60 protein-coding genes (1 of these 60 only partly in view) are annotated in these 56643 nt (G+C 70.3%); 34 read left to right on the top strand and 26 right to left on the bottom strand.

Annotated elements, in window-relative coordinates; all coding sequences use genetic code 11:
• From CAP_RS46155 to CAP_RS33990, 6 genes are all read right to left on the bottom strand, one after another.
• Positions 1–2363: the 5' portion of an ATP-binding cassette domain-containing protein gene (locus tag CAP_RS46155; protein ID WP_052376497.1), read on the bottom strand. 388 nt of this gene lie to the left of the window's left edge; 2363 of the gene's 2751 nt are visible here — the first part of the coding sequence; the start codon lies at positions 2361–2363; the stop codon falls past the left edge of the window.
• On the bottom strand, positions 2360–4267 hold the full coding sequence (locus CAP_RS34005; RefSeq protein WP_044248518.1) for a YcaO-like family protein: 1908 nt from the start codon (positions 4265–4267) through the stop codon (positions 2360–2362). Before CAP_RS34005 ends, CAP_RS46155 begins: the two co-directional genes overlap by 4 nt.
• Entirely contained in the window at positions 4264–5430 is a 1167-nt protein-coding gene (locus CAP_RS34000) for an HlyD family secretion protein (protein WP_044248516.1), read from the bottom strand. Before CAP_RS34000 ends, CAP_RS34005 begins: the two co-directional genes overlap by 4 nt.
• Position 5431: 1 nt before the next feature.
• A complete protein-coding gene (locus CAP_RS33995) occupies positions 5432–6631 on the bottom strand; it encodes a JmjC domain-containing protein (RefSeq protein ID WP_044248513.1) in 1200 nt (399 codons plus the stop codon).
• An 81-nt stretch (positions 6632–6712) separates the two neighbouring features.
• Complete coding sequence (locus CAP_RS55310; RefSeq protein WP_269324877.1) at positions 6713–6844, bottom strand: hypothetical protein; 132 nt, start codon at positions 6842–6844, stop codon at positions 6713–6715.
• Between the two features lie 285 nt (positions 6845–7129).
• Complete coding sequence (locus CAP_RS33990; RefSeq protein ID WP_156041388.1) at positions 7130–9526, bottom strand: carbohydrate binding domain-containing protein; 2397 nt, start codon at positions 9524–9526, stop codon at positions 7130–7132.
• Between the two features lie 538 nt (positions 9527–10064).
• Here CAP_RS33990 and CAP_RS46150 point away from each other — a divergent pair.
• Both CAP_RS46150 and CAP_RS33980 read left to right on the top strand, forming a co-directional pair.
• Positions 10065–11309, top strand: a complete 1245-nt coding sequence (locus CAP_RS46150) for a matrixin family metalloprotease (RefSeq protein WP_052376496.1) — start codon at positions 10065–10067, stop codon at positions 11307–11309.
• Between the two features lie 25 nt (positions 11310–11334).
• Positions 11335–13068, top strand: coding sequence for an alpha/beta hydrolase (locus CAP_RS33980; RefSeq protein WP_044248510.1), 1734 nt, complete (start codon positions 11335–11337; stop codon positions 13066–13068).
• A 13-nt stretch (positions 13069–13081) separates the two neighbouring features.
• On the opposite strand, the gene CAP_RS33975 is transcribed toward CAP_RS33980, so the two are convergent.
• Entirely contained in the window at positions 13082–15295 is a 2214-nt protein-coding gene (locus CAP_RS33975) for a WD40 repeat domain-containing protein (protein ID WP_044248508.1), read from the bottom strand.
• A gap of 226 nt (positions 15296–15521) precedes the next feature.
• Here CAP_RS33975 and CAP_RS33970 point away from each other — a divergent pair, with 226 nt between their 5' ends.
• From CAP_RS33970 to CAP_RS49080, 3 genes are all read left to right on the top strand, one after another.
• Entirely contained in the window at positions 15522–16445 is a 924-nt protein-coding gene (locus tag CAP_RS33970; protein WP_052376495.1) for an AAA family ATPase, read from the top strand.
• Positions 16446–17029: 584 nt separating this feature from the next.
• Positions 17030–17818, top strand: coding sequence for a tyrosine-type recombinase/integrase (locus CAP_RS33965; RefSeq protein WP_197041475.1), 789 nt, complete (start codon positions 17030–17032; stop codon positions 17816–17818).
• A gap of 282 nt (positions 17819–18100) precedes the next feature.
• Positions 18101–19009: a helix-turn-helix domain-containing protein gene (locus CAP_RS49080; protein ID WP_197041474.1), complete on the top strand. Its 909-nt coding sequence runs from the start codon at positions 18101–18103 to the stop codon at positions 19007–19009.
• Between the two features lie 784 nt (positions 19010–19793).
• On the opposite strand, the gene CAP_RS54355 is transcribed toward CAP_RS49080, so the two are convergent.
• Positions 19794–20165 (bottom strand): NUDIX domain-containing protein, encoded by a 372-nt coding sequence (locus CAP_RS54355; protein ID WP_370866009.1) that lies wholly within the window; start codon positions 20163–20165, stop codon positions 19794–19796.
• 37 nt (positions 20166–20202) lie between these two features.
• Complete coding sequence (locus tag CAP_RS51315; RefSeq protein ID WP_156041385.1) at positions 20203–20355, bottom strand: hypothetical protein; 153 nt, start codon at positions 20353–20355, stop codon at positions 20203–20205.
• A 236-nt stretch (positions 20356–20591) separates the two neighbouring features.
• Here CAP_RS51315 and CAP_RS55890 point away from each other — a divergent pair, with 236 nt between their 5' ends.
• From CAP_RS55890 to CAP_RS33915, 7 genes are all read left to right on the top strand, one after another.
• Positions 20592–20852: a helix-turn-helix domain-containing protein gene (locus CAP_RS55890; RefSeq protein WP_081865545.1), complete on the top strand. Its 261-nt coding sequence runs from the start codon at positions 20592–20594 to the stop codon at positions 20850–20852.
• Positions 20852–21319, top strand: a complete 468-nt coding sequence (locus tag CAP_RS33940; protein ID WP_044248500.1) for a hypothetical protein — start codon at positions 20852–20854, stop codon at positions 21317–21319. The genes CAP_RS55890 and CAP_RS33940 overlap by 1 nt, the downstream gene beginning before the upstream one ends.
• A gap of 76 nt (positions 21320–21395) precedes the next feature.
• A complete protein-coding gene (locus CAP_RS33935) occupies positions 21396–21848 on the top strand; it encodes a hypothetical protein (protein ID WP_044248498.1) in 453 nt (150 codons plus the stop codon).
• Positions 21845–22288, top strand: a complete 444-nt coding sequence (locus CAP_RS33930; protein WP_044248496.1) for a hypothetical protein — start codon at positions 21845–21847, stop codon at positions 22286–22288. Before CAP_RS33935 ends, CAP_RS33930 begins: the two co-directional genes overlap by 4 nt.
• Before the next feature lie 65 nt (positions 22289–22353).
• Positions 22354–22812 (top strand): hypothetical protein, encoded by a 459-nt coding sequence (locus CAP_RS33925; protein WP_044248492.1) that lies wholly within the window; start codon positions 22354–22356, stop codon positions 22810–22812.
• Positions 22809–23000: a hypothetical protein gene (locus tag CAP_RS33920; RefSeq protein ID WP_044248490.1), complete on the top strand. Its 192-nt coding sequence runs from the start codon at positions 22809–22811 to the stop codon at positions 22998–23000. Before CAP_RS33925 ends, CAP_RS33920 begins: the two co-directional genes overlap by 4 nt.
• Positions 22997–23200 (top strand): hypothetical protein, encoded by a 204-nt coding sequence (locus CAP_RS33915; protein ID WP_044248488.1) that lies wholly within the window; start codon positions 22997–22999, stop codon positions 23198–23200. Before CAP_RS33920 ends, CAP_RS33915 begins: the two co-directional genes overlap by 4 nt.
• Positions 23201–23205: 5 nt before the next feature.
• Here CAP_RS33915 and CAP_RS33910 read toward each other — a convergent pair whose 3' ends face one another.
• The gene (locus CAP_RS33910; RefSeq protein ID WP_156041384.1) at positions 23206–23973 is read right to left on the bottom strand and encodes a hypothetical protein; all 768 of its coding nucleotides are present in this window, start codon (positions 23971–23973) and stop codon (positions 23206–23208) included.
• A gap of 343 nt (positions 23974–24316) precedes the next feature.
• Here CAP_RS33910 and CAP_RS51310 point away from each other — a divergent pair, with 343 nt between their 5' ends.
• The 12 genes from CAP_RS51310 (at position 24317) to CAP_RS33850 (ending at position 33872) form a co-directional block, all read left to right on the top strand.
• Positions 24317–24802, top strand: coding sequence for a hypothetical protein (locus tag CAP_RS51310; RefSeq protein ID WP_044248483.1), 486 nt, complete (start codon positions 24317–24319; stop codon positions 24800–24802).
• A 59-nt stretch (positions 24803–24861) separates the two neighbouring features.
• Positions 24862–25686: a hypothetical protein gene (locus CAP_RS33900; protein WP_156041383.1), complete on the top strand. Its 825-nt coding sequence runs from the start codon at positions 24862–24864 to the stop codon at positions 25684–25686.
• A gap of 60 nt (positions 25687–25746) precedes the next feature.
• A complete protein-coding gene (locus tag CAP_RS33895) occupies positions 25747–26268 on the top strand; it encodes a hypothetical protein (protein ID WP_044248478.1) in 522 nt (173 codons plus the stop codon).
• Positions 26265–27434 carry a hypothetical protein gene (locus CAP_RS46145; RefSeq protein WP_156041382.1) on the top strand — a complete coding sequence of 390 codons (1170 nt, stop codon included), beginning with the start codon at positions 26265–26267 and terminating at the stop codon, positions 27432–27434. The genes CAP_RS33895 and CAP_RS46145 overlap by 4 nt, the downstream gene beginning before the upstream one ends.
• A 184-nt stretch (positions 27435–27618) precedes the next feature.
• The gene (locus tag CAP_RS33885; protein ID WP_156041381.1) at positions 27619–28329 is read left to right on the top strand and encodes a hypothetical protein; all 711 of its coding nucleotides are present in this window, start codon (positions 27619–27621) and stop codon (positions 28327–28329) included.
• Positions 28326–29024 (top strand): hypothetical protein, encoded by a 699-nt coding sequence (locus CAP_RS33880; RefSeq protein WP_044248474.1) that lies wholly within the window; start codon positions 28326–28328, stop codon positions 29022–29024. Before CAP_RS33885 ends, CAP_RS33880 begins: the two co-directional genes overlap by 4 nt.
• Complete coding sequence (locus CAP_RS33875; RefSeq protein ID WP_044248472.1) at positions 29021–29599, top strand: hypothetical protein; 579 nt, start codon at positions 29021–29023, stop codon at positions 29597–29599. Before CAP_RS33880 ends, CAP_RS33875 begins: the two co-directional genes overlap by 4 nt.
• A 311-nt stretch (positions 29600–29910) precedes the next feature.
• Positions 29911–30123 (top strand): hypothetical protein, encoded by a 213-nt coding sequence (locus CAP_RS33870; RefSeq protein WP_044248471.1) that lies wholly within the window; start codon positions 29911–29913, stop codon positions 30121–30123.
• Positions 30120–31547, top strand: a complete 1428-nt coding sequence (locus tag CAP_RS33865) for a hypothetical protein (RefSeq protein ID WP_044248470.1) — start codon at positions 30120–30122, stop codon at positions 31545–31547. The genes CAP_RS33870 and CAP_RS33865 overlap by 4 nt, the downstream gene beginning before the upstream one ends.
• A gap of 27 nt (positions 31548–31574) precedes the next feature.
• Complete coding sequence (locus CAP_RS33860; RefSeq protein WP_044248468.1) at positions 31575–32111, top strand: hypothetical protein; 537 nt, start codon at positions 31575–31577, stop codon at positions 32109–32111.
• A 232-nt stretch (positions 32112–32343) separates the two neighbouring features.
• Positions 32344–33012 carry a hypothetical protein gene (locus CAP_RS33855; protein WP_044248466.1) on the top strand — a complete coding sequence of 223 codons (669 nt, stop codon included), beginning with the start codon at positions 32344–32346 and terminating at the stop codon, positions 33010–33012.
• A 251-nt stretch (positions 33013–33263) separates the two neighbouring features.
• Positions 33264–33872 carry a CHAP domain-containing protein gene (locus CAP_RS33850; protein WP_044248464.1) on the top strand — a complete coding sequence of 203 codons (609 nt, stop codon included), beginning with the start codon at positions 33264–33266 and terminating at the stop codon, positions 33870–33872.
• Positions 33873–33994: 122 nt separating this feature from the next.
• Here the strand turns inward: CAP_RS33850 and CAP_RS33845 are convergent, their stop codons facing one another.
• The 6 genes from CAP_RS33845 to CAP_RS33815 all read right to left on the bottom strand — a co-directional run bounded on the left by CAP_RS33845 (position 33995) and on the right by CAP_RS33815 (position 38330).
• Positions 33995–34600 (bottom strand): hypothetical protein, encoded by a 606-nt coding sequence (locus CAP_RS33845; RefSeq protein WP_156041380.1) that lies wholly within the window; start codon positions 34598–34600, stop codon positions 33995–33997.
• Positions 34601–35379: 779 nt separating this feature from the next.
• Positions 35380–35904, bottom strand: coding sequence for a hypothetical protein (locus CAP_RS33835; RefSeq protein WP_044248460.1), 525 nt, complete (start codon positions 35902–35904; stop codon positions 35380–35382).
• A complete protein-coding gene (locus tag CAP_RS33830; RefSeq protein ID WP_044248458.1) occupies positions 35901–36338 on the bottom strand; it encodes a hypothetical protein in 438 nt (145 codons plus the stop codon). Before CAP_RS33830 ends, CAP_RS33835 begins: the two co-directional genes overlap by 4 nt.
• Positions 36335–37183 (bottom strand): hypothetical protein, encoded by an 849-nt coding sequence (locus CAP_RS33825; RefSeq protein ID WP_044248456.1) that lies wholly within the window; start codon positions 37181–37183, stop codon positions 36335–36337. Before CAP_RS33825 ends, CAP_RS33830 begins: the two co-directional genes overlap by 4 nt.
• A complete protein-coding gene (locus CAP_RS33820; protein WP_156041379.1) occupies positions 37180–37632 on the bottom strand; it encodes a hypothetical protein in 453 nt (150 codons plus the stop codon). Before CAP_RS33820 ends, CAP_RS33825 begins: the two co-directional genes overlap by 4 nt.
• 2 nt (positions 37633–37634) lie before the next feature.
• On the bottom strand, positions 37635–38330 hold the full coding sequence (locus CAP_RS33815) for a hypothetical protein (RefSeq protein ID WP_044248453.1): 696 nt from the start codon (positions 38328–38330) through the stop codon (positions 37635–37637).
• 26 nt (positions 38331–38356) lie between these two features.
• Between CAP_RS33815 and CAP_RS52825 the strand changes: the two genes are divergently transcribed.
• On the top strand, positions 38357–38554 hold the full coding sequence (locus CAP_RS52825) for a hypothetical protein (protein ID WP_044248451.1): 198 nt from the start codon (positions 38357–38359) through the stop codon (positions 38552–38554).
• A gap of 251 nt (positions 38555–38805) precedes the next feature.
• Here CAP_RS52825 and dnaB read toward each other — a convergent pair whose 3' ends face one another.
• Both dnaB and CAP_RS33800 read right to left on the bottom strand, forming a co-directional pair.
• The gene (gene dnaB, locus CAP_RS33805; RefSeq protein WP_044248449.1) at positions 38806–40188 is read right to left on the bottom strand and encodes a replicative DNA helicase; all 1383 of its coding nucleotides are present in this window, start codon (positions 40186–40188) and stop codon (positions 38806–38808) included.
• A 62-nt stretch (positions 40189–40250) separates the two neighbouring features.
• Entirely contained in the window at positions 40251–40727 is a 477-nt protein-coding gene (locus CAP_RS33800) for a hypothetical protein (protein ID WP_156041378.1), read from the bottom strand.
• Positions 40728–40753: 26 nt separating this feature from the next.
• On the opposite strand from CAP_RS33800, the gene CAP_RS33795 reads away from it, so the two are divergent.
• Positions 40754–41857, top strand: a complete 1104-nt coding sequence (locus tag CAP_RS33795; protein WP_052376491.1) for a PD-(D/E)XK nuclease domain-containing protein — start codon at positions 40754–40756, stop codon at positions 41855–41857.
• 57 nt (positions 41858–41914) lie between these two features.
• Here the strand turns inward: CAP_RS33795 and CAP_RS51305 are convergent, their stop codons facing one another.
• The 8 genes from CAP_RS51305 to CAP_RS55305 all read right to left on the bottom strand — a co-directional run bounded on the left by CAP_RS51305 (position 41915) and on the right by CAP_RS55305 (position 49090).
• Positions 41915–42097 (bottom strand): hypothetical protein, encoded by a 183-nt coding sequence (locus CAP_RS51305; protein ID WP_156041377.1) that lies wholly within the window; start codon positions 42095–42097, stop codon positions 41915–41917.
• A gap of 100 nt (positions 42098–42197) precedes the next feature.
• On the bottom strand, positions 42198–42692 hold the full coding sequence (locus CAP_RS51300; protein WP_156041376.1) for a hypothetical protein: 495 nt from the start codon (positions 42690–42692) through the stop codon (positions 42198–42200).
• 407 nt (positions 42693–43099) lie between these two features.
• Entirely contained in the window at positions 43100–43519 is a 420-nt protein-coding gene (locus tag CAP_RS33790; RefSeq protein WP_044248445.1) for a Na+/H+ antiporter subunit G, read from the bottom strand.
• A gap of 4 nt (positions 43520–43523) precedes the next feature.
• A complete protein-coding gene (locus CAP_RS33785; protein ID WP_044248442.1) occupies positions 43524–43793 on the bottom strand; it encodes a K+/H+ antiporter subunit F in 270 nt (89 codons plus the stop codon).
• Positions 43790–44278: a Na+/H+ antiporter subunit E gene (locus CAP_RS33780; protein WP_197041473.1), complete on the bottom strand. Its 489-nt coding sequence runs from the start codon at positions 44276–44278 to the stop codon at positions 43790–43792. Before CAP_RS33780 ends, CAP_RS33785 begins: the two co-directional genes overlap by 4 nt.
• An 8-nt stretch (positions 44279–44286) precedes the next feature.
• Positions 44287–45804, bottom strand: a complete 1518-nt coding sequence (locus CAP_RS33775; protein WP_044248440.1) for a monovalent cation/H+ antiporter subunit D — start codon at positions 45802–45804, stop codon at positions 44287–44289.
• Positions 45801–46151 carry a Na+/H+ antiporter subunit C gene (locus CAP_RS33770; protein ID WP_044248438.1) on the bottom strand — a complete coding sequence of 117 codons (351 nt, stop codon included), beginning with the start codon at positions 46149–46151 and terminating at the stop codon, positions 45801–45803. The genes CAP_RS33775 and CAP_RS33770 overlap by 4 nt, the downstream gene beginning before the upstream one ends.
• Positions 46148–49090 carry a monovalent cation/H+ antiporter subunit A gene (locus CAP_RS55305; RefSeq protein ID WP_197041472.1) on the bottom strand — a complete coding sequence of 981 codons (2943 nt, stop codon included), beginning with the start codon at positions 49088–49090 and terminating at the stop codon, positions 46148–46150. The genes CAP_RS33770 and CAP_RS55305 overlap by 4 nt, the downstream gene beginning before the upstream one ends.
• A gap of 173 nt (positions 49091–49263) precedes the next feature.
• On the opposite strand from CAP_RS55305, the gene CAP_RS33760 reads away from it, so the two are divergent.
• From CAP_RS33760 to CAP_RS33735, 8 genes are all read left to right on the top strand, one after another.
• Complete coding sequence (locus CAP_RS33760; protein ID WP_044248433.1) at positions 49264–50514, top strand: acyl-CoA dehydrogenase family protein; 1251 nt, start codon at positions 49264–49266, stop codon at positions 50512–50514.
• A 48-nt stretch (positions 50515–50562) separates the two neighbouring features.
• Positions 50563–51315, top strand: coding sequence for an SDR family oxidoreductase (locus tag CAP_RS33755; protein ID WP_044248430.1), 753 nt, complete (start codon positions 50563–50565; stop codon positions 51313–51315).
• Between the two features lie 101 nt (positions 51316–51416).
• A complete protein-coding gene (locus tag CAP_RS33750; RefSeq protein ID WP_044248427.1) occupies positions 51417–52019 on the top strand; it encodes a nitroreductase family protein in 603 nt (200 codons plus the stop codon).
• A gap of 208 nt (positions 52020–52227) precedes the next feature.
• The gene (locus CAP_RS54340) at positions 52228–53412 is read left to right on the top strand and encodes an RCC1 domain-containing protein (protein WP_081865542.1); all 1185 of its coding nucleotides are present in this window, start codon (positions 52228–52230) and stop codon (positions 53410–53412) included.
• Positions 53297–54571: a putative metal-binding motif-containing protein gene (locus tag CAP_RS46135; RefSeq protein WP_231511847.1), complete on the top strand. Its 1275-nt coding sequence runs from the start codon at positions 53297–53299 to the stop codon at positions 54569–54571. Before CAP_RS54340 ends, CAP_RS46135 begins: the two co-directional genes overlap by 116 nt.
• Before the next feature lie 124 nt (positions 54572–54695).
• Positions 54696–55544, top strand: a complete 849-nt coding sequence (locus CAP_RS33740; RefSeq protein WP_044248425.1) for a helix-turn-helix transcriptional regulator — start codon at positions 54696–54698, stop codon at positions 55542–55544.
• 184 nt (positions 55545–55728) lie between these two features.
• The gene (locus CAP_RS55300) at positions 55729–55860 is read left to right on the top strand and encodes a hypothetical protein (RefSeq protein WP_269324875.1); all 132 of its coding nucleotides are present in this window, start codon (positions 55729–55731) and stop codon (positions 55858–55860) included.
• A 126-nt stretch (positions 55861–55986) separates the two neighbouring features.
• Positions 55987–56454, top strand: a complete 468-nt coding sequence (locus tag CAP_RS33735) for an RCC1 domain-containing protein (protein ID WP_197041470.1) — start codon at positions 55987–55989, stop codon at positions 56452–56454.
• Positions 56455–56643 lie beyond the last annotated feature (189 nt).

The following is a 56643-nucleotide window of genomic DNA, read 5'->3' as shown; positions in this document are numbered from 1 at the left end:
GAGCCGGCCTCGCCCACGGGGGTCTCCATGCCGTGGGGCAGGTGGCGCAGCAGCTCGATCAGGTCGGCGGCGTGGATGGCCGCCGACAGCTCCTGCTGCTCCTCCGGCGAGAGCCCGTAGGTCACGTTGCGCATCACGGTGTCGTCCCAGAGGTGGACCGCCGGGTCGACCCACACGGTCCGCTGCCGCAGGAGCGAGAAGCGTCGGGCATCCATGGGCGCGCCGTCGACGAGGAGCGCGCCGCGCGCTGGCAGGTGAAGGCCGAGGAGAAGCGCGGCGAGGGTCGACTTGCCGGCGCCCGAGGCGCCCACCACGGCGACGTGCTCGCCCGGGGCGATGTCGAGGGAGGGGACGCGGAGCATCGCCTTGCCACGCTCGGCGACCTCGACGCCCTGGAGGGAGAGCGACGCGGCCCTCCGGAAGGCGTCGGGCTCGGCGGATGCGAGCACGGAGGGCTCGGCTTCCCGGGCGCGCAGAGGCTCCAGGATGCGCATGACCGAGGTCTTCACGGCCGGCAGGTCGAGCCAGGTCTGGACGAGGTGCCGCACCGACCCGAAGGCGCGCATCAGCCAGAAGGCGACGACGGCTGCGTGCAGGGCGCTGCCCGTGGCGAGCCACGCCTCGCGCACGATGGCGATGGTGCCGGCGACCGTGAAGAGGGACTGGGCAGCGTAGAGGCCGAGGCTCCAGCGCCGGAGGCCGCCCATGGCGCGCGCCCACTCGACGAGCACCGACTCGTGCTGCGACGCGATGGCGCGCTCGGCGCCGTGGGTGCGGAGGGGCACGCGGCCGAGCAAGGCGTCGAGGAAGTACCGCGCCATGGACGCGCCGTGGGATCGCACGCGGGCCTCACGCTCCGCGAGGCGGCCGCCCGTGAGGACCACGGAGACCGCGGTGGTCACGAGCAGCGCCCCGGCGATGAGGCCATAGCGCACGTCGAGGAGGGTCAGCATGCCGAGCACGAGGGCCACGCCGGCGAGCTGGAGGATGACCTCGAACACGAGCCCTGGAAGCGCCTGGACGAGGTGGATCTGGTGGGCGCGCTCGGCGAGATCCGAGGCGAGGCGGGTCTTGAAGTACCTGTCGCCGAGGCGGGGGATCTTCCGCGCGAGCGCCACGCGGAAGCGCATCTCGAGGACGCGCCCGAGGTGACGGAGCCCGGACACGGCGGCCGTCTCGAGGCCCACGAGGGCGATGATGAAGGTGCCCATCACGGCGAGGGCCGAGAGCCTCTGGCGCGGCACGCTCAGCGCCGAGAGGATGCCGACCGAGGAGCTGATGACGAAGGCTTCGAGGAACACGACGGCGCCGAGCAGGAGCGCGAGGGAGGCGAGCCAGAGCGCCCTCCGCTGCGCGACGTGACCGAGCAGGTCCCAGAGCACGCGGGCGGCTCCTGGGCGTGGCGCCGAGGCGAGGGCGAGCCACCTGAGACGCTCGGTGTCGCGCTGCTCTCCGACGCCAGAGTTGCCAGAGTCGCCAGAGCCGCCGGAGTCGCCAGAGCCGCCGGAGTCGCCGTCGCTCCCCGCGCTCCCGCAGCGCGCGGCGCCCGCGAGGGGGCGCACCGGGCCGATCCTCCTCAGGATCACCGCCCCGCGCAGGGTGGCCGTGCCTTCCGCCTCGTCCACGCGGGCGTAGCGGAAGGCGCGGGGGACGGGCTCCATCGCCGCTTCGCTGTGCGCGAGGCGGCGGATGAGCGCGAGCAGGCGCTCCGGCGAGGTGCGGGGGGCCGCCGACGAGAGGGCCAGCACGAAGCGGGTGGCCGCGTCGAGCCGCGCGAGCGTTGCCGCGGAAGGGTCGCGCAGCGCCTCCGCGAGGAGGGATTCTCCCGCGGGGCCGAGCGCGAGGCGGCGCATCCGCGCGCGCAGGGGGACGAGCACGAGGTCGCTCCTGGAGAGCTCGTGCCAGACGCCGAGATCGAGGGTGTGCTCGTGCGTGCTGCAGACGGCGCGCAGCTCGTCGGCGCTCATCCACGCGCGCCCGTCGTCCGGATCCATGACCTGTGCGAGGCCGACGCGCCTGCCCCAGAAGACGGCGAAGTGCTGGTTCCCGTTCGAGAGGCGGCGCACGAAGAGGCAGGGGCTGAAGAGCTGCCAGTGCTCGACCAGGGTGTCGGTCGGGAGCACGAGCTGGCCGAGGGGGCAGCCCAGGTCCGCGGCCACCTGTTCGAGGTCGTCGATGGAGGTGCCGTCGACGTCGGTGCGGCACAGGTCGCGGAGGTGGCCGTAGTCCACGTCGATGCCGAGGCCAGCGAGCAGGCAACTCAGCGCTGCAGGGCCGCAGTCCATGGCCGAGGCCTGGAGCACCTCCGGCGCGAGCCAGGGGATGGACGGGGGGGTGTCCTCGGCGGGCACGGCCTGGCTCACACGGGGACCGGGTGCTTGAACGCCGCGCCGAGGAGCTTCGCGCCGCCCGCGCTGATCGAGGGGCAGGCGTGGCACGTGGCGCCGGGGATGAGGACGCGCACGGCGCTCATGTCCACCGCGGGGCTCGGGAGGTCCTTCACCAGGAGCGCGCCGACTCCTGCGAGCACGCGCGCGTGAAGCGCGGCCTCGTCGGGCAGATCCACGAGGCGGTCCGGGCGCGTGGAGCGCCGGAGGTAGGCGCAGAGCTCGGCGATGACCTCGGGCTTCGCCCACGCGACGTAGCCGTCGTCCGTGGGCCCCGAGGGGCCTTGCTGGGCGACGAGCGCGAACTGCTCACGGAGCTGCACCGCTTCGAGCAGCGCCTTCACCGCCGCCGTGGCCCAGGTGTACCCGGAGCCAGCGCCACGGCTCATGGCGGTCCCCGCGGCGTCGAGCAAGAAGGCGTGGACGATGGGCAGCGCGCGCGCGTCGGGGTAGCGGAGCAGCCAGAAGGAGAAGCCGAGGCGTTCGAGGGCGCCGGCGAGATCGCGCAGGTCGCCGCGGCGGGGGGCGTCGGGCACGTCGTCGAGGGCGAGGCACTGCGCCGGGCGCTGGTGGAGGAAGGCCGGATAGAAGCTGTCCCGCTCCAGGGTCTCGAGAGCGCCGCGGAGCACCGCGCCGCGGCGGTCCGGGTACGCGGCGAGCCCGCAGCTCGTGGTGCCGGTGCTCGCGGAGGAGGGATGGGTGGGTCCGTAGGATTCGTGGAGGAGGGTGGCCGGGACCCGGACGACACGGCCCGAGACCTCGTCGCGGACCTGGGTCATCTCGACAGGCGGCTCACCCTGCGCGAGGTACGCCTCCCACGCGGGGGCGAACGGGTGGAAGGCCCTCAGGGGCAGCTCTTCGGTCGTGGGGGGCGCCTCGCCCGCGCGGACCTCGCGGCTGCCGAGGAACGCGGAGAAGCGCTCGACGGCCTCGCCGACGCCCGTGATGCGCGCTTCCTCGGGCGACGTCCCCTTGCCGAAGTTGCCCTCCAGGTAGGCATCCCCGCCGGCCGGAGAGCGGCAGGAGGCAACCCACACCGCGTCGACCTCCACGGCGCGCTCGACGCGCAGGTCCGCGAGCATGCCCTTCGACCAGGTCTGCGACGAGCACAGCACGTCGAGGGTCACCGGGGCGCGGGCGAGGGTCGTCCAGAGGCTCACCTGGCGCATGCCGCCGAGGAGGACGCAGCTCCCCGCCGGCGCGGACAGCGCGCGCTGCGCCGCGCGGGCGACGCCCGACACGTCATCGCGGATGGCCGAGATCAGGGTCACGGGCCACCCGTCGGTGAAGCCCATACGCCAGAGATCCCTGGCAGCTCCCCAGCCGTGCGTCGCCTCCAGGTAGTCGTCGAGGTCACGGGGCGCGCGCAGGACGGGGCCGAGGTGCACCCCCTCGCTGCCCTCGCCGTACCACAGGACCTCGGCGCCGCGCGAGAGCAGCGCGCGCGCGAGGTCAGGGCTCCGGGGCTCGATGGCCTGGAGGAGGATCACCAGCGCGCCGCGCGCTGCGTCGGGAAGCTCGGTCGTGACACGCCAGGCGCTCCCTGGAATCTGCGCGGAGAGCGCGCGCGCGAGCGCCTCTCCCTCGTCCTCGAACGCACCAGCGACGATGGTGCCGGGCCGCGCGCCTGGCGCCGGAGCCTCCCTCCCTCCAGCGCGCGGCGGCGGCAGCGCGGCCTCGGAGACGAGAGAGAGCGCGCGCGCGCTTGTGGGCTCGGCGAAGCCCAGGACGACCAGCTCGTCCCAGGCGCGCGCGGAGAGGGCATCGAGATCTGCCGTGGAGAGCTGCAGCACGCCGAGGCGCGGCCCGAGCACGAAGGTGCCGTCCGGCCCGGTGCGGGTGACGGTCCAGGGAGCGAGGCGCCGCTTCGGGTGGGTCATCGCCTTGCCTCGGGCCGTGACAGGCCCGCGTAGGCCCTCCCCGCGAGCCGGAGGGCGAGCTCGAAGGGTGAGGTGCGCGCGACATCGATCTCGACGACCCCGGTCTGCCCGTGGGCGAGCGCCTTCGCGTCGGCGTCGCGGCTCTCCAGCTCGACGCGGAGCCTGCCCTCGCGGGACACCTCGCCGACGCTGGTCACGGTGAGCGAGACGCTGGCGCGCGCGTCGGTCACGGCGCTGTCGAGGCGCATCACCGCCGCCTGGCCTGGGTGCACGATGCCCGCGGCGTCGGACTCGGCGAGCTCGGCGACGACCCGGAGCGCGCCTCCGGGGACAAGGGTGCCGAGCCGCTGCGCCGCGGTCACGTAATCGCCCGGCGGAGCGGAGACGATGTCGCCGAGCACGCCCGAGGTGGGCGCGCGGACCACGTGGAGGGTGACCTCGCGTTCCAGGCGGGCGATGGCGGCGTCCTTGAGCTTGAGCTGGCCATCGAGATCGACCACCTCGCGCAGCAGCTCCTGGGTGTGCGCGGCCCCCCCCCGGTGGGCCACCTGGACCTCGGCCGCGGCGCGCCGGGCCTCGGCGGCCTGCACCGCGAGGCTCGCCGCGCGCTCGGCGTGGCTCATCTCCCGCTCCAGGAGCGTGAGCTTCGGCAGCAGCGAAGCGTCATTCAAGGTGCGCACGCGGGACAGCTCGTCGTCGCTCAGCGAGAGGAGCTGCGCCGCGGCGCTCTCGTGGGCGCTCGCCGTCCTCGCGTTCGCCCTGGCCACCACCACGCTCGCCTGGGTGAGGGCCCTCTCCAGATCGAGCGCCGCGCGCGCCGCGTCGAGCGCCGTCACCACGACGTCGCGCCGGACGCGCTCCTCGGAGAGCTGGAGGCGCGCCGAGGTGGCGTCCAGCTCGACGAGCACGTCGCCCTCCGCCACGCTGCGGCCGAGGGCGAGATCGCTGCGCGCGACGCGGCCTGCCACCTCGGCGACGACGGGCCGCGGCCAGCGCGTCGACTCCACCCGCGCCGAGGCGCTTGCCCGGAACACCGCGACCTCGCCGCGGAAGAACCAGGCGCTCCACCCCGCCATGAGCGCGAGGGACAGGAGGAGGCCCGCGTGGCGCCCCCGGCCGCGCGGCTCGATGGACTCCAGGCACCGCTCGAACGCCGCAGGCAAGCTACCTCCCTCCCGCCGCCTCGGCGTCCACCGTCACCAGGACGCCGCTCTCCAGGAAGGCCCCGAGGATCGACTGTACGTCGATCCTCTGCAGGCCGGTCGCCGAGGCGAGGAGGTCGCGATCCCCGAAGGGCCTGTCCCTGGAAGCCATCCATCGGCAGAGCGAGACCAGCTCCGCCGGGATCTCGATGTCGGTACGTCCGAGCCGCGGGTCCGTCACCGCCACCTGCCAGCCGGTCTCCTTCCCGGCGCCGACGGCGCGCACCTCCACCGCCGCTGCGCCACGCTGGTAGCTGCGCCTCGGGCCCGGCAGGAGCGCCGGGGTGAGGCTGTCGAACAGCGCCGCGGGCGCGAACTCCGGTCCGTCGAGCGCGCGCTTCGCCTCGGCGAGCAGCGCCTCCAGCTCCGCCCGCGAGGCGGCACCCTGATCGAGAAGCGGGCGCCTCCAGCGCGCCAGCTTGTGCAGCTCTCTCGTGAGCTGCCTGGTGAGGGTCTGGGCATACGACGAGAACTGCAGGTCGAAGGTGACGGCGAGCGAGTCGGCGTGGGACCTCGTCGCGTGCATGTAGCCCCGCGGCAGGAAAAGCACCGAGCCAGGGGTCATCTCGACCTCCCTGGCGTCCTCGGGCATCCCTGGCGGGAGCGCGCCCTCGTGGTACTCGGCGATCATGTTCGCCGCCGTGCCGCTCACGTGGTTGTGGAGGGGCTGCTCGATGACCGACTGGGGGGCGACCCACCAGCGCTTGCTCCCCCGGAGCTGCACGCTGAAGGCGGGATCGGTATCGAAGTGGGGCAGCACGCGGCCTCCCACCGTCGACGCGAACAGGCTGCACGTGGCGCTCCCCACCGGGATCCCCAGCCCTTGCTCGAGCCCGCGGAGGACCGGCTCGAGCCCCGGGACCCACCGCTCCACCTTGTTGAACTGGAGGAGGGCACCGCGGTCGTAGTGGTCGAGGGTGTCGGGGGCGCGCAGGAGCTTGCCGTACGTGCGCTGCTCGAGCGCATCTTCGTCGGGGAGCCACACGCTCACCGGATCGTTGAACCCCTGCACCAGGGTCCGCACGTCATTCAGCTCGGGCAGGCTCGCTATCGCCTCGAACCTGTCGAGCTGCCCGTGATGCACGAAGAAAGTATCGGGGAACCCCCCGAGAAACTCCTCGCTCGTCATCGGTTGAACGAGCGCCGCGAGCACCGAATCCATGCCGACTCCTTGAGGTATCTTCCATGAATGAGAGCGAAAGAGGGAGGCGCCACAGGGGCCCCGTGTGGCGCCTCCCGGTCACTAGGTGGCGGCGTAGCGGTTGCTGCCCTGCCCTGCGCGGATCGCGGTCTTGATCACGACCTTGCGCACCTCGGGCTCATCCTGCTTCGTCTCCTTGACGCTCTCGTTCGATTGCGCGTTTTTCTTGTCCACGTCGATCCTCCTCGGCAATGGTCCATGGCTCACTCACCCACCACGGGTGAAGCGACATCGACCGTAGCGACTGCCGCAGGCGTGCCAGAAGCTGCAATGTTGCCCGACGATCTCGTTGTCCGTGCGTCTCGACGCGCCGCTCCGCCGGTCAAACCCGCGTACCACGCCGTGTGTCGGCCCGATTCACGGATCCATGATGCAATGGCGGAATGTTTCGTGGTGGCGCGTTTCAGGGGCGGACCCGGGCGCTGGCGGCTCCCCCAGGCCGCCACGCGCCTCCCTCGCTCACTGCAATTCGAGGTAGTCGACCGAGTAGATCCAGCCGTTCGGGTGCGTCACCCCGGCCAGGCAGAGCGTCCCCGTGCCGCTCGTGGAGAGCGCCGTGGAGAGGTCGGTGAGCTGAGGGCTGCTCCATCCACCCGTTGCGGTGCCGAGGCTCAGCGTGCCGAGCGTGGCGCCGTTGAACTTGAGCTGCGCCTGGCCTCCCGAGTAAGGCGCACCCACGTGCACGCGCGCCAGGGTGCGGCCGGTCAGGTCGACGTTGCTCCAGCAGATGGTGTCGCCTCCCTCGAAGCCCACGACCTTGCCGCCACTGTCGCCGCCCGCCTCCGCGAAGCAGCCGTTCAGGGTAGCGCTCTCGGCCTCCAGCCGGAGCGGCGTCGCGCCTCCGCCACCCGAGCCGCCGGCGCCGCCCGAGCCGCCCGCACCACCGCTGCCGCTCGTGCTGCTCGTGCTGCTCGTGCTGCTCGTGCTGCTCGTCGAGCCGCCGCTACCCGGCACGCACTGCCCCCAGGAGCCGCAGGTGAGCCCCGCCCCGCAGGCCCCGCACGACCCTCCGCACCCGTCGCTCCCGCACAGCTTGCCGGTGCACTCCGGCTGGCAGGCGTAGCTGGAGGTGGTGAGGATCATGTTGTCGAGGAAGAGCTGCGCGCCGTTGTAGCTTGTCGCGCCGTTCGTCCCGAGGTCGATCTCGAACTTGTAGGCGCCCGACGCGCTCGGCGTGAAGCCCGGACCGGTGCAGGTCGTCCAGGCCGTGCCCACGTTGCAGGTGAAGTTCGCGATCGCCGTCCAGGGGCTCGCTGCCTGCACGATCTTGAGCGGCACCGTCAGAGGCGCGGCCGCCCTGAGATCGACCTTCCACGAGTAGGTCGTCCCGGCCTGCAGCGCGAAGCCCTCCTGCCGCACCTGCACGCTGTGCTGCGCCCACCCGCTGTTGTCGACGCGCACCCACTGCACGTAGCCGTGCGCGCCGCCCTCGTTGATGACCTCCGTCAGCCCGGTGCCGCCGTCGAAGAACACGTCGCTGCGGTGGTACGTGAAGTCCTCGTTGAACCCGCAGTTGCGGATGAGGTTGTCGGGGGTGCCATTGCCATTCACGTCCTGGCACGCCGCCCGCTGCGCCTGAGGATACCCCGAGCTGCGGTGATACCAGCGCACGTAATCGACCTCGAGCTTTGCCTTGTCGCCGTGGTTCGCCCAGTCGATGTTGATGCATTGCGACGGCGTCTCCCCGCGCGCCGCCCAGCCCGAGCACCCCAGCTCGCCGCCCACGGCGAGATTCATGATGAGGTACATCGGCTGCCGGAACTCGGTGGCCCCATCGCCGATGGTGAACGTACCGACCGGGGTACCGCCGCTCTGCGGGAGCGCGTCCAGGTACACCTTGAAGCCGGTGTCGTCCCACAGGAAGCCCCAGGTGTGCCACTGGTGGTAATCGATGGTGCGACCATCCCAGACGGCCCTCGCCCCGTCCACCGTGCCGTCGCACTTGGCGTCGCCTCCGTTGGGCCAGGCGCTGCACGCATTCGGCTGCCAGCCACCAGGCGCCGCCGCGGACTCCCCCGCTTCGGGCATCTCCCGCCAGAGCACGTTGTAGCCCATCGCCTTGTTCCCGGGGAACAGCGCGGGGTCCTCGGCAATCTGGGTGTACTCCATGATGTCGATCTCGCCGGTCATGGGCCAGCCGACGCTGTCGTCACGCCCCCCGCTGGCGCGCGCGCTGTTCGCCCCGAGCATCCAGATCGCCGGCCACATCCCGTGGGGCGGAACGGCCCCGGCAGGGAGATCGGCGAACGGCATGCGTGCCCGGAACTCCACGTACCCGTAGCGCATCTCCACCTTCTCGTCGGAGCTGATGCGCCCCGAAGTGTACTGCATCCCGTTCGCAGGGGCGTTCGCCGCCCCCTCGAAGGGCGCGCACTCGTCGTGGTCCCACACCCCGTTCGTGTTCTGATCGTAGAGGCACCAGCCGCTGCTGCAGGACCCTCCTGCCCCGCACTCGCTGCTCGCCGCGCACTGCTTCCACACCACGCAGTCGAGCTTCTCCTGGCGCGCGCGGATGGTCAGCTTCCCGTTCTCGACGCAGTAGTTCCAGTTGGTCGGGTGGTCGGGGCACTCCCGGTTGGTGTACGCCTGGCTCTCGTAGTTGACGCCCAGGTTCTCCTTGCGCCACTTGCCGGCATTGAGGAACGACTTCGGTTGACCGCCATTCAGGTTGCCGCCGAAATCGTCCTCCCAGGTCAGCGCGAACGCCTGCCCCCCGATGGTGAGCGCCGCGTTGCCATACGACTCCAGCCCGTCCACGGCCCAGCCGATTCCGTCGACCGACGCCTCGTCGCCCTCCATACTGCCGGCGTGACAGCCGTAGACCATCGTGCCGAATGCGGCGACCCCGAACCACATCGAGGCATGTCCAAAAATGCGCCCTCTTTGAATCAAGTACACCTCCTTTGAAAACGCATCTTATGGTCGACGCAACCCTCTGTCGCCAGCGCAATGACGGCGCGCACATCCTGACGCGCGACCTTCCGTGTGCGCTCCGTGGAATGTTCGGCGAGCCGCGCACCGCCATGGCCAGGACGTCGCGCACCGTCCCACAGGCGTGCTGTGCGTCAGCGCAGGTCACCAGACGTCGGCGGACCTCCGCGCACGTCGGCAGCTCTCGGGGGCCCTCCGTGAACCTGGGTGTTCGCAACGTCTCCGCGCAAAAACGACCGCGTCGCACCAACACATCGACGAAGCATCATTTGATGACACGCACACGGTTCAGGGTGATACCAGGACACGCTGAAGGGTGCGCGATGCGGTCGCGCTCTTTGCCTCTCTGCGTTCCAGCGCCGAGATCACGTCCATGCACGAGTCACGAGGTCGCACCATGGTGGGGATTGCCACTCGCAGGTCACGTTGGTTTCTGGCAGCGTTCACGGGCGGTCTGCTCGCAATGGCAAGCTGTACCGTCGACGGAGACGAGGAGCCGACGGGCCCCGTCGGCGCACCCGAGCAGGACGACGATCAGGCCGGGGGTGACCAGAGCCAGGCCGGAGCCGACACGCTGGCGCCGCTTCAACGCGATGACCGGGGCCCCGAGGTGCGTGCCCTCCACGACTACCTGCGGGCGTTCGGCTATTTCCCCAACCCGGAGCTTCACGAATTCGCGGGGTGGCGGCCCGTGTTCGACCAGGATTCCGCCGACCCCGAGCTGTTCGACGACGTCCTGGAGCAGGCCCTCGTCCTTTACCAGCGCGCCCACGGCCTCCCTGACGACGGCACGGCCAACGCGGAGACGCTCGCCCTCATGGCCAGGCCCCGCTGCGGCTTCCCCGACTATTACGCGGGCTCCCACGCCTTCGAGCATGGCGGCGTCTCGAATTACGTGGCGTCTGGCTACAAGTGGAACAAGAACGCCCTGACCTACTCGTTCCTCAACTACACGGGCGACCTGCCCGTCGCCAATATCCAGGCGGACATTCGCAACTCCCTCAACCGCTGGGCCGCGGTGACCCCCCTGAGCTTCACCGCCGTCGGCTCGGGTGGTGACGTCCAGATCGGCTTCTACCAGGGCGATCACGGCGATGGGAACCCCTTCGATGGGGCTTATGGCGTCCTCGCCCATGCGTTCTATCCCACCCACGGCGGCACCCATTTCGACGACGCGGAGAACTGGACCCAGAACGGCTCGGGCATCGATTTCGCCACCGTCGCGCTCCACGAGTTCGGACACACCATCGGCCTGAACCACTCGGCCGACGCGAACGCGGTGATGTACGCCAGCTACTCCGTCATTCGCCGCGATCTGACCACGGACGACATCCTCGGAGCGCAGGCAATCTACGGCCAGAAAGACATCGGTTGGTCTTACGATGGGCCGATCCCCGGGCGGTACTGCACCCTCTTCGGCGAGGGGGCAGATCCCCACTACTGGAACGACAACTACCTCTGCTCCGTGAACAACTACGGCTTCCAGTGGAGCTCCGCCGGCCCCATCGCCGGCATGCGGTGCACCCAGGTCCACGAGGGCTCCGAGCCCGCCGCGCACACCTGGAACGACAACTACGTGTGCGTACCGAACAACAGCCCCCTGCAGCTCTCCTGGTCCTCGGCGGGACCCATCGCCGGCAAGACCTGCACCCAGATCTACGAGCCGGGGGACCCCCACACCTGGTTCGACAACTACCTCTGCTACTGACCCTCGCGCGCTACAAGGGAGGTCCATGCACCGACCTCTCTCCCTCGCCGCCTCGCTCCTCGCGCTCGCCCCCCTCGTGTCCCTCGCCGCCTGCGAGGACGACGGCTCGTCCTCCACCTCCACCCCTGACACCACCTCCCCCACCTCCAGCGTCGGAGGCAGCGGAGGCGCTGGTGGGGGCGCTGGCGGCAGTGGCGCCGAGGGCGGCGCTGGCGGTTCTGGCGGCGAGGGCGGCCAGAGCGCCCCCATCGTCTGGGGACCGTGCCCCGAGAGCTACGTGGACGCCGAGTGCGCCACGGTCCCCATGCCGCTCGACCACGACCACCCCGAGGGCGCCACCATCGACATCTTCGTCGCCCGCCGCCTCTCGGGGCAGCCCGACGCGCCCCAGCTCTGGATGCTCGAAGGTGGCCCTGGCAGCTCCGGCGAGGCCTTCTTCTACGGCGCCGTCGACCGCTTCGCCGCCCTCATGCCCGGCGTCGACCTCTACGTCCCCGACCACCGCGGCACCGGCCGCTCCGGCCACCTCGCCTGCGACGGCGAGGACCCTGCCTCCCCTGGCGGCAACCTCATCGTCGCCGAGGAGTGGCCCGCCTGCGCCGCGCAGGTGGCCACGGAGCGCGCGGCCGACCTCCCCTTCCTCGACGTCACCAGCGCCGCCCGCGACCTCGGCGCCCTCATCGCGCGCGCGAGCGCCCCGGACCAGCCCGTGCTCCTCTACGGCCTCTCCTACGGCAGCTACCTCGCCCTGCGCTACCTCCACCTCTTCCCGGAGCGCCTGAACGCCGTCGTCCTGGAAGGCGTCGTCTCGCCCGGAGAGCTCTTCGTCTCGCAGCTCGACCAGGTCAACGACCTGCCCGCCCAGGCGTACGCCGCCCTGTGCGCCGCCGACCCCACCTGCAGCAGCAAGCTCGGCCCCGACCCCTGGGCCCGCCTCGGCGCCATCGCCGCCATGCTCGACGCGGGCCACTGCGCCGCCGCCGGCATCGATCGCCGCATGCTGCGCGAGATCATGGCCGGCCTGTTCATGGGCTGGCGCACCCGCCTCGTCTCCCTCGCCCTCCCCTACCGCCTGGAGCGCTGTGCCGCCGAGGACCTCGTCGCCATCGAGCACTTCAAGACCCTCTGGTTCGAGCCCTACGACCTCACCGGCTTCTCCCAGGCCCTCGAGGTGCACATCGACGTCTCCGAGCTGTGGGAGGACCCCGCCCCGAGCGCCGCGGAGCTCGAAGCCCGCGCCGACGCCGCCATCTACAGCCCGAACTGGGCGGAGACGCGCCGCGACGTCTACCCGCTCTGGCCGAAGTACCCCGCCGATGGGTACACCCTCACCTGGCCCGAGACCGACGTGCCGATGCTGATGCTCAACGGCACCCTCGACTCCCAGACCCACCTCACCCAGGCCGAGATCGCCGCCTCCCACTTCAACGGCCCACACCAGACCTTCGTGGCGGTCCCCAACGCGCCCCACGTGGTCTCGGCCCAGTCCCCCACCACCCTGGGCGACAACGTCCCCTGCGGGACGCGGATCATCGCGAACTTCCTGCTCGCCCCCGCGTCCCCCGTCGACACCTCCTGCATCGCAGCGCTCCGCCCCCTGGAATTCGAGGACGCGACCCGCGCTGCCGTCTACTTCGGCACCGGCAGCGTCTGGGAGAACGTCCCCCTCTCCGCGAGCGCCGCCCCGACCGCCGCTTCGACCGCCGCTCCCACCGCGCCCCCCCTGCGCCGCGCCTGGCACGACGACGCCCAGCGCTGACGCCCCGCCCCCGTCACGCCTTCCCGAGCAGCGCGAACACCTCGACCGAGCGCTGTCCCACGCCGAGCATCAACCCACTCTTCGCGTGCTGCACCAGCCGTCCCCCCGACCACCCGGCGTGGGCGTTCATCGGCGTGTCGCCCTTCTTCCAGACCCTCACGGTGGGCGTGTCCTCGGAGCTGGTGAAGATCACGCCGCGCGCGTCGAGGTGCGCCCCCACGATGGGTCGCTGGAACGGCACTGGCGGCGGCGCGTCGATGCGCCCGAGCGACGCTCCACCACGATCGAAGCGCTCGATGTATGACGAGGAGACGAGGTAGAGCGACTCCCCGTCCTTCGCAAAGAACACCTGCCACACCTCCTCCTCACGCGGGATCGTGGCCAGGTGCGCGCGCGCCGCCACATCGAAGATCCGCACCCCCGCGCGCCCGTCGTACGGCGGACAGAGGACCAGGTACCGATCGCTCCCGGCGAACGTCGCCGTCCCCACCTTCCCCCGCGGATCGAGCGCCCACGTCTCCCGGGTGGCGAGGTCCCACACCCGGTACGTGGGCGCGTCCCCCTCCTCCGAAAGGACGGCATACCGCCCATCGCGCGAGACCGACCAGAGACGCCCTTCGTTCCGCGACGGCAAGGTCCCCAGCACCGTGAGCGCCCGATCGCGCACCGTGAAGCCCCCTGGCGTCTCGAACCACGGGCTCTGCCGGGTGACGATGGCCTCCCCGGCGACCTGGATCTCGTACGTGCGCTCATCGAGCGTGGCGAGCCGCTCCCCGGTGACGCTCCACAGGATGGCGGGGTGCATGGCGTACCCGACCAGGAGCCGCTCGGCATCCACCCACGCCACCGCCTGCACCGTGTCCTCCCTCGGCGGCACCCCCGCGCTGGGATTCGGGAGCCTCACCACCTCACGCCCCTCGACTGCGTGCAGCTCCACCCGCCCATCCTTGTGGTCGCTGGAGAGGTGCGGTGCGGCGAGCCACCGCTCATCCGGCGAGAGGAACAGAAACTGCGAGGTGATGCTCCCCCCGAGCCCCACCCGGGGCAGCTTCACCTCCCGGACCTCCGTCCCATCCCGCCGGATCAAGCGGGCTCTCTCCGTGGTGGCCGTGAGCACCAGCCCCGACGCCGCAATGAGCGCCGAGAACCGCTCCCTGGGCGCTGCGATCTCGCGCAGCTCCCCCCCTGGAAGCGTCACCTCCATGAGCCCCGCCCCCCTGAAGAACACCGCCGCGTCACGCGCGGCGCCGGGCAGCGCTCCCTGGAAGACCGTGTTCAGCTTCTCGTCGTGCCGGAGTGCGCGCACAAACGTGCCCTCCTGGAAGACCCGCGCCGTCCCCTCCTCCCCCACGGTCACCACCTGGCGCCCGTCCTCGGAGACCGAGATCCCCCGCACCGCCCCCTCGTGCCCCGCGAGCGCTTCGAGCAGCGTCCCCCGGATCCCGTACCGCCGTGTCACCCCATCCCCACCCCCCACGAGCACGCTCTCCCCGTCGGACGCGAAGGCCACCGCCTGCACCGGCCCGATGCCCCCTTCATACCGCGCGCGCACCGCCCCCTTCTCCCCATCGATCAGCACCGCGCCCCCCTCCCGGAACCCCACCGCGACCCGATCTCCCGTCGGCGACAGCCGCGCGCACGCCACCTCCTCCCCCACCTCGAACACCCCCACCTGCGCCTTGCCCGCCCCGTCCCAGAGCGCCACCGTCGTCCCCCCCGCCGTGAGGATCCGCTCCCCCCGCGCATCCACCGCCACAAGCCCCGGGTGGTTCAGCCACGCCTTCGTCGCCCCGAGCCCCTTCGCCGACACCGGCCGCAGCTCCGCCACCCCCGACGAACTCCCCACCACCGCCAGGCTCCCATCCGGCACGAACGCCGCGTCCACCAGCCGCGTGCTGTCCGTGGGGTAGTGGTAGCTGTCCCACGCCAGCCCCTTCTTCAGGTGCCCCACGAACTTCGGGTCACGCACCTCCACCCGCAGCACCGCCGACCCCTTCTTCGCCTTCACCAGCACCACCCCGGCGATCACCTCCCGCTGCAGCGCCGCGCTCTCCTCCGGGTCGTAGACGCGCTTCCCCTTCAGCGGCGAGCCCGGCGGATCCTCCAGCAGCCGCAGCACCAGGCTCGGCCACAGCCCGACCACGTCGTCCTGCGTCGCCTTCACCTCCAGCTCCGCCGAGACCTCGTCCTTCTTGAGGACCTTCACCGTGTACGTCGGGCTCGCCATGCTTCCTCTCCGCGCGCCCCGAAGCTCCAGGCGCCCGCCCCGCACCATACAGCGGGACAGCCTTGCCGGGTCTGCCCCAAGCGCCCTCACCGCGCCCACTGCAGGCCCCCTGCTCTGCTCCGCTGCACTCCCCTCCCCTCCGCTGCACTCCCCTCCCCTCCGCTGCACTCCCCTCCCCTCCGCTGCGCTCCCCTCCCCTGGGCGACCGTGGTACCACCTCTCACCGATGCCCCTCCGGCTCGCGATCGGCACCTCCGACTTCCGCAAGCTCCGGGAGAGCGGCGCCTACTACATCGACAAGACCTCCTTCATCCGCGAGATCCTCGACGCCCCCGCCGAGGTCATCCTCCTGCCGCGCCCCCGCCGCTTCGGCAAGACGATGAACCTCTCCATGCTCCGCGCCTACCTGGAGCGCCGCGAGCCTGGCGATGACGATCTCGCCCCCCTCTTCGCCGGCCTCTCCATCGCCAGCGCCGACCCCGAGGTGCGGGCTCACCAGCAGCGCTACCCCGTCGTTCACCTCAACCTCAAGGGCGTCAAAGCCTCCACCTTCGACGACGCCTGCAAGGCCCTCGGCCGGGTGCTCGCCGTCGAGCTGGAGCGCCACGCCCCCCTCGTCCTCGCCGATCCGCGCCTCCTCCCCACCGAGCGCCACCGCTACGAAGCACTCATGGCGAGCGCCGGCGCCCCCGTCGACCTCTGGGACGCCCTCGCTCTGCTCACGCGCCTCCTCCACCGCGCCACCCGCGAGCGCGCCCTCGTCCTGATCGACGAGTACGACGTCCCCCTCCAGGCAGGCTTCACCCACGGCTACCTCGACGAGGTGACGGGCCTGATGCGCAACCTCCTCACCGGAGGCCTCAAGGACAACCCCCACCTTTTCCGTGGCGTCCTCACCGGCGTCCTCCGCGTCGCCCGCGAGGGCATCTTCTCGGGTCCGCGTAGGCCTTTCCTGTCCATTGGTACACCGTGGCGTCGTTGCTCTCCCGGCGTCGCACAAGGAAGCCCCTGTCACACAGCTCGTCGAGCGCTTCTCGCACCACGGTCCGCCCGCGGCGCGCCAGGTCCGCGATCTCTGGGAGCGACTTCTGGACTGCTCCGGACGGGCCGGTCTTCTGCGAGACGGTCAAGCCAACCAGCAGGGCGCTAGCGGTGAGGGCCCTGTCAGCGAGCAGCGCCTCGTTTGCGATCACGGTCTTGAACCTACGCGCGGCGGACATTGTCGGTCCGCTCGTCGGGGGCTCAGGGGTTGACTCCCAAAACGCGTCGGCAGTACTCTCAGTCGGAGTAGACACAAGTCACCTCTCTCAACGCCCGATGACCCTTGCCGCCAAGCCAGGTCTTCGGGCGTTGCTCTTTTTGTTGCGCTGGCTCTTGGGAGATATCTGCGCTCCTCGGTGGAAATCAACTCGCGTGCGCGGCGCACGGCTAGATAGATCGGTGATCTATAAGGAGTGCTGTGTCGGCTCCCGACACGTGCCAGCTCGGGAGCCGACACGGTTGGGGTCGGAAACCGGCACGTTGACTGTTGCGTGAAGGTGTGCGTCTTCCAGTCTGATGGGCAAGAATGGAACCGAGGTCCAAGCACCAATCGTGGGCGGGGGCGCGGGGGATGATGGAGTTCTCGCGCCAAGGCTGGCGCCCACGTCGCCGGAGCGCGATCCGGCGAGGATGTACCTGCTCTCGTTGAGCAGCCAGGAGTCGAGGCGCTCGCAGGCCAGCGCGCTGCGTGTGGTGGCGCGGCTGTTCGGCCACGAGACCTCCACCATGCCGTGGGAACATCTGCGGTTGCAGCACACGCGTGTGTTGCGCGCCACGCTCGCTCGAACGAAGGCCCCCAAGACGGCGAATCGCTATCTCACAGCCGTCCGCGAGGTGTTGCGGTGGGCGGCGCGACTCGGCTTGATGAGCCGCGACGACCTGGAGAGCGCGATCGACTTCCCCGCGGTGCGCGGCAGCCGACTGCCGTCCGGTCGGGCGGTGACGGTGGTGGAGGTCCAAGCTCTGTTCGCCACCGCAAGGAGCGACCATCGACGACGAAGGGGCGCCCGCGATGCCGCGATCGTGGCGCTCATCTTCGGCGGAGGCCTCCGGCGCGCGGAGGCGGCGAGGCTCACGGTGGGAGCCTGGCAAGGCGGTGCGGTGAGGGTGCGCGGCAAGGGCGACAAGGAGCGAGAGGTGCCGTTGCCGGGGCCCGCTCGCGAGGCCATTGAGAGGTGGATGGGGCTACGTGGGCGCGCTCCCGGGCCGCTGGTGGACGACCTGGACCAGCGTGGTAAGGCGCTCACGCCGGACGCGATCCATGAGGCCCTCCACCGCCTGGCGCGTCGCGCGGGGGTCAAGCCGTTCGGCTCCCATGACGGGCGTCGGTACTTCGCCACGCAGCTCCTTCGAGCTGGCGTGCAACTCCGCCACGTCCAAGATTTGATGGGGCATGCGAGCCCAGCCCAGACCGCGAAGTACGACCGCGCCAGCGCCGACGACAGGGCGCGGAGCGTCGAGCTGCTGCCGCTCCCGTACTGAGCGCCCTTCTGCCACTACCCTGTCGAGGCCAAGCGTCGTCGGTCCCGATCGACGACTCACTGATTCGCCGGCAACCAGCCGGATCAGGTGGTGAGGTGACCTGACGGGCGGGTATTCTTGTGCCCGTGAAAGCCGACGCCCCCGTCGGTCTCCTGAGCTTGGCGGCGAGGGACTGACGAGGGCGTGGGTGGAAAGGACCGTGTGGACGACGACCCTACCGATGGGAAGGGTACCTCCCGTCACGACAGCGCGCAACCCTCGGCGGCCCGCGAGCGAGGGTGGGTGTTCCGCGCTCAGCGCGCGGTTTTTGCGGCGCCCAAGGAGGACCTGAGCCCGACGCAGAAACTCGTTGCGCTGGCGATAATTCAGCGGGTCGGTCGCAGCGGCAAGGCGTGGCCTGGCATGGGGCGGATCGCCCTGGACACGTCTCTCACGCGTCGTTCTGTGATCCCAGCGGTGAAGAGCCTGGAGCGCAAGGGGTGGCTCAGGGTCGAACGGAAGCGGCGGACAACCCGGGGAGACCCAGACACGAATGTGTACACCGTCACCATACCTGAGAGGGGGGTAGTGAAGGACGTTCACCAGGGGGGTAGTGAACGTGGTTCACCAGGGGTGGTGAAGAACGTTCACCAGGTGGTGAAGGACGTTCACCAGGGTAGTGAACCTGGTTCACCCAAATCTCTCTCTGAACAAACCCACGAAGTGGGGGCGCGCGCGCACGGCGAGGAGGAAGAGGGGTCGGTGCAGCCCCTGGCGAAGCAACAGCCAAACTGGTGGGAGGAGTTGCAGGCGATCCACCACGAGCAGCGCCGGACGACGTACGGGTCCGCCGGGGCGGCGGAGCTCGTGAAACCTGACGTGAAGGAGCAGATAGTGGGCATCCTGCTCGAGGAAACCGAGTTCGGACTGAAGGTCCGCCGGGAGCGCCTGAGTGAGGAGACGGATAACCTCGCCATGTTCCGGGAAGTGTCTCGTGATGTGCTGAGAGAGTGGTTCCGAAACCCAGGCCGTGACGGGTTCCTCGCCAACCGGAAGCACCCGCTATACGTGCTGGCCGGCGACCTCACGGAACTCGCCTGGGCCTGGAGGCGGACCTACCCCGATCGCCTTGAGAAGCAACGGCGCGAGGCTGTCCGCAAGAAGCCGCGAATCTCTTCAACGGGCACCGCGAGCCGTAAGGCTGGGCGCTGACCACCAACGACATGGTTCGCGGGTGCCGCCAACGCTGGCGGCGCCCCGGCCGGCTCAGATCGCAACACGAGCGACAAAGCCCACGGGGATGACCTTAGAACCAGGTGGGGATGCCCCTGACGCGACTACCCCATGGAACGGGACCCCTGGTAAAGTGTGCAACCGTGGCGCAAGACATCATTGCTTCGGGGGTCGCGAGGGGTTGGAAAGAGATCTGCGCGGAAGCGGGGCTTGAGCCTCGAGGGTGGCGGAAGCTCCTGGAGGCCGCCAGGCGCCCGAGCAACCCGCTGCCGCTGAGCTACGACCCTTGGGGGCGCCCGGAGCTCGACGTGGCCGCCTTCAGGCGATGGCGCGCCGCCGAGACGGTCACGGCCCACGAGCACGACCAGCGGCGCCGCCGGCCTGCCAGTGGCCCGGTGCCTCGTCGCCGCGCTGCCGCTTCCCCTTGAACTCAGCGCCCAGGGCCGACGGGCGTCAAGGGTCCCCGCTCCCGAGGTCCGCACGCGGGAGGCGGGTGTCGTGGGCGTCGTTGGGCCTCGTGCGCTCCCGGTGCCGCGTCACCTCCCGCAGGACAGGCGCGACGCGAAACTCCTCGCACAGCAGGTCGATGTCGGCGGCCCGTGGGTGGTCCAACAGCCCGGCGTCGCGCAACCCTCGAGCGGCTCAGCCCTGGGTGGTGCGACTGTTGGTGGGGAAGCCTCCAGGATCTCGGCGATGGCCTGGCGGAGTCTGGTCATCCACCGAGCTTACACACCGGGCCGCCTCCGCGTGAGCGCTGACGTTCTCAGAACGGACTCAGGAAGGACGAGAGCGCCTTGCGCACGAGCGAGATGAGGGCGCGGCGGTTGTACTCCGCGAAGGAGCCACCCACGAGCAGCACGCCGAAGTGCAGCCACGCAACGTCGCCTTCCTCGGTCCGCGGGAAGGGCGTGGTCGAGAAGTCACCGAGGGCGGCGTAGGTCACGACCCTGGTGCCGCTGCGTCGCTCCACCCCCTCGTGAGCGAGCTTGAACGAGCTCGCGGGCACGCGTCGCCCAGTCTCCTCCTGGAGCTCGCGGACGGCAGCCTCCAGCGGAGTCTCGCCGAGCTCCACCTTGCCCCCAGGCAGCCCCCAGTCGGTGGAATCGTGCTTCCTGCTCACGCAGAGGACGCTCAGATCTGGCCGGATCAGAGCGGCGAGGGCGGCGCCAGGCTCAGAGGTCAAGAGGGCCCTTCGGCGGGTCGTAGCGCCGCCCGGGGTAGTAGCCGTTCTCGCGATAGAAGTGCTCCTCGAGTTCTCGGTAGGAGGGCACCCGTCGGCCCGTGCGGACCTGCCGCTCGTCGTCGCGATATTCATCGTTGTGCATGACGCCATCGTGAGGCGCGTCGCTGGCATTGGCAACGCGGATCAGGCACAAGGAAGGGCCAACATCAGCGACGTATCCACCCGAGGATACGAATGCGTCAAAGGCACGCGTAGCTCCTGGTAGTGCGGTGTTGCGGGTGAGCGCGAGACGCCGGAAGCGGGTGCGTCTGGCGGATCAGCGCACGTGGCGATAAAGCGCGACTCAGGGCAAAAGGGCTCCCTCACCAGGGAGTCGCAATGAGCGCACGAGTGCTGAGCGTGGCGGAGGTCGCGTCATTCTGCGGGGTGAACCCGCAGACCGTTCGGAGGTGGGCCCGCAGGGGGCACCTTCCGAAGGCAGGGGAGAGCCCTTCCGGGCGGGCTCACTTCGCGCCCGCGCAGGTCGCAAGGTTCCTGACCCGCCATGGCTATCCGCTGCCCGAAGCGCTCAAGGGTGCGGAGCCCACGAGCGCCGAAGGGGCTCCGGAGACCGAGCCCTCCAGGTCGGCGGCGGCCTGATGCCGTTCGCGCTCTTCCCCGCGGCTCCGCCGCAGGACGGCGCCATCATGTGCCGGGATGGGTACTGGTGGCACTGGCACCCCGTGCGGCGAGAGTGCTTCGCCGGCACCTCGAGCCTGAGCGTCCACCAGCTCGAGGCGTGCTTCGTGGGTACCCCGCTCGAGCGAGGTCGGTTCCTGGCGGAGCTGACCGAGGGGCAGTTCTCCGGGCTGTTCGTGGCGCAGTGCACGCAATGCGGGGCCGACCACCGCAAGCAGCCCCGCAACCTCGCCCGGGCCTTCCGGCAGATCCAGCCGGCGGCGAGGGGCGCCTCGAAGAGCTTGGGGTCCGTGGACCTCTTCGCAGTCGCGGCGGTGCGCGGAGCGAATGACCGTGAGACCGAGCGACTGCAGATCCTCGATGCCTCGGCGCGGCATCTCACGCGCGGCAAGCGGGTCAAGCGAGCAGAGAAGGGAGAGTCATCGTGACTCAGTAGTCGCGCCTCGAGGGGGCAGCGTCAGGAGACGGCTCACGACGGAACGAGAAGGGAACCCGGTGGGAATCATGAAGTTCAGTGACGAGGATTCGGTCGGCGCAATCTGCGAGGGCCTCCTCGCGATCTCGGTGGCGGAGAAGGGCTACAAGGCGGGGCGCGACGCATGCGAACGAGCCCTGATGAGCATCGAAGGAGGGCTCGGCTTCGTCGAGCCCATCGAGACGAGCGAAGCAATCGTGTACGCGCTCACCGCCATGGGTGGCCCCGACCGCGCCAGGAAGGTGCTGCAGCAGCTCCTCAACGCAGACGGGCCCGAGCTGCGGACGTTCATCGGGGCCCAGGCGGCGGCGATGAAGGCGGTAGTGGAGGGCGCAGCCGACGTGGACGCCACGGTGGCGCGGCTGGAGCGTATGTTCCACGAGATCACCGAGGAACGTGGGGGGCTGACGCTGGGGCGCGAAGCCGGGGCGCTCGGTGAGGATGAGCAGACCGCGGAGGACCCGGAGGACACGCTCTCGTGAACGACAGGGTCGCTGCTGGCGCCCTGTTGCTCGCGGTCCTCATCATCCGCACGGGCGCTGACGGCTACGACCATGCCGTGCGGGAGCTGCGGGACGCGGCCTGGGCATCGTCCTGGGGTGGGACCTCGGGCGGTGCCGGAGCGTCGGCGACCGCGCGGGCCCTCGTCGACCTGGTGAAGGCCTTCGGCCCGGAGGCCTGCGAGGGGTTCCGGGACGTGCTCAGCATGGAGATCCCCCGGGAGCTCGTCGAGCTTCAGGCGCAGGCGTTCCGGGACGTGAACGCTTCGGACAGTGCAGCCGTCGACGCGCTCCCAGTCGTGGAGGGCTGGAAGGCGGCCCTGCACCCCGTCTGGGGTGAGCTTGTCTCACGCCTGGAGACCGACCGGCTCGGGGACCTCAAGACCCTGGTCGAGGAGGAGGTGGTCCGGCGCGGAGGCTGAAGTGGTGCGGTGCAGTGGCAACAGAGGCCGGCAAGGCCTGAAGGAGTGACTCGATGAGCGCAAGAATGAGCGTTTCCCGGACGTACATCTCGGCGTCGCCCTGGTTGATCGGCTTCCTGGGCGGGGTGCTGATCCTCTTCTCGAACCTATTCGCGAGCCTCGGGGCTGGCTGCGGCGAGGAGCCGTCGCTCGAAGGTGCTGCCGCCCCGGGGCTTGGCTTCGGGCTCGATGGAAAGGGGGCGCTGCTGCTGGCGGAGCCGACGCCGGAGGACCCCTGCCAGTGCATGTGCAACGGGCTGGACCCCCTGAGCCCCGCCTACGCCTGCGTCCCGGAGTGGTACAGCACCGGGCGCACTTGCGACGGGGCGTGCGAAAACCCTCGGCGAGACACGTTCGTGTGCGGACCGCCCCCGGGCGGGCGGAGCGCCCCGTGGGCTCCCCCGAACTGCACCATCCTCGGCACCAACGCCGACGGCTCCCGGCGTTACTGCTGCCGGTGCGAGCTCGGGGAGGAGGTCGCGTGACGAACGACGGCCAGAAGCAACTGGAGGCCGCCCACGGCGTCGTCCGAACGACGCTCGCCCTGGCGCTCGCCCAGAGGGACCACGCTGCGGCGCTGGAGGCAGCGAAGCGCGCCTTCGGAGGTGCGTCGGGCCGGACTTCACCCGCGGCCGACCCTCGCCACCCGAAGCCCCGGGGCAAGAGGCTTTGACCGACAAGCCCACTGCCGCTGGCCGCAGCGCGGCGTTCAGGGTCATCGAGACGATGGCGTCCCTCCAGGCCGCGCAGGTGGCTCACCGTCGCGCGTGTTACGACGCGAAGGAGCTGCTGGAGCCCCATCAGTACGAGGAACTCGCGCGCGACCTGGAAGGCTCCTGGACTTCGTTCCGCTTCCTGCTCGGCGACGCCTGAGCACCCTACGTCAGCGCTGGCGCCACTAGGTGCCGCATGAGCTGAGGAGCGAGCTTCGTTGCGTGCTCGGCGTGGGCGTGCTGCCCCGCGTAGTTCATCAGCCAGACGAGGCTTGAGCCGAGCTGCACGCCCGAGAACGGGCCGGCCAGGTTCTCGGTGCCTCCCCACCTCGACCACAGGTTGTCCGGCGCGATGGCAGGGCGCATGGCCTCCATCGTCGCCGCGGCGCTCGGGTACACCACCCCCTTCTTCTCCACCGACACGTTGGGAGCCGACGAGGCCGTGACGACGAAGAGGCGCCCGGACATCGCCGCCTCCCGCGCGAAGGTCGCGAAGATCTCGAGGGGCTTCGCCTTGCCCTGAGCGTCGACCTCGGTCGTGTAGGTCGCATCCGCCAGGAGGAGCCCCGCGAGTTCCGCCCGGTCCGCCGGGTGGCGGAGGAGTTCCTTCACGAACGACCCACCGGCGGAGAATGCGCAGACGAGCAGCGGGCCCTCGGGGAGCCCGGCTCGCCGTCGCAGAGAGGGAAGGACGCGCCCATCGCCGGTCCGGAAGCTCTCCGCCTGTTGGCGGCACGAAGGCTTCCCGTCGCCCGTACAGCTCAGGACGCGCAAGGGAATGCCCTCTATCGTCGCCGCCCGCGCATCGGCGAGGCTCACGGGCCCAAGCCAGAGCACCCCCACCGCTCGCTTCGAGGCCTTGCGGGTGCGAGGGAACTGCAAGACCCGGTCGATCACCAGGTAGGACGCGGCGCCGATGGCAGCCGAGACCACGGAGCTTGCCAATACGAGCAGGGCCTCTCGCGCGTCTTGCCTCATGGGCGTTAACTGCGAGGCGCCGGGTCCAGAAGCAAGGCCGCGGGGACGCTTATCACTCATGCGGGCGGCTCTTACCGATAAGCCGAGCAGCGGTTCGCGCGATAAGCCGTAAGCCTTGCCATGCCATTGCGCGAGCAATCGACGACGCTACCATTCCCTCTCCTGGCGGCCGCAACGGCCCGCGCTGCAACCTCAAGGGGAACCAACCGTTATGCGCCTTCTGCCCGGTCCGTCGCATTCGTCCGCCCTCGCCCTGCCCTCGCGGAAGCCCGGCGGGGCTATCGCCCCTCATTCGCCCGTGGGGGCGGCTCTCGCAAGAGCGCCGGGCACGGACCAGGCGATCGAGAAACTGAAGGCGAAGCTCAAGGCCGAGGACCCGAGCGACGCGAGGGCGGTGCTCTCGAAGGAGCTGCCCGCGCTGGCCGCGAACTTCGGCGTCTCTGCAGCGGACAACACGGAGCTCGGCAAGCTCGTGACGGAGGTCGCCCGGGTGCGTCCGAGCACCATCGCGACCCTGGTTAGCGTCGTGGTGGCGCTGTTCGCGCCGAAGCGGATGCGGGGTCTCCGGCGGGGCGCCGCGCGCGTCGGCAAGGGGTGCGCCCACGCGGTGCTGGCGCGGCTGGGTCAGCAGGCGCCCGGCGCGCTCCGGGGGGCCACCGAGACCACCCTCGCCGGCGCGGAAGGCCCGCCCGCCGTCGCGGATGGCGCCGCCGACGGGGGCGAGGCGGAGCACTGGGGCGACGAGGGCGACCTGGGAGACCAGGGCTTCCGCCCCGCCGCGTGAGGGCGGTCGAGCCACGTGACGCAACTCGCCGCGCTCCGCGCGGAGGAAAGGGAATGAGCATGTCGGATCTCATCATCGTCGGCAGTCGGAGCTTCTCGGTCGGGGAGTGGAACGAGCAGTTCCTCGATGCGATCGCCGAGGTGGGTGCCACCAAGTCCTCGTCCGCCGCGGCCAAGGCGAAGCGGCGGCTCGCAACGCTCAACGCGGCCATCAAGAAGGCGGCCGCGCAGGCGAAGAACAACAAGCTGAAGGCGCTCGCCGCGACCGCGACGAAGACGACGAACGCAACGCTGGCCGCGCAGAACGCCGCCGCCGCCGCACGGCTGAAGGCGACCCGCGACTTCCTCGACCAGCCGACCTGTCCGATCCCCGTCTGCTTCGACGCCGTGGCCCCTGGCAGCGTTTCGGCGGTGGCGACGATCAGCTCGCCGCACGATCAGCCCTGGCGCATGGTCGCGATCGTCGCGAACGACTCGCAGTGCGACGGGATGAGGGTCACCTCGCTCAAGTTCGGCAACACCGAGCACGTGCCGGCCTGCGTGGCCTACGTCGGCGGCACCCCCACCCAGCCGGGCGTGGACCTGTCGATCTTCAGCGGGAAGCTGCACCGCGCGATCCTGCCCTCGCACCAGTTCCGTCCCTGGGGGCTCGGCCGCGGCGGCTGGATCCGGCCCGACGGCAAGATCTACCTCCAGCTCTTCAACCCGTCCGCCACGGCGAAGAGCGCGAACCTGATCGTCCTCGTCCAGTCGAGCCCCTGTGGGGAGAAGGCGACCTACGGCAAGGACTTCATGTACGAGGACGGCAGCCAGGTGGCGCGGAGCTCGTGGTCGAAGCTGCGCCGCGGGGCCTTCTCGTTCGTGCCGCGGGCCATCGCGCGCTGACGCTTCGGGGGTCCTGCTCGAGCTGTCCCCTGTGACCACCAGCGCGGGAGGCGCGCCGCCATGCTTTTCGAGGTCGACACGGACATCACTGGCGTGACGGTGTGCCTCCTTGCGCTCGCGTGGGTGAACATCATCGACGCGCGCCGCGACCAGGAGGTGGCCCGCGAGCTCGTGCAGCGCTGCGCCGCACCGGCCAAGCGGGGCTTCCTCTACCGGAACGACCTGCCTGGGAAGGACCGATGGAGCACCTTCGTGCCCCTGCTCCGGCGCACCAAGTCCGGGCGGCCCATCAAGGCTGACTGCGAGGACCAGGCCGCCGCGCACGCAGCAGCGTTCCACCTCACCGAGCCGCATCGGGTGGTGGAGGTGGCGATCACCCACCCCGGCGAGGGGCAGCTCGCGCACGCCTACCTCGTCGTCGACGGCCACCCCTTCGACCCGTGCGTGCCGAACGGGATGAAGCAGCCGCCCCAGTCTTTCTACGGCTCGGGGACGACAGCGCGCCTCCGCGTCTTCGACCCCTGCCTCTTGTTCGGCTTGTCCTGTCCCAACCCTTTCAGCTCGCCGTTGAGGTCCACATGATTTCGTCTGCTACTCGCAAGCTCCTCGTGGGCGCCGTCGCGCCGATCGTGGTCGGTGAGGTCGCGAAGCCTCTGCTGAGCCTCGTCGGGCAGGGTGCGAAGAGCCTGATCGCCAAGGTGCGCGGCGACTCCACGACCCCGGAGGTCGGCGGGCTCATCGCCCCCGTCCGCGAGGGGATCGAGGACACCACCCGCGCCATCGCTCGAGGTGTCGGCCTGCCCGTGCCCGAGCGCGGTGGCGGTGGCCGCCGCGGCGGGAAGAGCGCCGCGAGGGGCAGGCCTGCTGGCAAGGGCCACTACAAGTGCAACTGCGAGACCGCGGGGCACCCGGAGGGCGAAGGCGCGCACGCTGAGGTCGGCGACGCCGAGGCCGAAGCCGGGACGTGGGTCCCGGGGCCCGTGCCGTTCATCCCCGGTGGCAAGAAGCGCGGCAAGCCCTGGGCGGTGAAGGTGGCCGAGAAGGCGCGCCGCGCCGGCGTGGCGAAGCAGCGCGAGCAGGCACAGGCCGAAGCTCGGCTGGCGGAGACCGAGAAGCGCCTCCAGGAGGCGATCTCGAGGGCTTCCGCTGAACAGAAGGCGGCACTCGAGCGGCAGCTCGTCGCGACCAGGAGCCTTCGGGGGAACCTCGGACGCCTCCAGCGTGCGCAGGTAAAGAGCCTCGCCACACGCGAGGGCTCCTACCTGGAGAAGGTGATCAGCCAGCTCGTCGAACTCGTGAAGCCTGCACAGCCGATGCCCGGGATGATGGTGCCTGGCATGGGGATGCCCGGGATGATGCCCTGGATGATGCCCGGGATGCCCGGGATGCCCGGGGTGATGCCGGGGATGGCCGCCCCGCTGGCCCCGGCTCCCGCCGCGCCGGCAAGCATCGACCCCACGCCCCCCGAGGAGTCTGAGGCGGAGGACGAGGACGAAGAGGACGACCAGGACCTCGACGTGAACGACGCGATCGACCAGATCGCGGCGCAGTCGATGATCGCCGGGGTCGACGCGGAAGGGGATCTCCTGGACGCCTCGGTCGTCGCCGGCGCCCTCGACGACGACGAGGACGAGACCGGCGACTTCGACGACGAGGACGAGACCGGCGACTTCGACGACGACGAGACCGGCGACTTCGACGACGACGACGAGACCGGCGCCGTCTGCGGCACCTGCGTGGGGTCGTGACGTGGACGCCGACTCGTATCTCGTGCGGGAGGCGCTCCTGAGCGCTGGCGCGCCCTTGCTGGAGCCTTCTGCGAAGCGGTGGCTCGAGCGCAGGGTCGCACGCCACGGCTACGACCCCCAGGCGCACAACCTGGGGGGCGTGACGTGCGACCTCCTGCACGAACACGGGTCGGATGGGTCCTGCGTGCTGGTCAACGGCCAGCCGCTCCGGAAGTTCACCAACATCCGGACAGCGGCTGGCGTGCTGGTCGCAACGGCGGGCCGCGCAGGCGCGACCGCCGCGAGGCCGGCCATTGACCTGCCGGTCTCGATCGAGGGGTTCAAGAGCACGCACCCAGATGCGGAGCCTGGGCGTGCGCCGGTCGAGGTGGGGCTCCTGCCGCTGCTGATCCCGTGGATTGCCGCCTACGGGGCGTACAGCTACGTCAACACCCCGACCGAGGACACGGAGCGCCGATTCCGCGACCTGGCGGCCGACTGGGAAGCCTTCGAGCGCGCCGGCGTTCCCCGGCCGCCTTTCGGCTTCCTCGCCGCCGACCACCGGGCGTGGGTGGCGTTCCGTGAGGCCTGGAAGGCAGGCAACCCAGATGTGTCGGACCTGGCCCCGCAGGAAGCCACTGCGAACCGGGTGCGCGCCGAGCTGTTTCAGCGCTCCGGAGATCCGCGGTACGGCAAGGACCGCAACCTCAAGAGCACCGACGTGCTCGAGACGAAGCGGGTGCTGCAAGCCGCCGACACCGTTGACCGAGAGGTGCGGGCTGTCACCCAGGCCGCGCAGTCGAAGACCGCCAACGTGTGGGACGCGATCCCGTGGCAGGCCAAAGCCGGCGGCGCGGCGGTGCTCACGCTGTTCGTGCTGACGCTGTTTCGGGACCTTACCAGGGGGCTTCGATGACGATGAAGCGACTCGATCTCTCGGTTCTCCGAGTCCGAGCGAAGAAGGCGCTCGACGCTCTGGAGGCCGGCGGCCTCGACCCCATCGAGTTCGCCGAATTCGTCTACACCCCGGAGGGCGACCAGACCGAGAACGTGATCTCGCACGAGGCCTTCTTCGACCCGGAGGCCCCGGCAGGTCGCTACGCGTTCCGGGTCCTCAACGGCCAGGGCGCCATCGTGGCGGAGGGTGAAGGGTTCAAGCTCGAGCTCCGGGCCGGTGGGGCTCAGGAGCACCTCACCGGAGCGGGGGCCGTTGCGGCTGCGTGCGGGCGCGTCCTGGCGCACAACGCCTTCGAGGTCGAGCGCTGCCAGCGACGCCTCGCGGACGAGGAGCGCCGGAATGACACGCTCCGCGCCAAGGTGGACGAGCTCGAGGAGGTGATGCGGCTGCGGAACCGACGCATCGCGCAGCTCGAGCTTGAACTCGAGAGCGGCGGCGCCGACGAGTTCAGCGAGCTGATGGAGGTGTTCGGCGAGGTCGCGATGCGCGCCTTCGGCCTGGACGAGCCCGGCGACCAGGGGCGAAAGGACAAGGGCGTCGCCTTCGAGGTCGTCGTCGACGTGGTCCGTCGGAACGCCGATGTGCAGCGCTCGATCCGGCAGGTCGTCGGCGATGCGCCCTTGATGGCACTAGGGATCGGGGGCGAGTCGTGAGCGCGATCACGTGGCGAAGCGGCGAGCGAAGCCCGGTCTTCGCCGACGTTTGCGCCGACGACCTGCTCTGCGTCCGGCTGGCTCTCGTGGATCCGGGAGAGGTTGAGGACGTCGGCGCCGGCTACCGGCTGCCCCACCTCGTGTACCTGCCCGCCTTCGGTGGCAGGGGGACCAACCGGCCGGGGATCGTGGGCGGCATGGACGCGCCCACGGACGATCGGCTCGAGTACCGCGTCGACCTCGCTCCGCTCTTCTGCCCGTACCAGGGCCAGGTCTGTCTCGATGGGGGCCGGGGGGCTGAGTACCGCGTCCACTACGAGCGCGCGCGGTGCGCCTCTCGCCACGTGGACGATCCCACGCTCACCCTCCACCGGGTTGGGGGCAGGGTCGATGTGCCTCGCGGTGCGTACGCGCTGAGCGTGGTCGACAACTGCGAGCTCCGGTTCGGTCCCGACGCGACCCAAGTGCACCCGATGCACCCGACGGTGCGCTGGCCGCTCGGATTTCGCGCAATGGGGTGGGTGGAGCCCGCGGACAGCATCGTCCACTCGATCGCGTTCCACCTTCGGTTCTGAGAGGAGGCACCCCGATGAGAGCCGTTGCACTTCTGCCAGTCGTTGCCGCCGTGTTTGGTGGCGCCGCAGCTCTGCTCCTGCGACGCGCGACGCCCCAGCGGCTGGCGCCGCCGGCGAGCGCGAATGCGGCGCCGCCCCCCGTGGTCGCTCCCACGACCCCGCCTGCCAGAGGGGCGGCCGTCACGCCCCCGCCGGCGCCGCCACAACAGCGTTCTCCGAGCCTCCACGCTCCTGGCCGGTCCGCCCCCCCTGCGTCACCGAAGGAGCAGCAGGCAGCCCTGGACGTAGAAGCGGCGAAGGTAGTGGCTCAGATGCGCGCCGCGCTGGCACCGCTTCCGGAGGTGGCCGCCGATCCGCTCGTCCCGATGGTGGCCCTCTTCCCCGATGCCCCCAAGGGCAACCCCACCCTGTCGAAGGCCTCCGGCAAGATTGTCGGTGGACATGACGCCCTTGGCAGCGTGCGTGATGCCCTGGAACTCGTCGAGCTCCAGGCCGCTCTCGGCCGCAGCCGGAGGCAGCGATGAACCGCGAGCTGCTCGTCGGGGTGTCGAGCGTGGCCGCGCTGGCCGCCGCAGCTCTGGCGTGGTGGTTCGGGGGTCGCCGGGCCGTGGCGCCTGCCGTGGCCCGCAAGTGGTCGAGCTTCTCGGGCTCGCGACCCGAGGCAGAGGGATGGCCCAAGGGGTCCATCCTTGCGGTCCCGGGGCTCGAGCGCCTCACTGCCGCCGGCCGTCGAGAACTGCTCGCCGTCGCGCGCGAGCTCGGGGTGCCGGTGGACTCTCTCGCGACCGTGATCGCCCACGAGAGCGGCGGGAAGACCACCGCGCTCAACAGCCTCCCCGCCGCTGGGCTCATCCAGATCACCACGGGTGCGGAGCTGCCCGGGTTCGAGACCCCCGAGAAGATCCGCGCCGTCGCCACCTGGGACGACGTGCGGCAGATCCGCGAGGTGGTCAGGCCGTTCTACGCTCGCCTCCTCGCGCGCTACCCCCACCTCCGGAGCGCGACGCCGGGCGAACTCCTGGTGGCGAACTTCCTGCCGTCCGACTCCTCGAAGCCGCTGGACCACCGGCTCGCGGACGAGGCCTCAGAGAGCGAGCGTCGTCGCAACATCTACGCGGCCAACCGGGGCCTCGACCGCGCCGGCAAGGGGTACGTCACGGTCGCGGACCTGCATGAGGTGGCCGCCGAGGTCACGGGGAAGGCCGCCGGCAAGCGTCTCACCCCGCGCGGCACGGTGGCCGCTCCCGCGCAGCCGCCAGGCGCGCCTCCGGCGCGATCCGCAACGGGAACCGGCGTGGGCTCCCGTGGAGCCACCCCAGCGGACCGGGTGCCGGCGGCAGGCCTCCTCCGGGCCGCGGTGGAGGCCGGGCTGGACGAGGCTGTCGATTGGGTCGAGGTGCCCTGGGAGGGCCACACCGTCCGCGTCGGCGCGCACGCGCTGCGGGCCCCCTACGAGGGGAAGCTCGTGCGCCTCCCCGTCTCGTCAGCCGACGCTTTCGCGATCTGCCGGGCGAAGGGGTGGGTGCTGCCCACGGCCTCCCTCTCCGACGCGATCTGGCGCGCGGCCACCGTGCGCCTCGTGCCGAAGCCGCTCCCGCCTGACGACCGCATGAGCCGGATGGGCCACGTCCTCGTGAGCGACGCGGAGATCGAGCGCCAGATCGCCGGGCGACCAGGGCTCGCCGCCGACGAGGGCAAGGACCTGATCCTCGCTGCTGGGAACGCCCTCCGCCCCGGGACGGCGAGAGACTACGGGTGGCGCGATGCTGCGGGAAACCCGCTGCAGCCACTCGGGCCGAGCTCGCGACCGCCGCAGCACGACGCGGGCTGGATCGACTATTCGCGCAAGTTCCGCCCCATCCAACGCTTCACGCGCGAGGGCCGCGACCTGCTCGACCTTTTCGTCGCCCAGGGCATGCCCGAGGCCGTCGTCGCTCCCCTTCGCTGACACGACACCCCACGAAAGGACCGCTCCATGCTCACTGCTCTGCGTTCTCTCACCGCGAACCTCTCCGCCCTGTGCGTCGCGAAGGAGGAACACCTCGGCGCCCAGCGCGACCTCGCCAAAGCTCTCGCTTTCCGCCACTGGACGAGCGGCGTCGCGTCCTGGTGCGGCGCGATCGACTCGCTCCTGGCTGCGTTCGAGCGCGTCCAGAGCCTGGGCAAGCACGACAGCACCAGGGTGCCGAGCGCCGAGCCCGAGATCGGCATGTTCGCCCCGGACGAGGTGTCCGCGCTCGAGGACGGGGAACCGCTGCAAGAGGTGCTGAGCCGACGCGTGGCGGCGTCTCCCGGCAGGGGCCTCCCGTGCCTTTCGCCGGAAGAACTGGCACGTGTGCGCCGTGGGGAGAAGCTCCACCTCATCGTCGAGGACCGTCAGGCTATGGTCGCGAGCGAAGGCGGCGTGCCCCACATGCGGGCCCGCAAGGTCCGACGGCGTGGCCCCGCCGCCTGCAGCGGTCCGGGATGCTACGACCTTTTCTGCGAGGGTTGCGGCAGGGGGGGGAAGTGACCGGCCGCGAGGTCCTGCTCGCGTTCCTCGGGGGGCTCGTCGTTGGGGCCGCGACTGGTGGAGCCGGTGGCTGGTTCGCGGGGAAGAGGGCCGGACGAGCCTCGTGCACGAGGCTCCGCATGCCCATGCGGAAGGGCGCCCCCGCCCAGCAGCCTGCGGCCCCACCGCCACGCCCACCCCAGCAGCAACGCAGGCAGGTCAACGCTGACGTCACATTCACAGGAGGTACGAAATGATCTCGCACACCATCGAAGTCCCCAGCTCCGCCATCGCCGGTGCCGCCGTCCAGATCGACGACCTCGGCCCCGAGAAGACGGTCTACTTCAAGGGCGGCGCCGACCAGGTGTTCCTGGAGCTCAGCCCCGACGGGTCCACCTGGTACAGGCACCCCGACCTCACGTTCGCCAACACGCCCCCGCCCCGCGCCCTCAAGGTGGACGCGACCCACGCTCGCGCCGTCCGCGCCACCGGCTCGGGCGGCACCATCTCCATGGCTGTCGTTGGGGTCGAGGGCGGTGCCATCCAGGGGTCTCCGCTCACCTTCGCGCGTGGGCCTGATGGCAGCGCGGGCGCTACTCAGCCCGCGATGCCCATCGGGATGGTGTCATCCCCACGCCACGTGACGGCTGTCACCCTCCTCCCTGGGGGGGCTCTGACCGCCAACGCCACCAACTTCGCGACCCTCACCCTCACCGCGTACTCGAGCGCCGGCACCCTCCGGGGCACCGTCGCGACCCTCACCACAGAGACCGGGAGCTGGACGTCGCTCGTCCCGGTGAACATGCCCCTCGGCGCCGTCGTCGCGTTGCAGCAGGGCGACTCTCTCGCCCTCAGCATCGCGAAGGCCGGCACTGGCGTTGTCGTCCCGCTGGCAACGTTCACCGTCCACCTGGGAGCCTGACCGTGCGACCCACCACCTGGCATGCATGGACGTTGCTCTCCGTCACCCAGGCACCGCCGCCGCGGGCAACGGTGCGGTGACGATGGACGCTCGCTGCTCCATCTGCCGCGTCAATCCAGGCGTCATCGCCATCGCAGCGGACCGCCCGGAGCTCCTCTGCGAGCGGTGCGCCGAGACCATCGCCGGAGCCGGCCGCGTCGTCCGGGCCGCAGCAGGCATTGTCGTCGACTGGGCGACGGAAAGGCTCCGCCGTGCAGCGGAAGCTCGTCGGCGCCCTGTGTGCTAGCGCGGCCGCCGCCGCCGCGTCGTTCGCGGTGGTGGTGGTTGCGGCTCCTCGGCGACGCACGTTCGCCGAGGCCCTCCTCGCCCACGCCGTGGCCGACCTGGAGGTCCGCGAGGACATCGGCCCGAACGACGGCCGCAGGATCCGCGAGTACTTCGCGGGCTCCCGCGTCACTCCCCCCGCCAACTGGTGCGCAGCCGCCGTGAGCTTCTGGCTCCGCGCGGCCGCCCGCGAGCTCACCATCCCCCCGCCCATCGAAGGCAGCCTCCAAGCCAAGCAGATCGCCACCCAGCTCGAGCGCGCCGCCCAGGCGGGCCGTGGCCGCTGGACCAGCGCCCCCGAGCTCCGGCGGGACCCGGCGGCGCTCCGCGCCGGCGACGTCGTGGTGTGGGATCGTAGTGACCCGGCGAAGCCCGAGACGAGCTGGTTCGGTCACGTGGGCGTCGTCGCGGGCGGCGCCGCGGGCGGTGCCTTCGACACGGTCGAGGGTAACTCCGGCCCGACCGGTGATCGCGTCGCCAGGATGCGCCGCCGGCTCGACGACCCAAGGCTCCTCGGCGCTGGTCGAGCCTGGTAGGCGTCGCCGTCTGCAGATCGCCCCACCCCCCACATCCCCGCGTTACCCTCGGCGAACTCCCCAGGAGCGCTCGCTCGCGACGTCCCTGGACGCGCGCGCGATGCCCACTAGCCGCCATCGCGTCAGATTCGGACGAAGTGGTAGGCGGCGCTCCTCACGTGCATCTCCGAGGCGTCCACCATCTTCGGGTCCATCGCCTCCACCAAGTCCGCGCGAGAGAGCCTGAGCAGCCCCGCCACCGCCGCTTCCCAAAGGCGCTTGTGGAAGTTTTCCCGCCCCAGCCTCGTGGTCCCTCGCTTCAACATGTCCTCGTAGATGGGCGCGATGAATACCTTCGAGCCCCCGAACGACGCGTGCGGTACGGTCCTCCGCACCGCCCTCGCGCTCCCTTCAACCTGGCGCGCGAATTCGGAGAGCGGTTGGTCCACCGCGGCTTTGGGCTCTGGGCGAGGCGCCACAGGGCCGGGGGGCGCAGGCGTCTCTCGCGACCCGCTGGGACGAGCAGGCTTGGGCGCCGCCTTCGGCGCGGGCGCCGGCTTCAGAGCGCCCGCGGACTTCTCCGCCTTCTTCCTCTCGCGCTCAGCCTTCTCCGCGAACAACTCGTCGATCTCATCATCGGTGAAGTAGGCGCTCAACATCGGGTGATTCGGGTAGCGGCGCTCTTTCGGCGGCGCCTTCTTCGACGGGACCTCCGCTGCCTGATCCTTGGTGAGCCGTCCTCGTGCCATGGAATCCTCCTCTCCGGGCTCGTTCACAGCCCGCTCGTTCACCACGTCAGCGCCCCGCCGAGTCGCCAGCGGGGCCACGTTCATCACGGACGGCCGCGCAGCTCGACCAGACCCTCCAGAGCGCGCCAGTCTTCGCTCGGGTCGTTGTGTGCGGCCCTGGTGAGGAAGCCCTTTTGCTCTGAGTCAGGCGTTGTCGCTGCGTGCGCCGTACCTCAAAATGCGCTGCATTCGGACGCGTCGCACCCTTTCGCTGCGCCTCGCTACCAGGCGCTACGCGCGCCATTGGTGCATTCGTAACATCGGGTCTTCACCTCGCTGACGTCGGCATTTCGCTCACTGCTCCGGTCAAGCCGCCGTCCTGCTCCGCGACAGGCGCCGGAGCTCTGAATCCCACCTCGACCTCTCGGGGCCCCGCAGGCCCCCAACGCGCTCCCGAACGACCCTCAGCGTCGGCTGCGCCCTCGGGTCGTCACGCTCGACCAGGAGGCGGACCTGCTCCGCCGCCAGGTCGTGCTGACGCAGGTCCATGAGCTGCAGCACCAGCTCGAGCGGCTCTGGAACGGAGGGTCGGTCGCCGCTCACCCTCGCGTGGTCCGCACACCGCCAGACCCGCCGCGGACCCGGTTCCCAGTCGAACTCCCACCCTGCCTGGTAGGCGTCTTCGGCGCCACGCCACCGCCGCACGCGGCCGCAGTCGCGACACTGCACGACCTGCAGCCGCGCCTCGGCTGAGTGGAACAGCGCCGCGTAAGCGACCGCCGTGCTCCTGCGGCGCCCCCTCACGACGCCCCCCGCCGCATGGCGATGCCGTTGTAGTAGATGCCGCGTCCGCCGAAGCCGGCAGGATCGAAGACGTACCGCACGAGGTCCGCCGCAGGGACGCTCGCTGGGTGGTCGTGATGCAGGAGCACGACGACGTTGGCCTCGCTCAGGGCGAGCGCGACTTTGTCGAACCGAGCCTTCGACCAGCCGGGCAACTGCCCCCGAAAATCGCGGACCGACAGCAGCGCCCCCGGGGGCTCGCTTGCAGCGAACGACCGCAGCGCCTGGAGAAAGGCGGTTTCGTCCGCGGTTCGCGGCGCAGGCGGCTGCGGCTTCGTCACAGCCTTCCCAGCGACGCGCTTCCTCGCCGAGGCCGCGGGCGCTTGCTGCTCTGCCCGCACCTGGTCGCGCAGCTCGCGCCGAAGCTCGTCTGCCCTCGCTAGGGACGCTTTGACGCCCGCCAACTCGGCGGTGATCGACGCGAACGCGGCCTTGTCTCCCCGCCGCAACGCGGCGAGCGCCTCTTTCTTCGATGCCTTCACGCCCCCCCCTTTGACGCCTGGGCTGTGCTCCACCCAAAGGCCCGGTCGAGCTGCTCAGCGGTCCAGGCCTCCCACTGGCGCACGGGTGTCGGTCGCAAGAACCACAGGTCTCCCCCTCTCTCGAGACCAAGGTCGACGAGCAGATGCTGGGGCAGCGTCGTGCGGCCGTCGGAGTCGACGTGGCCCACTGCTCCCTCGCGGAGCTCGCGGTCGAGCTGGCGACGAACCCGCTCTTGAGAAGGTGCAAGCCACCCCGTCAGCTCGTCTCGGAGGGCGACCACGTTGGCCCGGGACAGGACCCAGCCGACCCCCCAATCGTCGCCCAGGTACAGCGCCCCACCGCTCGTGCGGTCCTCCCTGGAGATAAGCTCGTCCCCGTCAGTCACCCGCAGGTCGCTCACACCCTCGCGGACGTCGCTGAGGATGGCGTTCACGACTCGCTCTCCGCCGCCGCTATTGCCGCCCTCTGCTCGGCAATCTGCTTCTCCACGAGCGACGACCGCCACGCCGACTCGGCCTCCGCGGCGAGCACGTGCGGCGGGATGCATCGCCTCACCAGCTCCGCGCATTCATGGCTTGCCCGCGTGGTGACCTGCTCCGTCTCCTGCTCGTTGGGCGCCTCAGCCCCGTCCATGAGCGCGAGGCGAATCGCCAGCACCACGACGGCCCGGTTCACCGCCACGGCCCCAGAGGTCACGGCGAGCCGCCTGGCGCGCACGGCATCACCGAAGCCGCCGACCAAGGGGCCCGGCACGCTCACCTGTGTCACCAGCGGCCCGAGCCATAGCTCCGCCGCTCTCACCGCGTCGGCGATGACCCTCGAGCCTTCCTGCTTGAGCGCCTCTCGGTGGACCTGGCCTGGGCCGTCCTCGCATACAGCGCGCGCGATGAGCAGCTCGTCCTCCACGGCCGTCGCCTTCAGCGTCAGGCGGTGCAACCAGGCCCACCCGTCGCCATCGCGCCAGTCCTGCGCCGCGTGGAGTGCCTCCTCGGAGCGCAGACCAAGATGCTCTGTCACCATCTCGACGACCGCGAGCACGGTGCTGGCAACGACGCTCTGGTGGACGAAACCAGGTTCACGCCGTTGCAGCGCTCGCGCGGCGAGAAGCCCCGCGACGCCGACCAGGAATTCCGCGTCCATCGTGGCGATGAACCTGTCGACGACCAAGGCCGCTTCGTGCCAGTCGGCCATCTTTGACGAGCACAGACCGTCGCATCCGAGCTCGCTTTCCAGGTCGCTCAGAAGCTGCCGCAGATCACCCGACTTCATGTAACTCACGTGGACCTCCGGTAGTTCCGCTTCAGGTTCTCGAGCCCCGCGTCGCCAACGGCGCCGGCCAGCGCCAGCTCGTGTTCGAGGCTCGCAACGTCGAGGCGCGCCTGCGCCAGCCGACGCCGCAGCACCAGCGTGCGCGTCGCGTCGCTCCCGCCTGGCAGGGTCAACGTCAAGACAGCGCGCCCGTCGCGCTCCCGCATGGACGTTTCGCAGTCGAATAGCTCCGCGAGCGATTCGACGACGTCCATCGCCTCCTCCAAGCGCTGCGGGAAGCGGTGCCGGCACACCAGCTCGACGAGGAGGGTTCGCGCCACACCCTCGCCAGGGGCGCCGTTCTCGGCCGCCTCCTCCACGTCGCTGGCCTCGCTGGCAGCCCGTTCGTCCTCTCGGGCGAGCTCGCGCGCCGTCGCTGGCGTGTGCGCTCGTTCAAGCTCCTCGAGGGGGTTGAGCAAGGTCATAGCCGTCCCCCCCCCGTCGCCGCCTCAAGGGTGGGTGACAGGCTCTCGAGAGCGGCGTGCAACACGCCCGCGGGAATGACGCTGCGGAAGGTGTCGGCTGCACGGCGCCGAGCCTCGATCCTCTCCCCAATGGTTCGCGGCACGGGCCACGCCGGCGAGATGAAATCAACCGCGACGAGCGCTCTGGAGCCCTTCGCGACCGCGCGCCGCAAGACCCACGGGCTCTGGAGGACTGGGGAGCTCCAGCAGAAGGCCGACGTGATGGCGTCCTCGGTGGTCTCCAAGGCCACTTGAGCGCGTCGTGAGGTGGCGTCCAGCTTCGCGGCGCCGGCACGTGAGACAATCATCGCGAGGTCGCTGTGCAGGTCCTCAGCGCGCCATTCGAGGGCGCTCACCAGGAACCCCGTGGCGGCGGGTTCGTCCACGTCCTCGAGGAGGGCTTGCACGACCCGCAGAACCGCCTGGCCCAACACCACCGGCTTCTCGAAGCAGGCTTGCCCGCGGGACACCCCAGCGTTCATGAGAAGCGCGGCCGTCCGCCAAAGCACACCCACGTCTGGCGTCGAGGCAAGCAGCGCCTCGACGTCCTCAGCCGGCTGCCACCACACCGGCATGCCGGCGATGCAGACTCGTTCGCCAGCCGCGTCTCGGTCGCACGCGCGGAGCAACTTCGCAGCTCGGTCAACGTTCATGCCGCCCTCCTGCGCTCGCCGCACACATGCCGCCCTCGAGGAGCGCGGAGCTGCTCCCAGGCTCGGCGACGGAAGCGCTGGCGCCCGCCGTCGGCGTCCGCTTCGCCCGAAGGCCACAGGTCGCCTTGAACCGCAACGCGCGAGAGAACTCGGCGCTGGCGCACGAGTTTGACCCGCTCGAGAGCGAAGCCCCCGACGAAGCCCTCGAGCAAGACCACGGGTGAGCCATCCCCCAAGAGCCACGCCCCACTGCGCGTCCGGGTGTGCACAACGTCGCCGGTGTCTCGCGCCACGATCACCTCGTGGCCCGCCGGTGGAGGCGACTTCAGCAACCTGGCCAAGGCTTTGAGCCGTGCGCTCTGTCGGCAGGAGGTGGCGTGGCGACCCGTGAGCGGAGCCCCGCAGCACGGCCAGTTCTTCACGGCAAGCGCGGGGCACCGACGCTTCGCGGGCCCGCAGATCGTGCAGGCCGGGCTCACGTTTCCTCCTGGCAGTCGAAGAAGCGAGTGCAGGACGCCGCGAACCGCAGAAGAAGCCTGCCGGTGGGACCGTTGCGCTGCTTGGCTACGATGAGCTCAGCGATGCCCTGCGCCGTGGTCGTCTCCGCGTTGTAGTACTCGTCGCGGTAGATGAAGACGACCGTGTCGGCGTCCTGCTCGATGGCTCCCGACTCCCGCAGGTCCGAGAGGAGGGGGCGCTTGTCCGCTCGCGACTCGACTGCACGACTGAGCTGGGACAGGGCGATGACAGGAACTCCGAGCTCCTTCGCCAGCCGCTTCAGACCGCGAGAGATCTCGCTGATCTCCTGCTCTCGGTTGGCCGCGCCAGCACGGGCAACCATGAGCTGCAGGTAGTCGACGACCACGAGAGCGAGGCGCCGGCCTGGGTCCTCCGCGGTGGGAGGCCGGTTGTACTCGGCTTGGATACGTCGGACCTTGGCGCGGAGCTCCAGAAGACCGAGCGAGGGGTCGTCATCGATCCAGAGCGGCAACGCCGAGAGGTACGTGGCGGCCTCTGTGAGGCGCCGCCAGTCGGGGGGCTGGAGCAATCCTTGCCTCGCCCTCGCCACGTCAACCCGGCCCTCTGAGCAGACCATCCGTTGCGCGAGCTGATCCCCCGGCATCTCGAGCGAGAACACGGCGACCCCTTGCGCCGGTCGCTTGGACCCCTCTTCGGGCGAGGCGACATTCACCGCCAGGTTGAGGACGAAGGACGTCTTCCCCATGCCGGGGCGGGCCGCCACCACCGTGAGTTCGCCGTCGTGCTGCCCGGCGGTGAGGGCGTCGAACTTCCGAAAGCCAGTGGCAACGCCCGTGATGACGTCTCCGCGCTCGGCCGCGGCGACGATCTTGTCGAACGCCGTTTGAAGCGCCGTTGCCACGGTCTGCGTGGAGGACCGCTTCGCTGCGCGGGCCAGCTCATAGAGCGACTGTTCCGCGCCGTCGACGAACGCCTTCACATCGCCGACGTCCCCGTAGCCCTCGGCGGCGACCCGCTGGCAGGTCGCGATCACCTGCCGCAGGCGCCACTTCTCGCGCACGACGTTGGCGTGCGCGGCGACGTGGGTGACCGCTGGGGTCGCATCGGCGAGCATCGCGAGGTAGCCGGCGCCGCCGATCTGCTGCAGACGCTCACGGTCCCGGAGCCACGAGGACACGGTGACCACGTCGATGGGCGTTCCCGCCTGCGCAAGCTCCTGGGCGGCTTCGTAGATGCGGCCGTTCGCGTCCGAGTAGAAGTGCTCCGGCTTGAGGATCTCCAAGACCCGATCGAGCGCCGCGCCGTCCAGGAGGATCGCGGACAAAACCGCGGCCTCGGCCTGCAGGTCGTGCGGCGGCACCCGCCCCGCGACCGACACGGGCTCGAGCCTTCCGAAGCGGCGGGGTTGTTGGCCATGGACCAGCACACGAGCGGCGGCGATCAAGCTGCCCTCCCGGTCGTGGCGAGACGAAGAGCCGCGGCCGCCTCGCGACCGTTCGCCGCGCTCCGAGCAGCGTCGAAGTCGACGTCAGAGCGCGAGCGGCGCTGCGGCGGTGACATCGTGTCGGCGAGCGGCGCGGCAGGCCTGCCCAGCGCCACAGCCACGCTGCGCGTAACCAGGTCTAGATCGCGCAGCAGCTCGTAGAGCGGGTGGCAGTGACGGTGCAGGTAGTGGTTGCTGCCGGGGTGCTGCCCCACCCAGAACCGGAACGCTGCGACGGCGACGCGGTGGAACGCTTCAGCGAAGCTCTCGCCCTCTCGTCGCGCCGGCTCCGCCAATCCCGCGAAGCGCTCGACCACTTGGCGGCGCTCGCTCTCCGAGAGCGCGCGGCTCTGCCCAAGGCCGATCGACTCCGGGATCTTGTGCGTCTCGGCGCGCTGGCGCGCCCACGCACGGAAGACGACCGGCCAGAGCACGCCCACATCGGGGGAACCTTGCGACGGTGACGCACCAGAACGGCTCGCGCCAGACACCTCGCACCCAGCCCCGAGAAGGCATCTTCTCCGGCCTCAACAACGTGCGCGTCTACAGCGTCGTCGACCCGGAGTTCGCCACCGCCTTCGGCTTCACCGAGCCCGAGGTCGCCCACCTCTGCGCCGCCCTCGGTCGCCCCGACCTCCTCGACGACCTCCGCCGCGCCTACGACGGCTACCGCTTCGGTGGCCACGCCATCTACAACCCCTGGTCCGTCCTGAGCTTCGCCGAGCGCCCCGAGCAGGGCTTCAAGCCGTACTGGGTGCAGACCAGCACCGACGACATCCTCCGCGAGCTGGTCCTGGAGCGCGGCTACCCCGTCCTCGACGAGCTAGGCCAGCTCCTCCGCGGCGAATCCCTCACCCGCGAGGTGAACGAGCACATCTCCCTCCGCGACCTCGGCACGAGCCCACAGGCCCTGTGGAGCGTGCTCCTGCTCTCCGGCTACGTGACCGCGCGCCGCTCCTGGCTGGAGGAAGGCCGCCTCTTCGCGGAGCTGGCGATCCCCAACCAGGAGCTACGCTACGTCTTCGAGCAGAGCATCGCCTCCTGGCTCTCCGGCACCCCCGCCGGCGAGGGCCGCCTCGATCGGATGCTCTCCGCCATGCTCACAGGCGACACCGAGACCTTCGCCGCCCTCCTGTCCCAGCTTGCACTGCGCGTCCTCTCGCACCACGACACCGGCACGCGCGAGCCCGAGACGGTCTACCAGGCCTTCCTGGTGGGCATGCTGGTGCGGCTCCTCCCCTCGCACGAGGTCACCTCGAACCGGGAATCCGGCCTGGGTTGCTACGACCTGCTCGTGGCGCCCCGCGCTGCGGACCAGCCAGGCGTCGTGCTGGAGCTGAAGGTCGCCACCGGTACGAGCGAGGAGGCGGTGCGCCGGGCCCTCGGCGAAGCGCTCGCGCAGGTCACCGAGAAGCGCTACGTCGAGGCGCTCCACGAGCGAGGCGCAAAGCCTGCGCTGGCATACGCGGTCGCCTGTCACGGCAAGCAGGTGTGGGTGCAGAAGGAAGGCGAGCCCGCGGTGCACGGTGCGGGGCGCTGGAGGGACGACGAAGAGGCCGGATAGCGGCATGGGAGTGACCTGGTCGTCAGCATCAGCGTCCCGCGCGCAGCCTCAACGCTCCTAGCGTTGCTCGACACGCTGGAGCGCAGCACGAACTTCTGGGTGCTCGCGGAGTGCCAGTGAGCGTTTGTAAAGTTCTATGCTGCGCGCCTTCACTCCTTCACGCTCCTCGATCTGGCCGAGATTGTAGAGAAGCGAGGACATCGGCGCAGGCGACTCAGCAGGCAGATTGATGCCCATCATGCATTCGTTTCGTGCCCACCGGAGGTTTCCGGCCTGGAGATTCCGCCAGCACCTATCGGACCACTCCCAACCCTGACGAGTATCCACAAGCCCGATGTCTTCAAGATGGAAGATCCGTGGTTGGTGCAGGGCGTGGTTGAGTTGCAGCAGCTCCGATCACCCGATTGCTCGAGTCCTGCTGAAACTGAAGCACATCCCCATGCATCCACCCCGACACCGAAGCGTCTGCTTCAAGCGCTATCTCGTACCAGCGGTCTGGAGTGTTCTTCCCGGGAGTCTCCTGCCACTGTCGTGCGACGATGCGTGTACCGGGTGGGAGTTGCTGCAGAACCTGCGTCCCGAAACCTGGCTGCTTGCGAAGCGGCGCCGAGGAATTGCCGGCGACTGGAACGACAAGGCCAGGGGTCGTCGCAATTTTGGATTTCAGGTTGGAATTGCCTGGAGTGCGCGCATCCTGCGTATCCGACTGACTCGGAGACACCTCCGCGCGGGAATCACTGCCCTTGTTTGCCATCACCAGCATGACGACGGTAACTGCCAACGCCACGATCACCGTCGCGCCGACACCAATGAGCCCAACTTCATAACGCGTCACCCGAGTTCCTCCTCTGACAATAATTCGAGAGCCATGCAGAACTTCCCATCGCAAGGCGACACTGCATGCATCTGCGCCGCTGCGCCGTCTCTGCAGTGAGGCACGAGGCTGCTGGAACCAGCACACAGCGCCGTGCGGCGCATGGGCCGGATGCTACACGCCCGCATCTGGCTGCCTTGTGCCTCGACGGCCGTCGGACCAGGTACCTGCCAGTTTTCCCCCCATGGATCTATCTCATGTTACGGGCGAGCGCTGGCTCTCTGTCGAGTTCAAGCAGTACGTGCCATCGCGAGTGCGACAGACCATTGCACTTTTCGAAGCCACCCTAAGAACGGGCCTGCTCGAAAGACCTCGCCGTGAACCACGTGCAGGAAACGCGCAAAGCTGCCATCTCTGCGACTGCCCCCTCACCGCGAGCTTGGCGGCCCGAACTGCGCCTTCTTCTCCGGCGCCTGGAACGTCGCCCAGTCCGCCTCCCTCCCCGTCGGCGGAATCACCTCCTGCACCCCATCGGCCGGGTTCGGATCGAGGCGTCGCCCCTGACAGTGCAGGTGGGTCTTGGCGATCATGTGCGCCGACACCGGTGCCGTCAGGAACAGGAACAGCGTGATCAGCAGCTCGTGCGCGGAGTAGCGGCCCCCGAACACGGGAAAGTAGATCGCCGACGCCAGCAGGCACCCCCCCACCCCCAGCGTCGTGGCCTTCGACGGACCGTGCAGCCGGGTCATCAGCGAAGGAAACCGCGCCAGCGCCCACGAACCGACCAGCGCGGCGCTCGCCCCCACCACGATCAGCACGGACACCACGATCTCGGCGAACGTCTTCATCGGCTCACTCCACGATGTCGCTGCGCAGCAGGAACTTGCAGTACGCCACGGTGCTCACGAACCCGACCATGGCCAGCAAGAGCGCCGCCTCGAAATACAGGTCGCTCGTCTCGCGGATCCCGAACAGGATGATCAGCGTGATCGCGTTCACGGTGAGCGTGTCGAACGCCAGGATCCGGTCCACGGTCGTCGGGCCCCGCACCAGGCGGAACACGTTGCAGGCCATCGCCAGGCCCAGGCACAGGAAGCCGAAGGTGAGGGCGTGCGCGATCATGCGAAGATCCTCCGGAGCGGCGCCTCGTAGCGGGCCTTGATGCGCGCGACCTCCGCCTCCGGATCCGCGACATCGATCGCGTGCACGAGCAGCGCCCGCCCATCGGCGGACAGGTCGCTCGCCACCGTCCCGGGGGCCAGGCAGAGCGTCGCGGTGAGCATCGCGATGGCGTCGGCGCCCTCCAGGTCGAGCGGCACCACCAGCCAGTGCGACCGCAGATCGCGGCTCCGGCGGAACATCACCAGCCACGCCATCTCGAAGTTGGCGATCACGATGTCCCACACCACCACGGCGAGGAACGCCACCAGCCGCAGCCCGATCCGAATCCGGGTGCGCTCGGGCCAGAACCGCCGGGTCAGCACCGGCACGGTGACGCCCACGAGCAGCGCGAAGACCACCCCGCCCGGCGTGATCTCGTTGCGCAGGAAGAGCCAGATCACTGCCAGCATCACCGCCAGCGCCGGGTGCGGAAAGAGCCACCTCACCAGCCTCCTCATCGCGCCCCCAGCACCGCGCCCAGGTAGGCCTTGGTGTCGAAGAGCTGGGCGCTAGCGGCCCCGAGGTACGCCGTGACCGGTCCCGCCATCACCGTCAGCCCCCCGAGGCCCACGAGCAGCGCTGCCGTAATCCCCAGCGTCAGCTCGGGGTGCACCGGCACCTTGCAGTGGCTCGCGTGAGGCCCCTCGGCGCTCTCCCAGAAGAGCGTGCTCCCCGCACGGGCGAAGCCCACCAGCGAGACCACCGTGGTCCCCAGGATGAACCCCCAGATCCAGGCCCCATGGGCGCTCGGGCGCACCGCATCCAGGATGAACAGCTTGCCGAGGAATCCCGAGAGCGGAGGCAGGCCCACCACCGCGATGGCCGCAAGGAAGTACAGCACCGAGAGCACCTCCACCTGCGGGAAGCGCGGACCGGGCGTGAGCGCGTCCCCGTGGTCACCGCGGCGCCGACCGACGAGATCCGCGGTGAGGAACAGCGCGGCGCCCGCCAGGGTCGCGTGCAGCGTGTAGTAGAGCGCCGCTGTGATCGCCTCCGGCTGGAAGACCGAGACTGCCGCGAGCAGCGTCCCCATCGAGCCGACCACCCCGAACGCGGCGAGATCGCGCAGACTCCGGGCCGAGAGCACGCCCACGAAGCCCAGCACCAGCGTCACCAGCGCGGCGGGGAGCAGCCACGCCGCGGGGGCCCACGCCGCCTCCCCCGCGCTGGCCCCGAAGACGAGCGTGGTCACCCGGACGATCGCGTACGCGCCCACCTTGGTCATGATCACGAACAGCGCCGCGACTGGGGCCGACGTGCCCGCGTAGGTGCGCGGCAGCCAGAGGTGCAGCGGAAAGAGCGCCGCCTTGAGCGCGAACACGGTGATGAGCAGCAGCCCCCCCGCGTGAATCAGGGCCTCGTCGCCGGCCGGAGCGGCGGCCACCTTCATCGCCATGTCCGCCATGTTGAGCGTCCCGGTCACCCCGTAGAGAATGCCCACCGCCACCAGGAAGAGCGTCGACCCCGCCAGGTTCACCACCACGTACTGCACCCCCGCCTTGAGCCGCGCCGGCCCTTGCCCGTGGAGCATCAGCCCGTACGAGGCGATGAGGAGCATCTCGAAGAACACGAACAGGTTGAACAGGTCGCCCGTGAGAAAGGCGCCGTTCAGCCCCACGATCTGGAGGTGGAACAGCGAGTGGAAGTGCCAGCCCTTGCGGTCAAGATCGGAGGCGGCGGCGTAGAGCGAGACCGCGAGCCCCAGCACCGCAGCGAGGAGCACCATCACCGCCGAGAGCCGGTCGAGGACCAGGACGATGCCGAACGGCGCCGGCCAGTTCCCCAGCGCGTACGTCTCGATCGCGCCCGTCGACGCCCGGGCCACGAGCGTCGCCCCGAGCGCCACCCAGGCCGCGCTGGCCCCGAGCGAGACGTAGCGCGCCAGCCTGAGGCGACGCCCCCGCAAAAAGAGCAGGATCACCGTGGCGGTGAGCGCTGGCAGCACGATGGGTGCGATGAGCCAGTGGGTCATGGCGCCCGCTTCTTCGGGTCGGCCTCGCCGTCCACGTGGTCGGTGCCCGCCTCCAGGTACGTGCGCAGGGACAGCACCAGGAGGAGCGCCGTCATGGCAAAGGAGATGACGATCGCCGTCAGCACCAGCGACTGGGGCACGGGGTCGGTGTACCCGGGCGCCCCCGCATCGAAGAAGGGAGGCCGACCCAGCTCCAGTCCCCCCATGGAGAACAGGAACAGGTTGATCGCGTAGGACAGAAACGCCAGCCCCAGCACCACATCGAAGGTGCGCGGCCGCAGCAGCAGGTAAATGCCCGCCGAGGTGAGGACGCCGATGCCCGACGCCACCAGGAATTCGAGGCTCACGGCGCCCCCCCGTGTTCCCCGCGCTCCCGCTTCTCCGCCCACTGCTTCGCGCGCTTGCTGGCGCTGGCGAGCTGCGCGAGCGCCAGCATCACCGCGCCCACGACCGCCAGCGTCACGCCCGCGTCGAACACCATCGCCGTCGACAGCGCGATCTCGCCGACGAACGGCAACCTCGGGTGCCAGAACGCGCTGGTCAGGAACGGCCTCCCGAAGACCAGCGCCCCCAGGCCGGTGAGCGCCGCGACGAGCACCCCCCAGCCGATGAGCGCGTGGTGATCGGGCCGCACCCGCCGGTCTGCCCAGTCGAAGCCCGAGGCCAGGTACTGCATCAGCACGGCGATCGCCACCACCAGCCCGGCCACGAACCCGCCCCCCGGGTGATCGTGCCCGCGCAGGAACATGAACAGCGCCGTCACGATCGCGAACGGCAGCAGGAGCCGCGTCACCGCGATCAGGATCAGCGGATAGCGCTCGGGCGACAGGGGACGCCCGGGCTTCCACTGCGCGAGCCTCCTCCCTGCCTCACCGCGGTTCGCCGTCTCCAGCAGCGCGAAGATCGCGAGGGCGGCAGTCCCGAGCACCACGATCTCCCCGAACGTATCGAACCCCCGGAAGTCCACCAGGATCACGTTGACCACGTTGGTGCCCCCCCCCTCGGGCTTGGCGTGGGTCCAGTAGTAGTCCGCGAGCGTCTTCCGCTCCCGGGTCATCACCGCCCACGCCGCGGACCCCATCCCCACCCCCCCGAGCAGCGCCAGCACCGCATCGCGCACCCGCCGCCTCCGGGTCGTCTCGGGCGGCGACTGCTGGGGCAGCAGGTTCAGCGCCAGCAGGAGCAGCAGGATGGTCACCACGTCCACCGAGACCTGGGTGAGCGCGAGATCCGGCGCCGAGAGGAAGATGAAGGCGAGCGCCATGATCATGCTCACCACCCCCATGAACAGCAGCGGCAAGTACCGGCGCCGGTGCATCACCACCGCCGCCCCCGTGGCCGTGACGAGCAGCACCCACGCCAGCACCGTGAGCATCTCCACCGGCATGGGAGGCCGCTCCCCGGCCGTGTGCTTCGCCCCTCCGAAGCCCACGAACCCCACCATCACCGCCGTGCCCACCAGCAAGGCGAGCCCCCGCTGGAGCGACCCATCGTGGATTGCCAGGGTCAGCTTGCGGCTCCCCTTCACCGCCGCTCCCAGGCCCGCCTCGAACCACCCTGCGGGGTCCGGCACCCCCAGGCGCCGCCACACCTTCTCGGCACCCCCGTGCACCGCGAGCACCCCCGCCCCCCCCACGAGCGCCACCACGCTCATGCCCAGCGCCGGCGTGAACCCGTGCCACAGCGCCAGCGTGAAGCCCGGAGGCGCCCCTCCGATCACGGCTGCCGACGCCGCGCGCACCAGCGGCCCCGCCAGCGTCTCCGGAAACAGCCCGACGACGAGCGCCAGCGCCCCGAGCAGCACCGAAGGCGCCCCCATCCCCAACGGAGGATCGTGAGGCGCCGCAGCCCCGCCGCCCCTCCCTGCCTCCGGGCCCCTCGAAGCCTCGGGCGGTGCGCAGGAATCATGGTGTGCACCGGCCCCCTGCCCGGACGCCAGCGCTTCCCCCCGCCGGGCCCCGAAGTAGACCCGCACCACGTACCGGAGCGCATACGCCACCGAGAGCGTGGCCCCGACCGTGACCACCACCGGCACCAGCCACGCCTGCCCCAGCAGCCGCGTGTGCGCCGCCTCCTCCAGCATCATCTCCTTCGACAGAAAACCGTTCAGCGGCGGCACCCCCGCCATCGCCGCGCTCGCCACCACCGCCACCGTCGCCGCCACGGGCATGAGCGACCCGAGCCCCCCCAGGCCCTTCACGTCCCGCGTCCCCGCCTCGTGGTCCACGATCCCCGCGTTCATGAACAGCGCCGCCTTGAAGAGCGCGTGGTTGACCAGGTGGAACACCCCCACCACCGCCCCCATCCGCGTCCCCAGCCCGAACAGCATCGTCAGCAGCCCGAGCTGGCTGATGGTCGACCGCGCCAGCAGCCCCTTGAGGTCATCCTCGAACAGCGCCGAGACTGCCCCGACCAGCATCGTCACCAGCCCCGTGGTGGTCACGATCAGGAACCACGCCTCGGTCCCCGCCAGCACCGGCCACAGCCGCGCCAGCAGGAAAATCCCTGCCTTCACCATGGTCGCCGAGTGCAGGTACGCGCTCACCGGCGTCGGCGCTGCCATCGCCTGCGGCAGCCAGAAGTGGAACGGGAACTGCGCCGACTTGGTGAAGCACCCCCCGAGGATCAGCAGCAACGCCGGCAGGTAGAGCGGCGACCCCTGGATCGCCTCCCGCCGCTGCAGCAGCACCGGCAGCTCGTACGTCCCCGCGCTGTGCCCCAGCAAGAGCAGCCCCGCGAGCAGCGACAGCCCCCCCGCCCCGGTCACCGTCAGCGCCATCCGCGCCCCCCGCCGCGCCTCGGGCAAGTGACGCCAGTACCCGATGAGCAGGAACGACGACAGGCTGGTCAGCTCCCAGAACACCAGCAGGAGCAGCACGTTGCTCGACAGCGCCACCCCCAGCATCGCCCCCTGGAACAGGAGCAGGAACGCATAGAACCTGCCCGGCGGATCCGCCGCTGCCAGGTAGTACCGCGCATAGACCACGACGAGCAGCCCCACGCCCAGGATCAGCCCCGCCAGCGTCAGCCCCAGCGCATCGACGAAGAAGCTCGCTTGTAGCCCCAGCGCGGGCACCCACCCCACGCTCGCCTGCACCACCTCCCCCGCGACCACGCCCGGCGCCAGCGCCCCCAGGAGCCCCAGCGCCACCGCCGTGGCCACCCCTGCCGTCACCGCGCACGCATCCCGCCCCCCGCGGCTCACGAGAGCCGTGGCCACGGCTCCCAGAAACGGCAGCAGCACGAGCAAGACGAGGATCACACGCTCTCCGGCCGGGCCGGTCACCCCGGCGCACCTTCAGGTCGAATGCGTTCCCATCGGACGCGCCCTGAACCATCCGCGTGAGGGTCACGCGACGCTGAACAGAAGCGAGGCTGGAGAGCGCCGACGAAGCCAGAACATAGTTCACTTGCGGCGCCAGACCAGGACGATCCCATCATTCGCCCGAGGAGCCCCCCATGACCGCACCCACCGAGACCCGACCCGACACATCGCAACCCACCCCCCTCACCCACGCAGAAGCCGTCGCGCGCGCCCGCAACCTCGCGGCCGACGTCCGCTCCCGCGCCGCCGAGGCCGAGATCCTGCGGCACCTGCCCGACGAAACATTCCGCGCCTTCGTCGACGCAAGCCTCGTGCGTCTCCTGACCCCCCGGGCCTTCGGCGGCCACGAGATGCCCTTCGCCGCCTTCCTCGACGCGACCCTCGAGATCGCCAGAGCCGACGCCTCCGCCGGCTGGTGCTTCTCCTTCACCAACATCCACTCCTGGCTCCTCGCCAAGTTCCCCCGCGAAGCCCAGAAGGACGTCTGGGCCCACAACCCCGACGCCGGCCTGGCCAACGTCAACATACCCGCCGGCCAGGCCCTCCGCGTCGAAGACGGCTACCGCCTCACCGGCGACTGGCCCTGGGCGAGCGGCATCCACCACTGCGACTGGGCCATCCTCGCCGCCCTCGTCCCGCCCGCCCCCAGCACGGACAGCGGCGCAGGCACCGCCGCAGGTCCCGGCGCAGGCACCGTACCGGACGTCATGCTCTTCCTCGTCCCCCGCGCGCACTGGGAGCTCCGCGACACCTGGCGCGTCGTCGGCCAGCGCGGCACCGGCAGCCACAACGTCGTCGTGAAGGACGCCTTCATCCCCCAGCACCGCGCAGCCCGCCTCCTGGATCTGCGCGACGGTCGGGTGCCTGGCGTGAACGTGCATGCCACTCCGCTGTACGCCCTTCCGATGATCAGCGGGCTCGCCGCGTCGCTCGTCGCCCCCATCCTGGGCGCCGCCCAGGGCGCTTACGACCGCTGGTGCGCCGTGGCCCGAGATCGCGTCACCACCTTCACCCAGGAGCGCATCGCCTCCCTCTCCCACCAGCAGATCCGCCTCGCCGAAGTCTCCGCCGAGATCGACGCCGCCGACCTCCTCCTCCGCCGCGCCGTCACCCTCCTCGACAGCGGCGTCCCCCTCACCCTCCACCAGCGCGCGCGCCTCCGCCGCGACTACGCCTACTGCGCGACCCTCTGCCTGCGCGCCGTCGAGCGCATGTTCAACGCCAGCGGCGGCGCCTCCAACTACGAGACGAGCCCCCTCCAGCGCGACTGGCGCGACATCCACGCCATGGCCGCCCACGCCGGCATCAACTTCGACGCCGCCGGCGAGAACTTCGGCCGCTTCGAGCTGGGCCTCCCCCCCAACCCCCGCGACCCCCTGATCTGACCCCCGAACGCCGCCCCGATCCTCCTCGTGGAGCCGTACATTCCGAGCATGCACGACAAGCAAGTCGCCCTGGTCACCGGGGCAAACAAGGGAATCGGCCTCCGGATCGCCAGGGATCTCGCCGCACGCGGCTTCACCGTGCTCGTCGGCTCCCGCGACCTCGCCCGTGGCGAGGCGGCGGCGAAAACCATCACCGGCGACGCCCGCGCGCTCGCGCTCGACGTCACGGACGCCACCTCGATCGCGGCCGCCGCGGAGCGCATCCGCAACGAGTTCGGCCGTCTCGACGTGCTCGTCAACAACGCGGCCATCGGGCATGCGGGCAAGCCAGGCCGGTCGCTCGACGAGATCTTGAAGGCCGCGCTGCCGAGCGTCGCCTCGCTCGACGAGGTCCGCGCGGTGTTCGAGACCAACGTGTTCGGCGTCCTCGCCGTCACGCAGGCCATGCTCCCGCTCCTCCGCGAAGCGCCGGCGGGGCGCATCGTCAACGTCTCGAGCTCTGGCGGCTCCCTCACCCGGACCTCGGACCCGGCGAACCCGTACCGCGCCATGTTCGGCGTCACCTACTCCCCCTCGAAGACGGCGCTCAACGCGATCACGGTCGCCTTCTCCCGCGAACTCGAGTCGACCCCCATCAAGGTCAACGCCGCATGCCCAGGCTTCACTGCCACGGACATCAACAACTTCGAGGGCACGCGCACCGTCGAAGAGGGCGCGCGGGAGGCGGTGCGGCTCGCGCTCCTCGGGCCGGATGGCCCGACGGGCACCTTCTCGGACGACGCCGGCATCATCCCCTGGTGAACACGGGCGGGTCAGCATCACTCCGCGAGGGACGACACATCGCGTCCTCCGGGACTCGACATCGCGTGGTACGGACCGCCGCCTGTTGCTACAGAAGCGTGATGGAGAACCCTGCCGTCACCGACCACCCCATCCACGAGCTGCTCGCGCAGCGCTTCAGCCCCCGCGCCTTCGGCCCCGAGCCTGTCTCCCTCGACGACCTCCACGCCCTCCTCGAAGCCGCCCGCTGGGCCGCCTCCTGCGCCAACGAGCAGCCCTGGGTCTACATCGTGGCCCGCCGCGAAGACGAAGCCGCCTTCGCGCGCCTCCTGAGCTGCCTCGTCGACAAGAACCAGACCTGGGCCAGGCACGCCGCGGTGCTGATGTTCTCCGTCGCCCTCACCACCTTCAAGAGCGGCAAGCCCAACCACCACGCCTGGCACGACGTCGGCCAGGCCTCCGCGCAGCTCACCGCCGAGGCCACCGCCCGCGGCCTGCGCGTCCACCAGATGGCCGGCTTCGACGCCGCCCGGACCCGCGAGCAGCTCGCCATCCCCGAGGGCCACGACCCCGTCGCCGCCATCGCCCTCGGCCACCCCGGCGACCCCGAGGCCCTCCCCGAGGACCTGCGCGACCGCGAGATCGCCCCGAGGCACCGCAAACCCTTCTCGGAGGTGGCCTTCGGCGGCACGTGGGATGCGCCGCTCGAACGCGCCGAGAAGTAACGGGGGGTCGCCACCGCACCGCTCCGGTCGGAGCGCCGTGAACTCCGGAGCCTGTCCTGGTCGGTTCCGGCGCACGCGGACGCCAGTGGCACGCCCCCGCAGGTGCACCCACGCAAAAAGCACAAACCGTACGACGTGGTAGCGTCTCCTCGAACGTCCAAGGCCGCGCAGGCGTCTTCGCGAACACTGCGCGACAGGAGGGGGCGCGATGAAACGCATGCTGGTTTCGAGGATGCTGGCGTGGAGCGGGCTCGGCGTGATCGCCCTCGTGCCTCTCGGCGCGGGGTGCTCGGGGTACATCGATCCTTCGGAGGAGGAGACCGACGAGCCTGGATCGCAGGCGTTGGAGAGATCGGAAGCAGCGGAAGCCCAGGCGGGACCACCTGCAAGACCGACCGATGAGGCTCCAGGTGAGAAGGGCACGTTTGGAGAAGGGACGCACGAACACACCCGCTCCCGGGTGGCATTAGCCCAGGTCTCCGCAGCGGTGCCGAACCGCGAAGACGTGGCCGCGGGCGCCTACCACACCCTCTTTCTCCGCAAGGATGGAACGGTCTGGGCCTGGGGCCAGAACACGAAGGGCCAGCTCGGCAAAGGCACCACCTCCCCGACGTCGACGACTCCCTCACAGCTCACGGGCTTGCCCCCCATCAAGGCCATCGCCGCTGGCGGCAGCCATTCGCTGGCGCTCGATGACGACGGCCACCTCTGGACGTGGGGCGACAATGCCAACGGACAGCTCGGCATGGGGAGCATGGGCGCAACGCCGGTGACATCCCCCGTGTTCGTCGTGCTCCCCGGCAACCCGACCCTGGTCGCCGTGGCCGCAGGATTCATGCATTCGATGGCGCTGGACACGGCAGGAGGCGTCTGGGTCTGGGGCAACAACAGCAACGGCCAGCTCGGCATCGGAGCGAGCCCGACGAACCTCACGACGCCCACCACCGTGAGCATCTCCGGGGGAGCGAAGTCGATCGCGTCAGGGTGGTACCACTCGTTCGCCGTCGGCAACGGCGGTGCGGCCTGGGTCTGGGGCAAGAACAACGCAGGCCAGATCGGCAACGGAACCTCCGGCGCCACGAACCGCACGACGCCGTTCCAGGTCCCGATCACGGGAACGGTGACCATGCTGGCCGGCGGGCAGAATCACTCCCTCGCATTGCTGTCGGACGGGAAGGTCATGGGCGACGACACCGCTCGCAGTCTCCGGGCTGAGCGGCGTGCTGGGGCTCGCGGGTGGCGGCTACCACGCCGTGGCGCTCTCCTCGGAGTGCCCCGTGTGGACCTGGGGCCAGAACAGCAGCGGCCAGCTCGGGCTCGGTGCCACCACACCCGCCACTTCCTTGTCACCGCAGCTCGCCGGAGTGCTGCGCACGTTCTACTACGACAGTGATGTCGACGGATTCGGCGATGTCGCGAACTTCACCGACGACTGCACGATGCCCGAGGGGTACGTCGAGGATGCCGACGATTGCAACGACTTCAACGAATCCGTTCATCCGGCCGCAGAGGAGACCTGCAACGGTCTCGACGACAACTGCAACGACGAGACCGACGAGAGCACCGTCGACAGCGGCGGCGCCTGCGACACGGGCCAGCAGGGCATCTGCGCCCTCGGAGCAGGCGTGTGCCAGGAGGGGATCCTGGTCTGCGTGCGGAGCCACCAGCCCTCACCGGAGAGCTGCGACGGCCTGGACAACGACTGCGACGGCGTGGTCGACGAGGACAACCCCGGCGGAACGGTGTCGTGCGCACTGACCGGCGAGGTCGGCGCGTGCGCGGAGGGGGTGACGTACTGCACCCATGGCGAGATCGAGTGCGCGCCGCTTTACCTGCCCGGGCCCGAGACATGTGACGGCATGGACAACGACTGCAACGGCGTGGTCGACGAAGGTGTGAAAAGCACCTTCTACCGCGACGCTGACGGCGACAGCTACGGCAACCCTGCCTTGCCGGCGCAGGCGTGCTCCGCTCCTGCCGGTTACGTAGCGAATGCCAATGACTGCAATGACTCCAACGCCGGCATCAAACCAGGCGCCACCGAGATCTGCGATGGTGTCGACAACAACTGCGCGAACGGCACGAATGACGAGGTGAGGAACACCTACTACCGAGATGCCGACGGAGATGGCTACGGCGTCGCCAGCCCGACGACACATGCGTGCAGCAAGCCCGCCGGTTATGCGCAGCAGGCCGGAGACTGCAACGACAACAACTCTTCCGTCTACCCGAACCGCGCCGAGGTCTGCGGTGATGGGACGGACAACAACTGCAATGGTCAGAACAACGAAGGATGCCAAGCACCGGTCTGCACCTCTGGAACGAAACGCGGGTGCTGCAAGCCATGCGCGGCCGCGCCGTCCTCCTCGTTGACGGCATCTCCTCCAGATAGCTGCGACCCGCTGACCCACTCCTGCCCTGACAGGGACGGCGAGACGGCCGATATTCTCCCTCCAATATACTGTGACGAGCCGGGCACCTGCTCAGATTGGGAGTGGTGCGTGGCGGGGCAATGGAACTGGTGCGGGGGTGGGACTACCGGAGTGCACTAACACGGTGACCTTCCGACGAACTAAACCTCGCCCCGCGCGACGGTCCACCGCGACCCTGGATGGGTGACACCCCGCACGCCAGACCCCCACCGCCTCACTCCCCGATCGCGTAACGTGGTGCGCCGTGACGGCCACGCCCTCCTCCCCACGGCGCGACGACCTCGCGCACTTCCTCCGCACCCGGCGCGCCCGCGTCCAGCCGGCGGACGTCGGCCTCCCTCCTGGCGCCCGCCGCCGCACCCCGGGCCTTCGCCGCGAAGAAGTCGCCCACCTCGCCGAGGTCGGCGTGAGCTGGTACACCTGGCTCGAACAGGGCCGCGACATCCAGGTCTCCGAACCCTTGCTCGAGCGCCTCGCGCGCGCCCTCCGCCTCAATGCCACCGAGCGCGCCCACCTCTTCGAGCTGGCCCAGGGCCGCCCCGCCGCGCGCCCCCTCTGCTCTCCGGCCGCCGTCAGCGACGCCCTCCAGCGCGTCCTCGACGCCCACCCCTACCCCGCCCTCGTCTCCTCGCGCCGCTGGGACATCCTCGCCTGGAACGACGCCGCCACCGTCCTCTATGGCGACCTCTCCCGCGCCCCCCCGGCGCACCGCAACGGCCTCTGGTCCATGTTCATGAACCCTGACCGCCGCACCCTCCTGCGCGACTGGGAGACCGCCGCCCGCAAGACCGTGGCCGGCTTCCGCCTCGACGCCGCCCGCGCCGCCGATCGCACCGAGTTCGACGCCCTCGCCACCGACCTCTCACGAGTCAGCCCCGAGTTCGCGCGCTTCTGGGGCGAGCACGAGGTCATCGAGGCCTCCGAGGGCCTGAAGGAACTCATCCTCCCGGGCGTGGGCCTCATCATCTTCGACCACCTCACCCTCGCCCACGTCGATCCCGACGGCCGCGCCCTCCGCCTCACCTTCTACACCCCGCACCCTGGCGAGAGCGCAGCGCGCGCCCGGGAGCTCTTCCTCACCACGAGCCGCTGAACGTCCTCCGAGCGTCCTCCGAGCGTCCTCCGAGCGTCCTCCGAGCGTCCTCCAGAACGCCCTCCCAGAGCCCCGTGGCTACGCGCGCACAAACCCCATAAATCGTACGACACGACAGCGCCTCAACTAACCTTCAATGTCGCGCATGTGTCTCTACGAACACTGCGCGGCAGGAGATGGCGCGATGAGACGCGTACTGGTTTCGGGGATGCTGGCGTGGAGCGGGCTCGGGGTGACCGCCCTTGTGCCTCTCGGCGCGGGGTGCTCGGGGTACATCGATCCTTCGGAGGAGGACACCGACAACCCGGGGGCGTAGGAGATCGAAAGCTCGGAAGCAGAGGAGGCCCAGGCGGGACCCTCTGCAGAACCGACCGACGAGGATCCAGGTGAGGAGGGCACGTTCGCCGAAGCGGGATACGAAAACACACGTTCGTCAGTGGCGTTGCCCCAGGTCTCTGCGGGTGTGCCGAACCGCGAGGACGTGGCCGCTGGCGCCTACCACACCCTCTTTCTCCGCAAGGATGGAACGGTCTGGGCGTGGGGCCAGAACACGAAGGGCCAGCTCGGCAAAGGCACCGTATCCACGACGTCCACGATCCCTTTGCAGATCACGGGCTTGCCCCCCATCAAGGCCATCGCCGCGGGTGGCAGCCATTCGCTGGCGCTCGATGGCGACGGCCACCTCTGGGTGTGGGGCGACAACGCCAACGGGCAGCTCGGCATGGGAAGCATGGGCGCAACGCCGGTGACCTCCCCTGTATCCGTCGATCTCCCTGGCAACCCGACCCTGGTCACCGTGGCCGCAGGATTCATGCATTCCATGGCGCTGGACACGGCAGGAGCGGAATTGGTGCCTGGGAGGGCAGTGGGGCGGGTGCGGTTACTACCTCACGACGCAGTGACCCCGTGAGTTCCTGACGGAACGCATCAGACACCGCCCCGCGCAACAGGGCCTCCCCCGGCGCGCGCGTCCAGCCGGCGGACGTCGGCCTACCTGCCGGCGCCCGCCACTGCCCCCCGCGCCTGCGCCGCGCAGCGCAACGGCCTGTCGAGGTTCACGCCCCCCTCCCCCGCCCCTCTCCCGCCCCTCCGTCCCCCG

This window comes from Chondromyces apiculatus DSM 436, assembly GCF_000601485.1.
Classification (GTDB): Bacteria; Myxococcota_A; Polyangia; order Polyangiales; family Polyangiaceae; genus Chondromyces; species Chondromyces apiculatus.
Note: the sequence above shows the minus strand (reverse complement) of the source record. Positions and strands in the feature narration are given on the sequence as shown.

Coding starts and splice junctions, on each gene's coding strand:
- CAP_RS34005 (WP_044248518.1), bottom strand. CDS start 4,267: ATGACCCACCCGAAGCGGCGCCTCGCTCCCTGGACCGTCACCCGCACC.
- CAP_RS33995 (WP_044248513.1), bottom strand. CDS start 6,631: ATGGATTCGGTGCTCGCGGCGCTCGTTCAACCGATGACGAGCGAGGAG.
- CAP_RS33990 (WP_156041388.1), bottom strand. CDS start 9,526: ATGTGGTTCGGGGTCGCCGCATTCGGCACGATGGTCTACGGCTGTCAC.
- CAP_RS46150 (WP_052376496.1), top strand. CDS start 10,065: ATGGCAAGCTGTACCGTCGACGGAGACGAGGAGCCGACGGGCCCCGTC.
- CAP_RS33980 (WP_044248510.1), top strand. CDS start 11,335: ATGCACCGACCTCTCTCCCTCGCCGCCTCGCTCCTCGCGCTCGCCCCC.
- CAP_RS33975 (WP_044248508.1), bottom strand. CDS start 15,295: ATGGCGAGCCCGACGTACACGGTGAAGGTCCTCAAGAAGGACGAGGTC.
- CAP_RS33970 (WP_052376495.1), top strand. CDS start 15,522: ATGCCCCTCCGGCTCGCGATCGGCACCTCCGACTTCCGCAAGCTCCGG.
- CAP_RS51315 (WP_156041385.1), bottom strand. CDS start 20,355: ATGCACAACGATGAATATCGCGACGACGAGCGGCAGGTCCGCACGGGC.
- CAP_RS55890 (WP_081865545.1), top strand. CDS start 20,592: ATGAGCGCACGAGTGCTGAGCGTGGCGGAGGTCGCGTCATTCTGCGGG.
- CAP_RS33940 (WP_044248500.1), top strand. CDS start 20,852: ATGCCGTTCGCGCTCTTCCCCGCGGCTCCGCCGCAGGACGGCGCCATC.
- CAP_RS33935 (WP_044248498.1), top strand. CDS start 21,396: ATGAAGTTCAGTGACGAGGATTCGGTCGGCGCAATCTGCGAGGGCCTC.
- CAP_RS33925 (WP_044248492.1), top strand. CDS start 22,354: ATGAGCGTTTCCCGGACGTACATCTCGGCGTCGCCCTGGTTGATCGGC.
- CAP_RS33900 (WP_156041383.1), top strand. CDS start 24,862: ATGTCGGATCTCATCATCGTCGGCAGTCGGAGCTTCTCGGTCGGGGAG.
- CAP_RS33895 (WP_044248478.1), top strand. CDS start 25,747: ATGCTTTTCGAGGTCGACACGGACATCACTGGCGTGACGGTGTGCCTC.
- CAP_RS46145 (WP_156041382.1), top strand. CDS start 26,265: ATGATTTCGTCTGCTACTCGCAAGCTCCTCGTGGGCGCCGTCGCGCCG.
- CAP_RS33880 (WP_044248474.1), top strand. CDS start 28,326: ATGACGATGAAGCGACTCGATCTCTCGGTTCTCCGAGTCCGAGCGAAG.
- CAP_RS33870 (WP_044248471.1), top strand. CDS start 29,911: ATGCGCGCCGCGCTGGCACCGCTTCCGGAGGTGGCCGCCGATCCGCTC.
- CAP_RS33865 (WP_044248470.1), top strand. CDS start 30,120: ATGAACCGCGAGCTGCTCGTCGGGGTGTCGAGCGTGGCCGCGCTGGCC.
- CAP_RS33860 (WP_044248468.1), top strand. CDS start 31,575: ATGCTCACTGCTCTGCGTTCTCTCACCGCGAACCTCTCCGCCCTGTGC.
- CAP_RS33855 (WP_044248466.1), top strand. CDS start 32,344: ATGATCTCGCACACCATCGAAGTCCCCAGCTCCGCCATCGCCGGTGCC.
- CAP_RS33845 (WP_156041380.1), bottom strand. CDS start 34,600: ATGGCACGAGGACGGCTCACCAAGGATCAGGCAGCGGAGGTCCCGTCG.
- CAP_RS33815 (WP_044248453.1), bottom strand. CDS start 38,330: ATGAACGTTGACCGAGCTGCGAAGTTGCTCCGCGCGTGCGACCGAGAC.
- CAP_RS52825 (WP_044248451.1), top strand. CDS start 38,357: ATGCCGCCCTCGAGGAGCGCGGAGCTGCTCCCAGGCTCGGCGACGGAA.
- CAP_RS51305 (WP_156041377.1), bottom strand. CDS start 42,097: ATGATGGGCATCAATCTGCCTGCTGAGTCGCCTGCGCCGATGTCCTCG.
- CAP_RS33790 (WP_044248445.1), bottom strand. CDS start 43,519: ATGAAGACGTTCGCCGAGATCGTGGTGTCCGTGCTGATCGTGGTGGGG.
- CAP_RS33785 (WP_044248442.1), bottom strand. CDS start 43,793: ATGATCGCGCACGCCCTCACCTTCGGCTTCCTGTGCCTGGGCCTGGCG.
- CAP_RS33775 (WP_044248440.1), bottom strand. CDS start 45,804: ATGACCCACTGGCTCATCGCACCCATCGTGCTGCCAGCGCTCACCGCC.
- CAP_RS33760 (WP_044248433.1), top strand. CDS start 49,264: ATGACCGCACCCACCGAGACCCGACCCGACACATCGCAACCCACCCCC.
- CAP_RS33755 (WP_044248430.1), top strand. CDS start 50,563: ATGCACGACAAGCAAGTCGCCCTGGTCACCGGGGCAAACAAGGGAATC.
- CAP_RS33750 (WP_044248427.1), top strand. CDS start 51,417: ATGGAGAACCCTGCCGTCACCGACCACCCCATCCACGAGCTGCTCGCG.
- CAP_RS54340 (WP_081865542.1), top strand. CDS start 52,228: ATGAAACGCATGCTGGTTTCGAGGATGCTGGCGTGGAGCGGGCTCGGC.
- CAP_RS55300 (WP_269324875.1), top strand. CDS start 55,729: ATGAGACGCGTACTGGTTTCGGGGATGCTGGCGTGGAGCGGGCTCGGG.